The sequence below is a fragment of the Micromonospora sp. LZ37 genome, from assembly GCF_059359015.1.
The window spans coordinates 115,344-172,280 of sequence record NZ_JCADBL010000003.1; the positions used below are offsets into that span (position 1 = coordinate 115,344).

A 56,937-nucleotide genomic window follows, 5' to 3' on the forward strand; every position below is an offset into this window, starting at 1 on the left:
CGCGACGGTCGCCATCAGCTGGTTGCCGTTGTCCTCGTCGCTGGCCTCGACCGCCCGGGCCAGGCCGAAGTCGGCCACCTTGACCACGCTGTCGACCAGGTTCGCCGCGCCGCCGGTGGGCGCCTCGGCGACCAGCACGTTCTCCGGCTTGACGTCCCGGTGGACCAGCCCGGCCCGGTGCGCGGCGCCGATCGCGGCGAGCATCTGCTCCATGATCGCCAGCGCCTCGTCCGGGTTGAGCCGGCGCCGCTCGGCGAGCACGTCGCGCAGGGTGCGGCCGCGGACGTACTCCATGACCAGGTACGGCAGCCCGGCGTGGGTGCCCTGGTCGTAGACCGCCACCACGTTGGGGTGGGTCAGCCGGGCGATGGTCTTCGCCTCGTCGGTGAACCGCGCCACGAAGTTGGCCAGCCGCGACCGGGACTCGGGCGCCTGGGACGGGTGGATGATCTTGACCGCCACGGTGCGCTCCAGGCGCTCGTCGGTGGCGGTGTACACGGTCGCCATCCCGCCGCGCGCGACGCGCCCGCGAATGCGGTAGCGCTCGTCGAGCAGCGAGCCCAGCAACGTGTCGGCGACCTGTGTGTCCATCGGCAGGCAGTCTATGTGTCCTGAGGGTGAAGGTTGAACAGGATGCTACAGCCGGGGGGCAATTCACTCCGTCCCTGCCGCGCGGACGCGGGCGGCGGCCGTGCCGGGGGCGGCGTACCCGGGCAGGTCGACCGGGGTGCCGGTGCGACCCCGCCCGGCGGACGTGGCAGGGTGGTCGGGTGACCGATTCCGTACCCGCCGACCAGGCTCCCGGCGCCGACCTCGCCGGCCCGACCGACCCGGCCGCCTGGCTGACCCTGCCCGACGTGGCCGAGCGCCTCGACCTGTCGATCAGCAAGGTCCACCAGATGATCCGGGACCGCGAGTTGATCGCCGTGCGCCGCGACGGCGTCCGCAAGATCCCGGCCGACCTGGTAGCCAACAAGACGGTGCTCAAGCACCTGCCCGGCGTGCTGAACCTGCTGGCCGACGCCGGCTACGACGACGAGGCCGCCCTGCGCTGGCTCTACGAACCCGACGCCACCCTCTCCGGCGGCACCGGGGCGGCCACCCTCGGCGGCGACCACGCCCGCGAGGTCAAGCGCCGCGCCCAGGCCCTCGGCTTCTGACCCACCCGGCCCCGCATCGCCGATCATGAAGTTGGCGGCGGCTTCCGGTCTCCGGACGCCGTCAACTTCATGATCGCGCGGGGTCTGCGCAGGGTGGCGGGTCAGTCGGCGCGGCGGGTGGCGGCGATGGCGAGGTCGACCAGGGCCTGACGGGCCTCGGTGTCCAGGTCGACGGCGCTCAGCGCGGCCAGCGCGGTGTCGGTGAGGGTGACGATCCGCTGCTCGGTACGCGCCAGCGCCCCGCAGCCGTTGATCAGCTCCCGCAGCCGGGCCACCCCGGCCTCGTCCAGTGCCGGATCGCCCAACTGCCCGAGCAGCAGCTCACGGCCGGCCTCGTCGAGCACCTCGAAGGCCGCCGCCACCAGGTAGGTGCGCTTGCCCTCGCGCAGGTCGTCGCCGGCCGGCTTGCCGGTCTGCGCCGGGTCCCCGAAGACCCCCAGCACGTCGTCGCGGAGCTGGAACGCCTCGCCCAGCGGCAATCCGTACGCCGAGTACGCCGTCCGCACGTCCGCCGACGCGTCGGCCAGCGCGGCGCCGAGCAGCAGCGGTCGCTCGACGGTGTACTTCGCCGACTTGTACCGGGCCACCTTGCCGGCCCGCTCCACCGAGGTGTCCCCGGTGGCCTGGGTCAGCACGTCCAGGTACTGCCCGACGGTGACCTCGCTGCGCATCTGGTCGAAGACCGGACGGGCCCGGGCCACCGTCCGCGGGTCCAGCCCGGCCGAGTGCAGCAGCTCGTCGGACCAGACCAGGCACAGGTCGCCGAGGAGGATGGCGGCGGCGTCGCCGAACCCGTCCGGGTCACCGCCCCAGCCGGCGGCCCGGTGCCGGGCAGCGAACCGGCGGTGCACCGCCGGCTCACCGCGGCGGGTGTCCGAGCGGTCCATCAGGTCGTCGTGGATCAGCGCACTGGCCTGCACGAACTCCAACGCGGCCAGGGCGGTGACCACCTGGTCGGCGTCGACCCCGCCGGCCCCCCGGTACCCCCAGTACGCGAAGGCGGGACGCAACCGCTTGCCCCCGCCCAGCACGAACGCCTCGATCGCCTCGGCGACCGGTGCCAGGGCGTCGTCCACGCCGCTCATCCAGGCACGTTGGTTGGCCAGGAACTCGGTCAGCGCCTTGTCGACCCGCTGACGCAGGCCGGCGCGGTCGACGGGGGAGACGGGAGCAGCGTGGGTCACGCCCCGACGCTAGCCGGTCCCCGGCGACAGCGCGTCACCACCGGGCCGGCGGGTCGTGCCCGACCGGCCCGGCACCGCCGTCGGCGCCCGGGGGAGGAACCGGCGGGCGTCGCCGAGCAGGGTGGCGTACCGGCGGACCGCCGGCTCGGTGCGGTGCGCCCGCAGCCGCCGCTCCAGCTCGGCCAGCGGGGTCACGGCCCGGGCCGACCCGGCGCGGACCGCGTCCAGCACCGCGGCGCCGGCCACCGCGCAGGCCTGCTCCACCTCGCCGAGCTGGAGCAGGCCGCGGGCCAGCCAGCCGCCGTAGATGGCCGCGCTGCGCGGCCGGCCGGCGTCCCGCACGGCCCGCAGAAGCGGCACGGCCGGCGCGGGGCGGCCGAGCGCGACCAGGGTGCGCCCGCGCATCGCGGCCAGCTCGACCTCGTCCAGCCAGTAGAGCCAGGGCGGCTCGATGCCCGGCCGGACGGCGTCGGCCGCGTGCCGCGCCGCGTCCAGCGCCTGCCGGGCGGCCCGGGCCCGTCCGCCGAGCGCCGCCGCGAGCGCCACCCGGTGCAGCAGCAGCGCCCGCAGCCCCGCACTGGCGGTGCGCCGGGCGCCGGCGTACCCGGTGCGGGCCAGCAGCAGCGCCCCCTCCGGGTCGCCCGCGCCGGCCAGCAGGTGACTGGCCGAGCCGAGCACGTGCCCGGCGAACGCCGGGTCCCGCGCGGCGGCCGCCGCCCGCAACCCCAGCCGGTAGGCGTCCAGCCCGGCCGCCGGGTCGCCGGCGTCGGCGTGCAGCCACCCGGCGAGCTGAGCCGTCTCGGCCAGCACCGGCAGCAGCCGCCGCCGGGCGGCCGGGCCGGCACCGGAGAGGGCCCGGACCGTCCACCGCAGCCGGTACGCCCCGGTCGGAGCGAGGTCGCCCCCGCCGGCCAGGTCGTCGAGCCGGCGCAGCGCGGCGAGCCCGCCGGCGCCGGGCGGTTCCGCCGGCCCCGGCGTCGGGTCGCCGGGGTCGGGGAGCGGGCCACCGGACGGGGACGGCCCGGCCCGGTCGGCCGCCGCCGGGGCGACGAGCAGCGGGGCGGTCGGATCCACCGACCAGCGCTGCGCCAGGGCCAGCAGCGCCGAGCGGGACCGGGAGCCGGCGGGGCCGACCGGGCCCGGCCGGCCGACGGGCCGGCTGCGCGCCGCCGCGTCGGCCAGCGACCCGGCCGGTAGGCCGAGGACCTGGGCGAGCCGGCGCAGCCACCGGTCGCCCGGGAGCCGGGCCTGCCGCTCCCAGCGGGAGATCTCGTGCCGGGTCAGCGTCGGCGCCCCCACGGCGCAGAGCTCGTCGGCGAGCCGCTGCTGGCTCCAGCCGCGGGCCAGCCGCGACTGGGCGATCAGCGGCCCGAGCAGGCACGGGTCGGGCGGCGTCATCGGTCCTCCGGTCAGGCGTGGGTGCGGCCTTTCCGCCGTCCGGCAGGACGGGTCCGGTTGCCGCTGGTCGGTGCTGCTGACCCCCGCGCGTGCCCCCGGGCGCCGGCCTCCGACCGGCACCACCCGCGCTGCTCCCTGTCTACCCCCGGGGTACGACGTCGCGCCGGACCCGGCGTCCGTCACCGCGCGGCCGGACGGCTCCCTTCCCGGCCTTCGGGCGCGGATGGGAAGCCCGTCGGTGCGGCGGACACCGCCCGCTAGAGTCGTGGCGTGGCGCTCGGTCTTCCCTCCGTCCTCCCCAACCCGCAGCCGGCGATCGGGGAGCTCATCCGCGACCACCGGCCGACCTTCTCCTTCGAGTTCTTCCCACCCAAGACCGCGGTGGGCGAGCGGCTGCTCTGGCAGGCGATCCGGGAGCTGGAGTCGCTGCGCCCCTCGTTCGTCTCGATCACCTACGGCGCCGGCGGGTCCACCCGGGACACCACCGTCGCGGTGACCGAGCGGATCGCCACCGAGACCACCCTGCTGCCGATGGCGCACCTGACCGCCGTCGACCACTCCGTGGCGGAGCTGCGGCACGTCATCGGCCGGCTCGCCGGGGTGGGGGTGCGCAACGTGCTGGCGGTGCGGGGCGACCCGCCCGGCAACCCCAACGGCGACTGGGTCCGCCACCCCGAGGGGGTCGACTACGCCGAGGAGCTGGTCCGGCTGGTACGCGACGCCGGTGACTTCAGCGTCGGGGTGGCCGCCTTCCCGTACAAGCACCCGCGCTCGCCCGACGTGGCCAGCGACACCGCGTACTTCGTCCGCAAGTGCCGCGCCGGCGCCGAGTTCGCGATCACCCAGATGTTCTTCGACGCCGACGACTACCTGCGGCTGCGCGACCGGGTGGCCGCCGCCGGCTGCGACACCCCGATCCTCGCCGGGGTGATGCCGGTGACCCAGATCGGCACCATCGAACGGTCCGTGCAGCTGTCCGGGGCGCCGTTCCCGCGGGCGCTCGCCGAACGGTTCGACCGGGTCGCCGACGACCCGGAGGCGGTCCGCCGGCTCGGCGTCGAGCAGGCCAGCGAGATGTGCGCCCGGCTGCTCGACGAGGGGGTGCCGGGAATCCACTTCATCACCCTCAACCGGTCGACCGCGACCCGGGAGGTCTGGCGCAGTCTCCAGGCCGGCGCACGGGTGTGAACGCGCCGACGCCGACACCTCCACCACGCCGTGACGGTTGACCCCAGGGTGGGCACACAGCTGAAGTGGGACGAGTACGCGACCGCGTGGGCGCGGCTGCACGGCGGTTTCGACCCGCGGGTCGCCGCGCCGGTGGTGCGTGCCTGGCTGCGCTTCGCCTACCACCTCGGGTACATCCTCGGCCGGCTCCGGATCGCCCCGACCGCGGTGACGGTGGCCGGGGTGCTGCTCTGCTTCTGCGTGCCGCTGTTCGCGGTGCGGTCGCCGAACGGGCCGATCATCGGCGCGTTGTTCGTGCTGCTCGCCTCGGTGGCGGACAGCGTCGACGGCGCGGTCGCGGTGGCCACCGGCCGGACCTCCCGGCTCGGCTACGTCTACGACTCGGTCGCCGACCGGCTCGGCGAGATCGCCTGGCTGGTCGCGTTCTGGCTGGTCGGCGCGCCGGGGGCGCTGGTCGTGGCCGGAGGCGCGCTCTCCTGGCTGCACGAGTACGTCCGGGCCCGGGCCGTCGCCGCGGGCATGCGGGAGATCGGCGCGGTGACCGTGGGGGAGCGCCCCACCCGGGTCTGTGTCGCCCTGGTCGGGCTGCTGCTGGCCGGGCTGACCGGATTGATCGACCCGGACCTGGCCGCCGGCACCATCACCATGGCCACCGCCGTCTGGGTACTGCTGGCCGGCTTCGGCCTCGGCCAGCTCCTCTCCACCGTCCGCCGCGCCCTCGTCGACGCCGGCTGACCCCCTCGCCCCCGCCCCTGCCGACCTCACACCGGCCGGCCCCGCCGGTCCGGCCTGCCATGATCGACACGGTTCGCGGCGTGTCGCGGTATCCGACGACCGGGACACCCCGACCCGCCACAAAGCGTGTGGCGAGAGCCGCGGGGGCGCGGGACGGGCCGCGCCGGGGCCGGCGGCGCGGGTCTACCAGGCCGGGCCGATCTGCTCGGCGACGATCTGCGCGGAGAGGGTCACCATGGGCAGGCCGCCGCCGGGGTGGCTGGAGCCGCCGACCAGCCACAGCCCGTGCGCCGGGCCGCGGTTGCCCGGCCGGAGCAGGCCGCCGGCCGTGCCGTAGATCGTCCCGCCGGGCGCGCCGGTGGCGGCGTCCAGGTCGGCCGGGGTGCGGATCTCCCGGAACACCAGCCGGTCCCGTACGTCCACGCCCCGCTCGGCGAGCACGTCGAGGATCCGGTCGGCGTACGCCTCGGCCAGCCCCGGCCGGCGCCAGTCCACCGCACCGGTCGCGGTGCCGTGGCGGGCGGCGTTGACCAGCACGAACCACGCCTCGTGCCCGTCCGGTCGGACCATCGGGTCGTCGGCGGCGGTGACGAAGACGGTCGGGTCGAGGGCGGGCCGGGCCCGCGCCCCCCGGCCCGGGTCGCCGAAGACGGCGTCGAACTCGGCGTCGTAGTCACGGGGGAAGAAGACGTTGTGGTGGGCCAGCCCGCTGTCGCCGCGTACCCCGAGCAGCAGCACGAAACCGGCGAGGCTGCGGTCGGTCAGCCCGGCCAGCCGGCGCGCGTGGGGCAGCAGGTCCCGGTAGACGGTGAGCGCGTCGGTGTTGGCCACCACCACATCGGCGGGGACGGGTGCGGCGACGCCGGCGAGGCGTACCCCGTGGACCCGGCCGCCGGCCGCGTCGATCCGGGTGACCGTGACGCCGGTCCGCACCACCACGCCGAGGTCCAGGCAGCGCGACAGCAGCGCGTCCGCGAGGGTGCCCAGCCCGCCGCGCAGGTACCGGCCGCCGTAGGTCAGCTCGGCGTAGGGGACGGCGACCAGCGCGGCGGGCGCCCGGCGCGGGTCGGCGCCGGTGTAGGTGGCGTACCGGTCGAGCAGCATCCGCAGCCGCGGGTCGGACAGGTGGCTGCGGCCCAGCCCGCGCAGGGTGCGGCCGGGGCCGATGGCGGCCAGGTCGCCGAGCCGCCAGGCCAGCGCGGCCAGGTCGCGCGGGGAGTCGATGGGGCGGCGCAGGATGTCCCGGTGCGACGCCGCCCAGACCCGGGCGGCCCGCCGCCACAGCCGCTGCCAGTCGGCGGCGGCGCGGTCGCCGAGGGTGGCGCCGATCCGGACGGCGAACTCGGCCGGGTCGGCGCAGGAGTCCAGCGCCGGGCCGCCGTCGGCGAAGACGTGCCGGACGATCGGGTCCAGCGGCACCAGGTCGAGGTACTCGTCAAGCTTGGCCCCGGTTGCCTCGAACAGGTCGTGGAAGACCTGGGGGAGGGTGAGCAGGCTCGGCCCGGTGTCGAAGTGGAACGCCCCTGCGGGGGTGTCGCGGGTGTGGCGGCCGAGTTTGCCGCCGACGGTGTCGGCCCGTTCGAAGACGGTGACCTCGTGTCCGGTGACGGCCAGCCGGGCGGCGGTGGCCAGCCCGCCCACGCCGGCGCCGATGACCACGATCCGCGCCATGGCGTGCCTCCTAGCTGACCGGGCGGCCGCGCCAGGACAGGCGGCGCCGCTTCCGCAGATGGTACGACCGCAGGGTCAGCCAACCGAGGACCACGACCGACACGGGGTGTGCGAGCGCGTCGGGCCAGGCCGGGCCACCGGTCGCGCGGGCGCTGAGCACCCGCCCGGCGACCCCGAGCAGGTAGCCGGCTCCGGCCAGGGCGGCCACCGTCGGCGCGCCCGCGGCGAGCGCCGCCACGGCCAGCAGCGGGGGCGCGGTGTACAGCAGGAGCAGCAGGGTCACCACGACGGCCGCCGCGCTCGGGTGACCGAACGAGGCCCAGAGCGACTTGGTGTAGCCGTCGCGCAGCTGCGGCCAGTTGTCGTACATCCGGCAGGAGGCCAGCCGGGAGCCGTCGGCGAGGGCGATCCGCCCGCCGGAGCGTTTGACCGCCCGGGCCAGCTCGATGTCCTCCAGCACCTTGTCGCGGACCGCGCCGTGCCCGCCGGCCGCGAGGTAGCCGGACCGGTCCACCACCAGGAACTGCCCGCCCGCCGCGGCCAGCGACGGCCGCGGCGAGCGCTCCATCGCGCGCAGCGGCAGGAAGGTCAGCCACAACCACTGCAACAGCGGCTGGACCAGCCGGTCGGTCGCGGTCCGCACCACGATCCGGGGGTACGGCGACAGCAGCGTCGCCCCGGCGGCGCGCAGCCCGGTCACCGCCGCCGCGACCGCGTACGGGGTGAGCACCACGTCGGCGTCGACGAAGACCAGCGCGGTGGCGGCCGGGTCGGCGCGGGCGGCGAGCTGGTGGCAGGCGTGCGGCTTGCCCAGCCAGCCCGCCGGCGGGGTGACCCCGGTGAGCAGGGTGACCCGCGGGTCGTCGCCGACGATCGCGCGGACCACGTCGGCGGTGCCGTCGGTCGAGCCGTCGTCGAGCACCACGATCCGCAGCCCGGGCACGCCCCGCTGGTCGAGCAGGGACCGCAGGCAGCCGGTGACCCGGGCGGCCTCGTCGCGCAGCGGCAGCAGCACCGCCACCGCCTCGGCGACCTCGACCGGGTCGCCGGCGGGGCGGCGCAGCCAGCGGCCCGCGTTGACCCAGGTGTGCCCGGTCAGCGCGGCGACCGCGACGACCAGGGCGAGGAGCGCGGTCATGCCGTCGCGTCGACGCCGCGGCGTTGCGGCCGGGGCCGCGGTCGGTCGCCACCGTGGCGGCGGGCGCGGCCCAGCGTCACCGCCAGCGGCACCGCGGCCACCGACATGCCGACCGCCCCCCAGAGCGCCGAGGCGGGCAGGTCCAGGAAGACGGCGTGGGCCAGGACGCTGGAGAAGTACGTCCAGAGGTAGAGCGCGAACATCGGGGCGTCCCGGGAGTCGGTGACCGCGACGGCCGATCCCGCGAGGGGGCGCAGCGCGCCCATCAGCAGCACCGCGAAGAGCAGCCAGCCCAGGTAGTTGCTGACCGGGACGCCGGGCAGCCCGGGCAGGGCGGGGGTGGCGTCCCGCCAGATCCAGTAGCCCTCGGCCACCATCTGCGGGTCGAGGAAGAGGTCCCAGGTGGCCAGTCCGAGCGCGGCCAGCGCGGTCCGCCCGAGCCCGGGCGGGACGAGCCGGGCGGCGGCCAGCCAGGCCGGCCAGGCCATCCAGGTCCACGCGAGGGGGATGATCAGCGGCACCCCGGCCAGCTTCGGGCCGAGTTCACCGGAGTAGTCGTAGCTGCCGAACGGGAAGCCGGTGGCCACGCCGAGCGCCTCGATGGCGAACCCGCCGCCGGTGGCGACCGTGACCAGCGCCGCCGCCGTACGCGGACCGCGGCTGAGCAGCGCGTGCCCCACCGCCAGCAGGTAGCCGAGCACGACCGTGGCGACGGTCAGCCGGGCCCGGGTGTCGCCGCTGGTGAGCGGGTAGCAGATCTGGGCGAGGACGAGGATGCTCAGCAGCGCCCAGGAGGCCCGCTGTCGGGTCACGGCGCGCCCGGGCCGGGTTCGCCGGCGACGCCGGGCGCGGCCTCGGCGGCGGCGGGCGGGACCAGCGGCAGGTCCCGGCCGAGCACCCCGAAGGGACGTTCGTCGCCGGGGAAGTGGAAGTGGCGCAGCACGTCGACGAAGCCGAAGCGCCGGTACAGCCGCCAGGCGCGGGAGGTCGACTCGTCGGCCTCCGGGGTGGAGAGCAGGGTGGTCTTCCCCTCGGCGAGGGTGAGCAGCGCGGTGAGCTGGCGGGCGCCGAGCCCGTGGCCCTGCGCCGGGGGCCGGACGTGCAGCTCGACCACCTCGAAGCAGTCGGCCAGCCAGCGCCGCCGGTCCTCCGGGGTCAGGGCGCGGAACACCTGGTCGTGCCACCACTGCCCGGGTCCGCCCTGGTAGCCGTACCCGAAGCCGGCCAGCCGGCCGTCGGTGGTGAGGCTGGCCACGGCGCGGAACCCGGGGCGGCGCACGTGGGTGGCGATGTAGCCGCGTCGGGCCTCCAGCAGGTCGGCGCGGTAGCCCATCGCCTCCCCGTAGACGGCGACCACGTCGTCCAGCCGTCGGACGAGATCGTCCGGCGTCCACCGCACCAACCTCATGCGTGTCCTCTCACCGTTGCCCGTCGCCGTCGGCGACCCATCCCAGCACCGCCCGGTCACCGACCACGTCGCGCACCTCGAACCGCGCGAAGAGTTCCTCCGCGTACCACCGCTCGGTGGGGGTGCGCGTGATCGCGGCGCGGTGCTCCGGGTGACGGTACGCGAACGCCACCAGGTCCGTCGGGTCGCGCCACACGCTGACGGTGCCCTGCCAGCCCAGCGGGGCCTCGCCCACGCCGAACCGGGCGAGCAGGCCCGGCGCGGAGCGCAGCGCGCCGGCCACCGGTGGGACGGCCTTCCAGAAGGTGGCCGCCCGGTGGGGGCGTAGCCGGGCCCGGGTCAGCGCCAGCACCGGCCCGTCGACCCGGCCGCCCGGCGGGTCGCCGAACGGGCGCCGTCCGGACCACTCGCCCCGGCTGGTCACCGGGCGCAGGTCGATCCGGACGCCGGCGTGGGCGATCCGGGCCCAGGCCCGGCCGACCGGGGAGGCGTCGAAACCTTCGGCGGCGGCGGGGGAGTCCCACACGGTCAGCGCGGCCCACCGGGTGAGGTCGGCGTCGCCGGGGCCGAAGCCGGTGCCGGTCCCGGTGCCCAGCAGCTTGCCGAACCGTACGCCGGGGGTGGCGCGCAGCCGGCGCGGGTCGAGCGCCATCCGGGTCAGGGCCCGGGGCAGGGCGGCCCGGGAGATCCGCCACACGTGCAGGGTGACCAGGTCGGGAACGCCGTCGGGCCGGTTCACGCCACCTCGGCCGGGTCGCCGCCGGTGATCCGCAGCAGGTCCGCGTACGTGGTGGGGAAGACCGCCTGCGGCACCCCGCCGGCCGCCCAGACCTCGTCGTACCCCTGTAGTGCCGTGTCGACCAGGGTGCGCAGCGGGCGGGGGTGGCCCACCGGGGCGACGCCGCCGATCACCTGGCCGGTGTGCTCCCGGACGAACTCGGGGGTGGCCCGGCGCAGCCGGGTGAATCCGAGGGTGGCGGCCAGTTCGGCGGTGTCCACCCGGTGCGCGCCGGAGGTCAGCACCAGCAGCGGGGCCCCGTCGGCCTCGAAGACCAGCGAGTTGGCGATGGCGCCGACGTCGACGCCGAGCGCCCCGGCGGCCGCGGCCGCGGTGTGGACCGCCTCGGGCAGCAGGCGGACCACGCTCGGCGCGCCGGCGCCGTCGCGCGCGTCCGCACCGGCCAGGGCCTCCTGCACCGCCCGTACGTTCGGGTGTGGCTGCATGCCCCCATTCTTCCCGGTACGCCTCGGGCCGGTGGAGCCGACCACGTCGGTCGGCGTGGCGCGGCTGGGCGGTGGCTCGCGGGCAGGGAATCCGCTCCCGGCACGCCGTACGCCACACGTTGCGTTTTCGTCGGGGGCAGGGTGTACTGTCAGGGCAGTTAGAACGAGTGTTCGATTGAGTCGTACGCCCGTTCCAACTACCCGGAAGAGGTGTTTCGCGGCGCCGGCTTCCGGAAGGTGCGGTTTCGCGGACCGCACCGGGTGCCGGGCAGTCGCGAGCCCGGTCCCGTCAAGGCAGGATCGTCGTCCGCCGCCCACGACCCCCGGGCGGCGGACGACGGACCCGCCGGTTCGCCGGCCGGGTGTGGTGTGGGGAAGCGTCCACACCCGGCCGGCCCCCACCTGGTGCGTCTTCCTCCGCACCACCCGCTCCGGGCGCTCCGCCGGTGGAACTTCTCCGCCGCACGTCGCGCCCCGACCCGGTCACGCGGAGGAGACAGTCATGCCGACCAACCCGGCCCAGGCACCGACGGTGCCGGCGCACGTGCTGCCGCACCGCACCCCGGCCCAGCTCCTCGCGGTGGCCCGGCACGGGCTCGCCGAGGCCGCCCGGACCCGCCCCGACGGGCTGCGCTACGCCGCCGCCCACCTCGCCGCCCTGCGTGCCGCCGCGGCCCTGCTCGCCGCCCGCGCCCGCCCGGCGCCCACCCGACGTCACCGGATCACCAGCGTCTGGGTGCTGCTCTCCACGGTCGCCCCCGAGCTCGACGAGTGGTCCCGTCACTTCGCCGCCGGCGCCGGCAAGCGGGCCGCCGCCGAGGCGGGGATACCCCGGGTGGTGAGCGCCCGCGAGGCCGACGACCTGCTCCGCGCGTCCGAGCAGTTCGTCTCGGTGGTGGAGACCGCGCTCGGCCTGGCCCACCAACCCACCTTCGACGGCCTCGCCGCCTGACCCGGAGCACGCCCGGGTTCCCCGCCGGGCACCGCCCCGGTGAGTCCATCCGCTCCAGCAGCGGGCACCTGATCCAGCACGACACGACGGGGGGTAGGTCCGATGGCGGGCCGCATGGTGGTCGGTTCCGCCGCACTGGCAGGTCTGGTGCGCCCGGCGAGCGCGCCGGATCCGGCGGGCGCTCACCGGGTCCTCCCGGTGGCCCCCGAGCTGACCGGCCTGCTGCCCAACCGCGGGCTGCGCCGGGGCAGCACGATCGCGGTCTCCGCCGGCCAGCCCCGGCACAGCGGTACCACCTCCCTGGTCCTCGCCCTGCTCGCCGAGGCGTCCCGGGCCGGCTCCTGGTGCGCGGTGGTCGGGGTGCCCACCTTCGGGGCGGGCGCGGCCGCCGAGGTCGGCATCGCGCTGGACCGGCTCGCCCTCGTACCGGATCCGGGCCCGGAGTGGCCCACCGTCGTCGCCGCGCTGATCGACGGGGTGGACGTGGTGGTGGCCGCCGTGCCGCACACCGTCTCCGCCCCGGTCGCCGAGCGGCTGGCCGCCCGGGCCCGGCAGCGCGGCAGCGTCTTCGTCCCGTACGGCCGGTGGGACCGCGCGGACGTCACGCTCCAGGTGGTCCGGGGGGCCTGGGAGGGGCTCGGGCCGGGCCGGGGCCGGCTGCGCCGCCGTGAGGTGACCGTGTCCGCGCGCGGCCGTGGCGCGGCCGCCCGCCCCAAGGAGATCAAGGTCTGGCTGCCCGGCGACGGGCTCACCCGGGTCATCCCGCGCCCGGCCGCCGCGTCCCCGGTCGCCCGGTCCCGGCGGGGCGCGCTCACCCTGGTCGGGTCGGCGTGACCGGCGCCCCGGTGCGCACCCTGCTGCTCTGGTGCCCGGACTGGCCGGTCATCGCCGCCGAGATCGCCGACGGGGTGCCCGCCACCGGCCCGGTCGCGGTGCTGCACGCCAACCGGGTGGTGGCCTGCTCCGAGCGGGCCCGCGCCGAGGGGGTGCGGCGAGGGCTGCGCCGGCGGGAGGCGCAGGGGCGCTGCCCGCAACTGACCGTCGTCGACCACGACCCCGCACGGGACGCCCGCGCGTTCGAACCAGTGGTCGCCGCCGTCGAGGAGGTCGTCGCCGGGGTCGAGGTGGTCCGTCCCGGCGCGTGCGCGGTGGCCGCCCGCGGCCCCGCCCGCTACCTCGGCGGGGAGGAGGCGGCCGCCGAGCGGATCGTCGAACAGGTGGCCCAGGCCTGCGCGGTGGAGAGCCAGGTGGGGATCGCCGACGGGGTCTTCGCCGCCGGGCTCGCCGCCCGCGACGGTCGGGTCGTACCCCCCGGCGGGACGCCGGAGTTCCTCGCCGGGCTGCCGGTCGAGGCGATCGGCCGGCCGGCTCTGGCCGACCTGCTGCGCCGGCTCGGGGTGCGTACCCTCGGCGACTTCGCGGCGCTGCCCGCCGGCGACGTGCTGGCCCGGTTCGGGTTCGACGGCGCGCTCGCCCACCAGCTCGCCGCCGGACGGGACGACCGGCCGCTGGCCGTCCGGCAGCCCCCGGTCGACCTGGCGGTGACCGCCGACCACGACGAGCCGCTCGACCGGGTCGACGCCGCCGCCTTCGCCGCCCGCGCGCTCGCCGAGCAGCTGCACGACCGGCTCGCCGCGTACGGGCTGGCCTGCACCCGGCTCGGCATCGAGGCGGTCACCGCGCACGGCCAGGAGCTGCACCGGGTCTGGCGGCACGACGGCCTGCTCACCGCCGCGGCCATCGCCGACCGGGTTCGCTGGCAGCTCGACGGTTGGCTCTCCGGCAGCACCGGGCGGGCCGGTGCCCGCCCGGCCCGACCGACCGCCGGCATCGTCCGCCTGCGGCTGGTCCCCGACGGGGTGCTGGCCCGGTCCGGGCTCCAGCCGGGGCTGTGGGGCGAGGCGGGTGAGGAGCGGGAACGGGCGCACCGGGCGTTGAGCCGGGTGCAGGGCATCCTCGGCCCCGAGTCGGTGGTCACCGCCGTGCTCGGCGGCGGCCGTTCCCCGGCCGACCAGACGCGGCTGGTCCCGTGGGGCGACGAGCGGGTCCCCGCCCGTCCCGGCCCGCCACCGCTGCCGGGCGAGCCGGCCGTCGGCGGTGCCGCCGGCAGCACCCCGGTCGCCGGTGGCGCCGGCGTCGGCCGGGCCGACGGTGCCGGTGGCGCCGGCCGGATCGCTGGCGCCGGCCGGGTCGGTGGCGTCGGCCGGGTCGCCGGTGGCGCCGGTGGCGCTGGTGGGGGCGTGGGCCGGGGTGACGGCGTTCCGCCGTGGCCGGGCCGGCTGCCGCCGCCCGCGCCGGCCGTGGTGCTGCGCAGCCCGCTCGCCGCGACCGTGCACGACGCCGCCGGCGAGCCGGTCGTGGTCACCGCGCGGCTGGCGGTGAGCGCCGCGCCGGCCCGGCTCACCGTCGGCACCGCCCGACCGGCGGAGATCGTCGGCTGGGCCGGCCCGTGGCCGGTGGACGAGCGGTGGTGGGCCCCGGCCGAGGCCCGGCGCCGGGCCCGGTTCCAGGTCTGCCTGGCCGACGGCGCCGCGCTGCTGCTGGCGGTCGAGGCCGGCCAGTGGCTGGTGGAGGCGATCTATGACTGAGCACTGCGGCCGCACCCCGGCACCGGGCGGGCGCCCCTTGCCGCTCCCCGCCTCGTCCCACGCCGGAGGAGCGGTCCGGTGAGTTTCCACAATCCGAAGCTGCCCTGGTCGGAGTTGGAGCGGGTGCTCTCCGGCCGGTCCGGCGACGGCCGGTCGGGCGACGGCAGGTCCGGCGGCGGACGGTCGCGGGACGGGCGGTCGCGCGAGGAGCGGCACCTGCACGTGGTGGACCCGCTCGCCGTCGACGCCGACGGTGGCGACTCCCCGGCCTGGAGCCGCCGGCGCGCCCAGTACCAACCGCCCGAGCTGACCCGCGCCGACGGCACGGTCCCCTACGCCGAGCTGCACGCACACTCCAACTTCAGCTTCCTCGACGGCGCCAGCCACCCGGAGGAGCTGGCCGAGGAGGCCGCCCGGCTGGGGCTGACCGCGCTCGCCGTCACCGACCACGACGGCTTCTACGGTGTGGTCCGATTCGCCGAGGCGGCCCGCTCCCTGCACCTGCCGACCATCTTCGGCGCCGAGCTCTCCCTCGGGCTGCCCGGCCCGCAGAACGGCGAACCCGACCCGCTCGGACGGCACCTGCTGGTGCTCGCCCACGGGCACGAGGGGTACGCCCGCCTCGCCGCCACCATCTCCCGCGCCCAGCTACGCGGCGGCGAGAAGGGCCGCCCGGTCTACGGGGAGCTGGAGGAGGTGGCTGCCGAGCTGCGCGACCACGTGCTGGTGCTCACCGGCTGCCGCAAGGGGCACGTGCCGGCGGCGCTGCTCACCGAGGGGGTGGACGCGGCGGCCCGCGAGCTGGACCGGCTGACCGCGCTCTTCGGCGCGGAGACGGTGGCGGTGGAGCTGACCGACCACGGGCACCCGGTCGACGCCGACCGCAACGACGCCCTCGCCGAGCTGGCCGCCACCGCCGGGCTGCCCACGGTGGCCACCAACAACGTGCACTACGCGACCCCGGGTCGGCGGCGGCTCGCCACCACCCTGGCCGCGGTGCGGGCCCGGCGCAGCCTCGACGAGATCGACGGCTGGCTGCCCGCCGCCGCCACCGCCCACCTGCGCAGCGGCGCGGAGATGGCGGCCCGGTTCGCCGCGTACCCGGGCTCGGTGGCCCGGGCCGCGGAGTTCGGCGCCGAGCTCGCCTTCGACCTCCAGCTCGTCGCGCCGCAGCTGCCGGCGTACCCGGTGCCGCCGGGACACACCGAGATGAGCTGGCTGCGCCGACTCACCATGGACGGCGCCCGGGAGCGGTACGGCCCGCCCGAGGCGCACCCGGAGGCGTACGCGCAGCTGGAACACGAGCTGCGGATGATCGAGGAGCTGGGCTTCCCCGGCTACTTCCTGGTGGTCTACGACATCGTCACGTTCTGCCGCGAGCAGGACATCTACTGCCAGGGTCGGGGCTCGGCGGCGAACTCGGCGGTCTGCTACGCGCTGCGGATCACCAACGTGGACGCCGTCCGGCACCGGTTGCTCTTCGAGCGTTTCCTCGCCCCCGAGCGGGACGGCCCGCCCGACATCGACGTGGACATCGAGTCCGACCGCCGGGAGGAGGTGATCCAGCACGTCTACGCCCGGTACGGCCGGGAGCACACCGCCCAGGTCGCCAACGTCATCTCCTACCGGCCCCGGTCGGCGGTGCGGGACGTGGCCAAGGCGTTCGGTTTCTCCCCCGGTCAGCAGGACGCCTGGAGCAAGCAGATCGACCGCTGGGGCTCGATCGCCTCGGTCGACGTGGCGGACATCCCCGAGCAGGTCGTCGAGTACGCCAACGAGTTGCAGACGTTCCCCCGGCACCTGGGCATCCACTCCGGCGGCATGGTGATCTGCGACCGGCCGGTGATCGAGGTCTGCCCGGTGGAGTGGGGCCGGATGCCCGGGCGCAGCGTGCTCCAGTGGGACAAGGACGACTGCGCCGCGGTCGGCCTGGTCAAGTTCGACCTGCTCGGCCTCGGCATGCTCTCCGCGCTGCACTACGGCTACGACATGATCGGGATGACCCTGGACCTGGGCGACATGACGCTGGACGACCCCGAGGTCTACGACATGCTCTGCCGGGCCGACTCGGTCGGGGTGTTCCAGGTGGAGAGCCGCGCCCAGATGGCGACCCTGCCGCGGCTCAAGCCCCGCGAGTTCTACGACCTGGTGGTCGAGGTGGCGCTGATCCGGCCCGGCCCGATCCAGGGCGGCTCGGTGCACCCGTACATCCGGCGCAAGAACGGCCAGGAGCCGGTGACGTACGCGCACCCGCTGATGCGCAACGCGCTGGAGAAGACCCTCGGCGTGCCGCTGTTCCAGGAGCAGCTCATGCAGCTGGCGATCGACCTGGCCGGCTTCGACGCGGCCGGGGCCGACCAGCTGCGCCGGGCGATGGGGGCCAAGCGCTCGGTCGAGCGGATGGCGCAGATCGCCGACCGGCTCTACGCCGGGATGGCCGAGCGGGGCATCACCGGCGAGCTGGCCGACGACGTCTACCGCAAGCTCACCGCGTTCGCCAGCTACGGCTTCCCGGAGAGCCACGCGATGAGCTTCGCCTACCTGGTCTACGCCAGCTCCTGGCTCAAGCGCTACCACCCGGCGCCGTTCCTGGCCGCGCTGCTCAACGCCCAGCCGATGGGCTTCTACTCCCCGCAGACCCTGGTCGACGACGCCCGCCGGCACGGCGTCGAGGTGCGCCGGCCGGACGTCAACGCCAGCGGCGCCAAGGCGGTGCTGGAGTCGACCCCGGAGACCCGGTGGGGCAGCCGGCCGGGGGAGCCGCCGCACGCCTGGGGGCTGGGCGGCCCGGCGGTCCGGTTGGGGCTGGGCAGCGTACGTACCCTCGGCGAGGACGTGGCCGAGCGGATCGAGGCGGAGCGGGCGGCACACGGGCCGTACCGGGACATGCCGGACCTGGCCCGCCGGGTCGGTCTCACCGCCGCGCAGCTGGAGGCGCTGGCCACCGCGGACGCCTTCGCCTGCTTCGGGCTGACCCGGCGGCAGGCGCTCTGGGCCGCCGGTGCGGCGGCCCAGGACCGGCCGGGCCGGCTGCCCGGCACGGTGACCGGCACGGCCGCGCCCACCCTGCCGGGGTTGGAGGCGGTGGACCGGCTGGTCGCCGACGTCTGGGCGACCGGCCTGTCGCCGGAGAGCCACCCCGCCCGGTTCATCCGGGACCGGCTCGACGCCCTGGGCGCGGTGCCGATCGATCGGCTCGGCCGGGTGGAGCCGGGCCGGCGGATCCGGGTCGGCGGGATCGTCACCCACCGGCAGCGACCGGCGACCGCAGGCGGGGTCACCTTCCTCAACCTGGAGGACGAGACCGGCATGCTCAACGTCACCTGCTCCCCGGGCCTGTGGCAGCGCTACCGCCGGGTCGCCCGCACCAGCGCGGCGCTGGTGGTCCGGGGCCGGTTGCACCGGCACGAGGGGGTCACCAGCCTCACCGCCGACCGGCTGGACGCGATCGAGCCGCCGGTCAGCCCGGCGTCCCGGGATTTCCGCTGACCGGAGTGATCCACATTACGGTTTTCGGGGGCGGAAGGCGGGACACTTCGAGGTCGTGCGGGCAGAGTGGCCCGCTCGCCGCAAGGGGGAAGACCAGTGACGGGGAACAGCACCTACACCGGTGGCGTGGCGAACGCCCGCCGCACCCGACTGGGCACCGGTTGGACGCCGGCGCAGGACGCCGAGCCGCGCGAGTACCAGGTGACCGACGGTCCGGTGGCGAACGCCCAGCGCTCGCGCGCCGAGGAGGACCCCGCCGGCGGCGGCGAGTCCTGACGCACCGACCGAACTCCACCCACCGCCAGCGGGGGGTCGGGCGGCGCGGGTGACTAGGCTCGACCGGGTGGAGCAGACCCGAGGCCGGTTCACCGGGCCGCCGCTGACCCCCCGTACCGCTGTCATCTGGTCGGTCCTCGCCGCGGAGCTGGACCGACGCCCCGGCGACGAGCTGACCGTGCTCGACGTGGGGGGCGGCACCGGCGGTTTCGCCGTGCCGCTCGCCCAGGCCGGGCACCGGGTCACCGTGGTCGACGCCAGCCCGGACGCGCTCGCCGCGCTGACCCGCCGGGCCGCCGAGGCCGGGGTCGCCGACCGGGTCCGTGCCGTGCAGGGCGACGGCGACGCGATGACCGGGCTGGTCGAGCCGGCCGGCGCCGACCTGGTCCTCTGCCACTCGGTGCTGGAGGTGGTCGACGACCCCGCACCGGTGGTGGCCGCGCTGGTCACCGCGCTGCGCCCCGGTGGGGCGGCGAGCGTGCTGGTCGCCGGGCGGGCCGCCGCGGTGCTGGGTCGGGCGATGAACGGCCACCTGGACGTGGCCGCCGCCCTCGCCGCCGCTCCGGACGGCTCCGCCGGCCCGCGGGACACGCTGCGCCGCCGCTTCGACGCCGACGGCGCCGCCGCGCTGCTGCGCGCCGCCGGGCTCACCGTGGAGGAGATCCATGGGGTACGCGTCCTCGCCGACCTGCTCCCCGCCGCGGTGGCCGACGGCCAGCCGGGCGCCCTGGTCGAGCTGGAACGGGCGCTGGCCGCCCGGTCGCCGTACCGGGACCTCGCCGCCCAGCTGCACCTGTTCGCCCGCCGCCCGGCATGACCGGCGTGCCGGGGCCGGACGGGCCGCGCGGACCGCTGGCGGTGGTCCCGCCGCGCTACGGCGGCGGCAGCCTGGCCGACGTGCTGCCCAGCGCGCTCGCGGTGCTCGGCGTCCCCGGCGCCGCCGACCTGCTCGGGTTGACCTCCCGGCTGGCCGGGGTACGCCGGATCGCCGTCCTGCTCGTCGACGGCCTCGGCTGGTACCAGATCCCGACCGCCGCCCCGTACGCGCCGACCCTGGCCGGGCTGGCCGCCACGGTGGGCCGGCCGCTGACCTCGGGTTTCCCGTCCACCACCCCGACCAGCCTGGTCAGCCTCGGCAGCGGCGCCGCGCCCGGGGCGCACGGCGTGCTCGGATTCACCGTCCGCGTCCCGGGCACCGAGCGGGTGCTCAACCACATCGAGTGGGCCGGCGACCCGGAGCCGCTGCGCTGGCAGCCGGTGCGGACCCAGTTCGAGCGGGCCCGCGCCGCCGGGGTGGCGGTGACGGTGGTGAGCCGCCCGGAGTACGCCGGCAGCGGGCTGACCCTGGCCGCCAACCGGGGCGGCGACTACCGGGGCGCCGCCGGGGTGGACGCCCTCGCCCGGACGATGCTCGCCGCGCTCTCCGCCGGTGCCGGGCCCACTCTGGTCTCCGGCTACCACCCGGACCTGGACCGGAACGGGCACCTCACCGGGGTCGACTCGGCGCCGTGGCGGGTCGCCGCCGCCGAGGTGGACGTGCTGCTCACCCGGCTCGTCAACGGCCTGCCGTCGGACGCCGGGCTGCTGGTGACCGCGGACCACGGCCAGCTCGACGTGCCCGCCGCGCACCGCTTCGACCTGGACACCGACCTGCGGCTGCGGGCCGGGGTGCGGGTGGTGGCCGGGGAGCCCCGGGTGCGTTACCTGCACGTGGAGCCGGGCGCGGCGCCGGACGTGGTGGCCGCCTGGTCGGAGGTGCTGGGCGGGGCGGCCCGGGTCGAGACCCGGGAGGAGGCGGTCGCCGCCGGCCGGTTCGGTCCGGTGCCCGAGGAGCACCTGCGGCGCATCGGTGACGTGGTGGTCACCTGCCACGGCACGTACGCCGTGCTGGCCACCCGCTCGGAGCCGCCGGCGGTGTCCCGGCTGGTGGCGTACCACGGGGCGGACACCGCGGCCGAGATGACCATCCCGCTGCTGGTGGTCCGGGGCTGACCCGCCGGCTGTCGTACCGGGCGGCTAACCTGCGGGAATGGGTCGGAGCCAGTCGTTTGCGCGCGGGCATGACCCGCGCCCCGGGTCGGAGCGCGACGGCGGCGACCCGCGTTTCGGGCCGGAGGCCGACGACACCGGTTGCCCCGTCCTCCATGTCGACATGGACGCGTTCTTCGCCTCGGTCGAGGTGCGGCGCCGTCCCGAGCTGCGCGGCCGGCCCGTGGTGGTCGGTGGGGTCGGGCCGCGCGGGGTGGTCAGCTCCGCCAGCTACGAGGCCCGCCGCTACGGCGTGCGCAGCGCCATGCCGACCATGCGGGCCCGGGCGCTCTGCCCGCACGCCGTCTACCTCCCGCCGGATTTCGCGCAGTACTCGGCGGCCTCCCGGGCGGTGATGCAGATCTTCCGGGACGTCACCCCGCTGGTCGAGCCGTTCTCCACGGACGAGGCGTTCCTCGACGTGGCCGGCGCCCGGCGGCTGTTCGGCTCGCCGGCCGCGATCGCCCGCCTGATCCGCGGCCGGGTGGCCGAGGAGCAGGGGCTGACCTGTTCGGTGGGGGTGGCGCCGACCAAGTTCGTGGCCAAGCTCGGTTCCACCCGGGCAAAGCCGGACGGCCTGCTCGTGGTGCCGGCCGACCGGGTGCTGGAATTCCTCCACCCGCTGCCGGTCGACGCGCTCTGGGGGGTGGGCGAGCGGTCGGCGGAGACGCTGCGCCGGCTCGGCCTGGCCACCGTCGGCGATCTCGCCCAGGCGCCGTTCGGGATGCTCCGCAAGGCCGTCGGTGCCGCCTCCGCGACCCACCTGCACGAGCTGGCGTGGGGGCGGGACCCGCGGACGGTCAGCCCCGAGCACGTGGAGAAGTCGATCGGCGCCGAGGTGACCTTCGACGCGGACGTCGGTGACCCGCTGGAGATCCGCCGGGCGCTGCTCGCCCTCAGTGAGAAGGTCGGCGTCCGGCTGCGCCGGGCGGGGCAGGTCGGGCGGACGATCTCGCTGAAGGTGCGGTTGTCCGATTTCCGCACGGTCACCCGGTCCCGCACCCTCGGGGTGCCGACGGACGTGGCCCGGGAGATGTTCGACACGGTCTGGGGGCTCTACACCGCTTTCGACCCGGGGGAGCGCGTCCGGTTGGTGGGGGTGCGGGCGGAAGGGCTCAGCGGCGTGGCGGAGACGCCGCGCCAGTTGACCCTCGGCGCGCCCGAGCGCGGATGGCGGGAGGCGGAAGCCGCCGCGGACGCCGCGGCTGCCCGTTTCGGGCGGTCCGTCATAGGTCCGGCCAGTCTGCTCGGCAAACGTCACCCCCGTCGAAGCGAAAATCAACCCCGGCCGTAGGTCGTCCCGCTTTCCGACGCGCGACCCCCCTCGTAGACTTGGCGGTAAGCAGCCGGTTGGCTGCCACGGTCTGTCGGCCCGACCGGGCCGACCAACGTGACCGGGGAGGAGTGCCGTGCCGCTCTCGGAGCACGAGCAGCGGCTGTTCGAGCAGATCGAGCGGTCGCTTGCCGAGGACCCCAAATTCGCCTCGGCCGTGCGCGCCAGCGACCCGCGTTTCCATGCGCGGCGTCGTCTGCTCGTCGCTGCCGGCGTCGTCATCGTCGGCCTGGCCCTGTTGGTCTACGGCGCGGTGATCAAGACTCCGCCGCTGGCAGTGGCGGGGTTCGTCGTCATGCTGGCTGCGCTGGGCTACGCGGTGCAGTCGCAACGGCGGGCACAGTCGCCCGACCTGCACGTGGTGGGTGGCACGACGAGTCGTCGTCGCCCGCGCGGGCGGGCGGGTGGTCGACGCCCGTCGCTGCTGGACCGCATGGAGGACCGGTGGCGGCAGCGCCCGGAGGGACACCGCTGAACGCCCGCGGTACCTGAGCAGGACGGGCGTCGCCGCGACGGCGGGTGCCGGACGAACTCCGGCCTCCTCCGTCGTATCACCGCGTCCGGCTCCGGCCGCCCCGTCGTCCGACACGGAAAGGCCCGCCGGCCGACCGTGGGGTCGGACCGGCGGGCCGATCGTCCGGGATCAGGCGCGCCGGGCGGCGCGGTCGGCCCACAGCCGTCGGGGGCTCCACCGCAGCAGCCGGTACCGGAGCCGCCCGGCCGTCGTCACCAGCCGCGACGACGAGTCGCCCAGCGCCAGTCGCCAGCGCAGCAGCACCGACGGCGGCAGCACCGCCGCCAGGAACCGGGTCCGCCGGTCCGCCCGCGCGGCGAGGGTGCCCCGGACCGTCCGCAGCGCCGGGTGCAGCGGCTCTCCGGTCAGCGGGTCACGCGCGTAGCGGGCCCGCTCCTCGGCCCGGCCGAGCAGCCGGACCGCCGACGCCGACTCCGCGTCCTCGGCGACGGACTCCCGGACCAGCCGCTCCGCGGTCGCCCGGGGCGTCTCCGTCCGGTCGACCGGCACCCGGTAGTCGACCAGGGTGTCGAGCAGTTCGTCCCAGGCGGCGTGGGCGTCGGCGCGGGCCCGGTCGGCGTCCGCCCCGACCACCACCATCGGGGTGGCCCCCACGCTCGCGTCGGCGCCGCCCGTCGCGGCCGGCGCGGGGACCGGGGTGGGCCGGCCGTGCCGCCGGCGCCGCAGCGCCGAGCGGCGCAGCGCGGGGAGCGCGAGCAGCGTCAGCAGGGCCAGCAGCGCTCCGGCCGTCCACCAGGGCCAGGTCGGGGCGCGTTCCACCGGAGCGCCGGTGGTCGGGTCGAAGCCGGTGTCGGTCTCCCGGTCGGCCGCGTCCGGTTGGTCCGGTCCCGCCGAGGCGGCCGGGTCGTCCGGGGTGGCCCCCGGCGCGGTGGTGCCCGAGGGCTCCGGATCCGGCGCGTCGCTGTCCGGGGCCCACGCCGAGCGGGTGGAGCCCTGCACGCCGTACGCTGGGGTGGCGTCGAACGGCACCCAGCCCATGCCGTCGAAGTAGACCTCGGTCCAGGCGTGCAGGTTGCGGTTGGTCAGCACGTACGCGTCGCCGTCGGAGGAGCCGCCGTTGGTGAACCCGAACGCCACCCGGGCCGGGATCCCGGCGGCGCGGACCAGCCACGCCATCGCCGCCGCGTACTGCTGGCAGTAGCCCACCTTGTTGGTGAGGAAGTCGACGATGTCCTCGCCGCTGGTCCCGCCCTTGGTGCTCAGCGAGTAGCTGAAGCCGTTCTCCCGGGAGAAGTAGTCGTAGATCGCCCGGACCGTGTCGTAGTCGTTCCGCTTGCCCTGGGTGAGCCGCTGCACCAGCAGCTCGACGTCCCGCACCAACGGCCGCTGGGTCTGCTGCCGCTTGATCGGGTGCTCGGCCGGCAGCGACGGCGCCCCGCGCAGCGCCGCCGGCGTGTACGCCGAGCGGACGTAGTCGAACGAGTAGCGCTTGCCGCGGGAGTTGTCCCGGTTGGAGTAGACGACGCCGAGGTTCGGGTCGTAGAGCCAGTTGCCGCTGAGCCCGTCGGTGTTGACCGGGTCGGAGTAGACCGGCAGGTACGGCATGTTCAGGTTCTTCGTCACCTCGACCGTGGCCCGGTAGGTCTGCTGCTGCACCCCGCGCCGCGCCTGCTCGGGCAGGTCCCGGTTGGCCGGCCGGCCGTTCGGCGGGCGGACCCGGAAGCCGTCCGGCCGCAGCTCGTCGGCGACGCCGAAGCGCAGGTAGAACGGGTTCGGCTCGTTCGTGGCGACCTTGACGACGTCGGTCACCTCGGACTGGTTCAGCTGACCGCTGAGCGCGGCGAAGAGGTCGATCCGGCCCGGGCCGCCGCCCTGCCCCGGGCGCCCGTTGCCGGTGCCCTCGCCGGCGGTGGTGAAGTGGTTGAGCAGGCCGCCGGTCATCCCCGGCACCGCCAGCGGCGCCACCACGGCCAGCGCCACACCGACCACCGCCAGCCGCCGCCCGGCCGCGGCCAGCGGGGAGGACTCCCAGACGTCCACGTCCCGGCCCTCGCCGGTGAACCGGCGTCCGAACCGGCGTACCCGGTCGACGTTGTCGGTGACCAGCAGCCAGAGGTAGCCGGCGGCGCCGATCACGAACGGCAGCGCGGGGACGTCCTCCACGTACACCGCCACCGGGACCGAGTAGATCGCCAGCATCGGCAGGCCGGCCAGCGCCGGGCGGCGCAGCCCGACCGCCAGTACGTCGACCAGCACCGCCACCCCGCCCACCCCGAGCACGGTGATGAACAGCAGCGGGGTGGTGTCCGGCACCTCGACGCCGTAGGCGCGCATGTCCTGCAGGGACCCCCGGAGCAGGTCGCCGAAATGGACCAGGGTGTCCGGGGTGGGCAGGAAGGCGAGCAGTTCGGTGCCGCCGGGGAAGAGCCAGGTCAGGGCGAGCAGCAGGCCGGCCAGCATGCCCAGCACCTGGCCCCAGAGCGGGGCCCGGAGCAGCCGGGTGAGCGCGGCGACGCCGCCCACCACCGCCACCGCGATGGCGGACTGGATCAGCCAGGTCCAGCGCTCGAAGATCGACGACAGCGGCGCCGCGGCGAGCAGAGTCGCCGCGGCGGCCACGAAGCCGAGGTTCCGGGACGCGATCACGACGCCACCCTTCCCGTCATCGGACACCACCGGCCACCGTCTCGGCGAGCGCCGCGCGCAGCGCGAAACCCTGCGAGCCCCGGGCCGCCTGCGGCCACAGCGCCGGCAGCCGGCCGCCGTGGTCCACGCCGATCACCCGCCAGCCGCCCTGGAGCAGGGCCAGCGCCGCGGCGCCGTGCGCGTGCTCCGCCTCGGCCCGGGCCTTCTCCGGCAGGTTGAGCCAACTGGAGCTGTCCAGCAGGAAACCCACGCAGGTGGCGCCGTTGCCGCGCAACCCGGCCAGCAGCTCCGCCTCGGCGATGCTCAGCGAGCCGAACAGGGCGATGATCAGCCCGCCGTCGGCGCGCTGCCGGACCCGCTGCACCAGGCTGGCGACCTCGCCGCGCTTGTCCAGCCGTACGTCGGCGAGGTGGTCGAGGAGCAGGCCGTCGCCGGCCCCCTCGGTGGCGTCGACGTCGGCGCCGGAGCCGGTGACCAGGCGCAGCTTGTAGCCGGCCTGGCGCAGGTGCACGGCGACGCTCGCGGCGGCGGAGACCGCCCACTCGAAGCTCGCCGTGGGGCCGTCGCCGCGGTGGCCGTACGCCCGGGTGTCCAGCACCACGGTGGCCCGGCTCTCCCAGGGCTGCTCCTCGCGCCGGACCATCAGCTCGCCGGTGCGGGCGGTGGACTTCCAGTGCACCCGGCGCAGGTCGTCGCCGCGGCGGTACTCGCGGGTGGCGGCGTCGTCCTCACCGTGCACGGCCACCGACCGGGCCCGGCTGTCGCCGCTGCCGGCGTACTCGCCGGGCAGCCGCACCGAGGGCAGCGGGGTGACCTGCGGGATGACGGTGAGGTGGTCGGTGCTGGGGAACGCCCTGGTCAGCTCGCACAGCCCGAACGGGTCGGTCAGCCGGACCACCAGCGGGCCCACCTCGTACCGGCCGCGCACGTCGGCGCGGACCGTGTACGCCACCGAGCTGGCCTGGTGCGCGCCGAGCCGCTCCAGCACCACCCGGGGGCGGCTGCCCAGCGCGTACGGCAGCCGGTCCTCCAGCAGCAGGGTGCCGGTGGGCAGCCGGGAGAGGTTCTGCAGTCGCAGCACCACCCGGGAGCTGGCCCCGACCGGCACCCGGTGCGGCTCCAGCGAGCGGTTGCAGGCGAGCTTGTAGCGGCTGCGCCCGACGTAGAGCGCGGCCATCAGCGGCAGGACGGCGAGCAGCACGGCCACCCGCAGCAGGTCCCGCTCGCCGAGGATGCCGGCGGAGACGGCGGCCGCGACGGCGGCCGCCAGGAAGGAACGACCACGGGTGGTCAGGCCGCGCAGCCCGTCACGCACCTCACGGCCTCCGCGGCTCGAACGGTGGGCGGCCGTTGCCGGCGGCGGGCCGGGCGTCGTGCGGGGCGCGCTTGCGGTCGTGCGGCAGCGCCAGCCGGTGCACCAGCTCGGAGACGATCGCGTCGGTGGTGCGCCGGGCCAGCTGGGCCTCGGCGGTCGGGATGATCCGGTGCGCCAGCACCGGCACCGCGAGCGCCTGGAGGTCGTCGGGGAGCACGTAGTCCCGGCCCTCCAGGGCGGCCACCGCCCGGGCGGTGCGCAGCAGCTGGAGGGTGGCCCGGGGGGAGGCGCCGAGGCGCAGGTCCGGCGCCTCGCGGGTGGCGGTGACCAGGTCGACGGCGTACTGCTTGACCGCGTCGGCGACGTGCACCTGGCGGACCGTGGAGATCAGCCGGCGCACCGTGTCGGCGTCGGAGACCGGCCGCAGCTCCTGCAGCGGGTCGGCGGCGCCGTGGCCGTCCAACATGGCCAACTCGGCGCCCGGGTCCGGGTAGCCCATCGCGATGCGCGCGGTGAACCGGTCGCGCTGCGCCTCGGGGAGGGGGTAGGTGCCCTCCATCTCGATCGGGTTCTGGGTGGCGATCACCATGAACGGCGTCTGGAGCTGGTACGTCACGCCGTCGACGGTGACCTGGCGCTCCTCCATGCACTCCAGCAGCGCGGACTGGGTCTTCGGCGAGGCGCGGTTGATCTCGTCGCCGACGACCAGGTTGGCGAAGACCGCGCCCGGGCGGAACTCGAAGTCGTGCGTCTCCTGGTTGTAGACGCTGACCCCGGTGACGTCGCTGGGCAGCAGGTCGGGGGTGAACTGGATGCGGCGCACCGAGCAGTCGATGGAGCGGGCCAGGGCCTTGGCCAGCTTCGTCTTGCCGACGCCGGGCACGTCTTCGATGAGCAGGTGCCCCTCGGCGAGCAGGACGGCCAGGGCGAGGCGCACGGTAGCGGTCTTGCCCTCGATGACCTGCTCGATGTTGGTCACGATGGCTTCGCTGGCGGCGCGGAACTCGTCGTGCGGCAGCAGGCCGCCCACCTCGTCCCAGGTCTGTTGTGTCACGGGCCTCCTCCTCGTCGCCGGAACGGCAGCTCTGTCAAGAGCACCTGGACCCGCCGTAGGGTTCGCGACGTCGAGCCACGTCTGCCGCAGGAATCTCACTGGCCTCTCAGGCTAACCATGTTTGTCGTGATCGCCGACCCCCGCAGGCAGTCGGTCGGTTACGCCCGAATATTCGTCAGGTCGGGGGACGTCGCCCGTGCCGTCGCGCTCACCGCCGGTGATCACCAGGCGGGAACGGGCGACCTGGCGGCCCGGTCGGCGGGGTACACTGCCGGTCATGGCCGGAGTGTTCCTGCTTCTTACCGGGCCGTGCTGATGCGCTGACGCGCGACAGCACGGCGGCCCCTCCTGTGCGAGGGGCTTTTTTGTGCCCGCAGCAGAGCTCCCCATATCCGACATGACCGTGCCAAGGAGACGCCATGAGTGAGGCAGCCGCACCGGCGGGCGACATTCCCCCGTACCGGTACACCGCGGCCCTGGCCGACGAGATCGAGCGCCGGTGGCAGGACACCTGGGCGCGGGAGGGCACCTTCCACGCCCCGAACCCGAGCGGCCCGCTGGCCGACCCGGGTCACCCGCGCTCCGGCGCGGAGAAGCTGTACGTGCTGGACATGTTCCCGTACCCGTCGGGCGCCGGCCTGCACGTCGGCCACCCGCTGGGCTACATCGGCACCGACTGCTTCGCCCGCTACCAGCGGATGGCCGGGCGCAACGTGCTGCACGCGATGGGCTTCGACGCGTTCGGCCTGCCCGCCGAGCAGTACGCGGTGCAGACCGGCACCCACCCCAGGACCACTACCGAGCAGAACATCGAGCGGTACAAGGAGCAGCTGCGCCGGCTGGGCCTGGCCCACGACGATCGGCGCTCGGTGGCCACCATCGACACCGACTTCTACCGCTGGACCCAGTGGATCTTCCTCCAGGTCTTCAACTCCTGGTACGACCGTGACGCGCGCCGGGCCCGCCCGATCGCCGAGCTGGTCGCCGAGTTCGCCGGCGGCACCCGGCCCACCCCGGACGGCCGCCCGTGGGCCGAGCTGACCGAGGCCGAGCGGCGGCAGGTCGTCGACGACCACCGGCTGGCGTACGTCTCGCAGGCGCCGGTGAACTGGTGCCCCGGGCTGGGCACCGTGCTGGCCAACGAGGAGGTCACCGCCGACGGCCGCTCCGAGCGGGGCAACTTCCCGGTCTTCAAGCGCAACCTGAAGCAGTGGATGATGCGGATCACCGCCTACGGTGACCGGCTGCTGGACGACCTGGACGCGCTGGACTGGCCGGAGCCGATCAAGCTGATGCAGCGCAACTGGATCGGCCGCTCCCAGGGCGCGCACATCGACTTCCCGACCGACCGGGAGCCGATCCGGGTGTTCACGACCCGGCCCGACACCGTCTTCGGCGCCACCTACATGGTGCTGGCCCCCGAGCACGAGCTGGTCGACGCGCTGGTGCCGGCCGCGTGGCCGGAGGGGACCCGGGACGTCTGGACCGGCGGGCACGCCAACCCGCGCGCCGCCGTCGAGGCGTACCGGAAGGCGGCGGCGGCCAAGACCGACGTCGAGCGGCAGGCCGAGACCAAGGAGAAGACCGGCGTCTTCGTCGGGGCGTACGCCACCAACCCGGTCACCGGCGGGCAGATCCCGATCTTCATCGCCGACTACGTGCTGGCCGGCTACGGCACCGGCGCGATCATGGCGGTGCCCGCCCAGGACGAGCGGGACTGGGCCTTCGCCGAGGTCTTCGAGCTGCCGATCGTGCGTACCGTGCAGCCGTCGGAGGGCTTCGACGGCAAGGCGTACACCGGGGACGGGCCGGCGATCAACAGCGCGGCGCCCGACCGCGGCCTGGACCTGAACGGCCTGGGGGTCACCGACGCCAAGGCGCGGATCATCGAGTGGCTGGAGGCCAACGGGCACGGCGCCGGCGCGGTGACCTACCGGCTGCGCGACTGGCTCTTCTCCCGGCAGCGCTACTGGGGCGAGCCGTTCCCCATCGTCTACGACGAGACCGGGGCGGCGATCGCGCTGCCGGAGGAAATGCTGCCGGTCGAGCTGCCCGAGGTGGACGACTTCTCGCCGAAGACGTTCGACCCGGACGACGCCGACAGCAACCCGGAGACGCCGCTGTCGCGCCGCCGGGACTGGGTCGAGGTGGAGCTGGACCTGGGTGACGGGCCGAAGCGCTACACCCGCGAGACCAACGTGATGCCGCAGTGGGCCGGCTCCTGCTGGTACGAGCTGCGCTACCTGGACCCGACGAACCCGGACCGGTTCGTCGACGCGGAGAACGAGCGGTACTGGATGGGTCCGCGCGGCGAGGGCGACTCCGGCGGCACCGACCTGTACGTCGGCGGCGCCGAGCACGCCGTGCTGCACCTGCTGTACGCGCGCTTCTGGCACAAGGTGCTGTACGACCTGGGCCACGTCTCGTCGATCGAGCCGTTCCGCAAGCTGTTCAACCAGGGCTACATCCAGGCGTACGCGTACACCGACGCCCGAGGTGCCTACGTGCCGGCCGAGGAGGTCACCGAGCGCGACGGCGGCTTCTACCTGGGCGACACCCAGGTCAAGCGCGAGTACGGCAAGATGGGCAAGTCCCTGAAGAACGTCGTCACCCCCGACGAGATGTGCGCCGCGTACGGCGCGGACACCTTCCGGGTCTACGAGATGTCGATGGGCCCGCTGGAGGTCTCCCGCCCGTGGGAGACCCGCGCGGTGGTCGGGTCGTACCGCTTCCTGCAGCGGGTCTGGCGGGCGGTCGTCGACGAGCAGACCGGGGCGCTGCGGGTCACCGACGCCCCGGCCGACGAGGCCACCCGGCGGCTGCTGCACAAGGTGGTCGACGGGGTCCGCGGCGACATGGAGGCGATCCGGTTCAACACCGCGATCGCCAAGCTGATCGAGCTGACCAACGGCCTGACCCGGTTGGCGGAGACCCCGCGCGAGGTGGCCGAGCCGCTGGTGCTGATGCTGGCGCCGTTCGCCCCGCACGTGGCCGAGGAGCTGTGGCGGCGGCTGGGGCACGAGACCTCGCTGACGTACGCGGACTTCCCGGTCGCCGACCCGGCGCTGCTGGTCGCCGAGACGGTGACCTACCCGGTGCAGGTCAACGGCAAGGTCCGCGGCCGGGTCGAGGTTCCCGCCGACGCCTCGGAGGAGACCGTCCGCGCGGCGGCCCTGGAGGCGGTGGCCGGCTCGCTGGCCGGCAAGGAGCCCCGCAAGGTCATCGTGGTGAAGGGCCGGATGGTCTCGGTCGTCGCCTGACCCCGTTCGTGTCCACCGGAGGCGCACCCCGTCGCGGGGTGCGCCTCCGGCCGTTCGGGTTCCGGTACCCGCGGGGTCAGGGTTCCCGCTGGTGCACGGCGACGAGGGCGACCAGGGCCGCGGCGGCCGACCAGGCGGCGTAGACCGTCCAGGAGCCGGCGATCGTGGCCGGGATGGGGTCCACCACCACCGTGTCGGTGTTCACCTCGATCAACCGCAACCAGGCCGTGGTCGGCAGGGCGTTGTGCAGCTCGGCCACCCACCGGTACCGGTCGCTGTCGACGACCAACGGCAGGAGCACGAGCACCGACATGGCCGCCCCGACGGCGGCGGCGGTGTGCCGCAGCAGCGCGCCCAGTCCAAGGCCGACCAGCGCGCAGACCGGCGCGAGCAGGGCCGTCGCGGCCAGCGCCCGGGGCACCCCGGGATCGGTGAGCGAGAAGTTCGCGTCCCGGCCGGCCAGGATCGCCTGGGAGACGCCGGACGACGCCGCCGCGGTGAGCGCGCCGAGCCCGAGCATGACGGCGGTCAGCACGGCCGCCTTCGCGGCCACCACCGACCGACGGGCGGGCACGGCGGCGAAGGTGGTGCGGATCAGCCCGCTCTGGTACTCGCCGACCACCGTCATCGCCCCGATCGTGGTGGTGACGAGGATGAAGAACAGGTAGCCGGCCACGGGGAAGGCGTCGAAGAACGCCCCGTACAGGCGGAACAGCTCACGGCGCTCCGCCGAGTACGTCGGCCAGTTGCGGTGGTCGGCGAGGGCCGCGTTGGCGCTCACCCCCGCCACGAAGAGCAGGACGAGGGGGAACGACCAGCGGGTCGAGCGGAGCGACCAGAGTTTGATCCACTCGGCGGCCAGCAGATCGCGGAACCGGGCCGCGGGCACGAGCCGCTCCCGGTCGGTCGGGGTGATCTCCCGTACGGTCATCGGCGCGACTCCTCGGCGGCGTACTCGACGGTGTCGGCGGTCAGCCGCATGAACGCCTCTTCCAGGGTGGTGGCCCGGGTGGCCATCTCGTGGAGCACGACGCCGCGCCGGAAGGCCAGCTCACCGATCTCCTCGGTGGTCAGGCCGGTCACGGTCAGGGCGGTGTCGCCGTCGGGGAGCACGGTCGCGCCCGCCTCGACCAGCGCGGACCGGAGCGCGGCGGCGTCGGGCGTCCGCACCAGCACGGTGGGACGGCTGCTGCGGGCGGCGAACTCGGCCAGGCTCTCCTCGGCGATCAACCTGCCCCGGCCGATGACGACCAGGTGGTCCACGGTGTTCTCCATCTCGCTCATCAGGTGGCTGGAGACGAAGACCGTCCGTCCCTCGTCGGCCAGCCGGTGGAACAGTCCGCGTACCCAGCGCACCCCCTCCGGGTCGAGGCCGTTGAACGGCTCGTCGAAGAGCAGCACCGGCGGGTCACCGAGCAGGGCGGCGGCGATGCCGAGCCGCTGCCGCATGCCGAGGGAGAACTGCCCGATCCGGCGCCGGGCCACCGTGGCCAGCCCCACCTCCCGCAGCACCCGGTCCACCCGAGGGGACGGGATGCGGTTGCTGCGGGCCAGCGCACCCAGGTGCGCCGCCGCGGTGTGCCCGCCGTGCACGTCACCGGCGTCCAGCAGCGCGCCGATGTGGTGCAGCCCCCGCGAGCGGTCCCGGAACGGGACTCCGTCGACGGTCACCGCGCCACCGGTCGGGGTGGTCAGGCCGACGATCATGCGCAGGGTGGTGGACTTGCCGGCGCCGTTGGGGCCGAGGAAGCCGGTCACGCGTCCAGGCTGGACGGTCAGGGTCAGCCGGTCCACCGCCGTGGTGGCGCCGTACCGTTTCGTCAGGTCACGTAGCTCGATCATGTGCTCGACGTTGCCCGGTCGCGGGCTGCGGATCATCGCACCGCCGACCACATCGTCCGGCCCGTGGTCCGCCTCGGGGCGTACGCCCGTCGGCCGATGACCGGGCCCCGTCGGGGTGCCTACGATCGCCGGATGGACGCCGAGGATGTCGCTTCCCCCGTGCCGGCCGGGCGCGTACCGGCCCGGGTGGGGACCCTGCCGGCCTGGGCGGGTGCGGTGGCCTACCCGCTGGCGCTGCACGTGGTGGTGCTGAACGTGCCGACCGACGACCCGGTGCTGCCGGTCCTGCTGCCGGTCGTCGTCTCCGGTCTGCTGGTGGGCCTGGTGCGCCGTCGGCCGCTGTTGGCGCTCGCGCTGCTGCTGGCCGGCTCGTTCCACGTGGCCGTGACGGCACCCCGCCTGGAGAGCCAGTACCTGCTCTTCCTGCTCGCCGATGCCGTCGTCGGGTACGTGGCGTCGCGTCGGCCGTTCCGGGTCACCGCCGTCGCGGTCGGCCTGGCGGCCGTCGGTCAGCTCGCCGCCGCGACGTACCACCACGCGAACGCCGGTCTCCCCGGTCCCTTCGCGGTCGTGGTGCTCGGGCTCGTGACCGCGGTGACCCTGGGGCAGGCGCTGCGACAGCGCCGCGAGCACGCCCGGGCGCTGCGCGCGCAGTCGGCGGCCCAGGCCATCACCGCCGAGCGGCTGCGGATCGCCCGGGAGCTGCACGATCTGGTCGCGCACAGCATCGGCGTCATCGCCATCCAGGCCGGGGTGGGTGCCCGGGTCATCGACACCCAGCCCGGGGAGGCCCGCGCCGCGCTGGCCACCATCGAGACCGCCAGCCGGGAGACCCTGGCCGAACTGCGGCGTACCCTCGGCGCGCTCCGGCGTCCCGAGGGGATCACGGCGTCATTGGAGCCCACCCCGGGGCTGGCCGACCTGGACCGGCTGGTCACGGCCGCGGCGGACGCCGGGGTACGGGTGGAGCTGCGTCGGCGGGGCGAACCCCGTCCGCTGCCACCCGAGGTCGACCTGGCGGCGTACCGGATCGTGCAGGAGGCGCTGACCAACGTGGTGCGGCACGCCGGCACCGACCGCTGCCGGGTCACCGTCGAGCGGTCGCCCGGCGAGGTGGTCGTGGAGGTGGTCGATGACGGCCGCGGCGGTCCGGTCGGGAACGAGGGGCACGGTCTGGTCGGGATGCGGGAACGGGCGCGCCTGCTGGACGGCTGGTTCCACGCCGGTCCCCGCCCCGAGGGCGGCTTCCGGGTCGCCGCCCGGCTGCCGATGCCGGTGGTGTCCCGGTGAGCGTCCGGGTGGTGCTCGCCGACGACCAGCCGCTGGTGCGCGCCGGCCTGCGGGTGCTGATCGCCGACGCCCCCGACATCGACGTCGTGGGGGAGGCGGGGACCGGCGCCGAGGCGGTCCGGCTGGCCCGCGAGGTCGCGCCGGACGTGGTGCTGATGGACCTGCGGATGCCCGGGACCGACGGCATCGAGGCGACCCGGGTGATCACCGCGGCCGGCGGCCCGAGCCGGGTGCTGGTCCTCACCACCTTCGACGACGACGACCATGTGCACGCCGCGTTGCGCGCCGGCGCGAGCGGGTTCCTGGTGAAGGACATGGCACTCGACGACATCCTCGACGCCGTCCGGGTGGTCGCCGCCGGGGACGCGCTGATCGCGCCGGGGGTCACCCGCCGGCTGATCGCCCAGTTCGCGCGCCGGCCCGGCCCGGTACCCCGCCCGCGCGCGCTGCCCAGCGTCACCGTGCGGGAGCGGGAGGTCCTCACCCTGGTCGCGCGGGGCATGTCCAACGCCGAGATCGCCGCCCACCTGTTCATCAGCGTGGCCACCGCCAAGGCGCACGTCGCGCGGCTCTTCACCAAGCTCGGCGCCCGCGACCGGGTTCACCTGGTCATCGCCGCCTACGAGGCGAGGCTGGTCCACCCGTCGGAGTGACGCAGGCGGACCGCGCCGGCCCATGGTGGGGTGCCGGAAGGCTGGACACGGAGCGTGGCCTTCGTGGTGGCATCCGCCGAGACGAGCGTGATGACTGTGAGGTATCGGTATTCCTCACAGTCATCACACTCATCGGGCACTTCGCTCCGGCGAGCGACACGCCGGCCGGCCGCCGGCGGCCGGCCGGCGCGGAGGGCGTCAGGCGTGGAGGGCCGACTCGACGGTGCGCCGGTGGGCGCGCAGCCACTCCTGCCAGCGGCGTACCCCGTCGACCGCGCCGGCCGCGCGCAGCCGGCGCATGCCGGGCTCGTCGCGGTCGGCGCCGGCGTCGATGCCGCGCCAGGTGCTCTCGATCTGGTCGAGCATGACCGGCACCAGTTCACCCCGGGCGAGGGGCGCCCCGGCCGGTCCGGCGGCGGCCGCGTCGTAGGCGGCGCAGAGCAGCCGGCAGCGCCGGCCCAGCTCGGCCGGGTCGGCGCCCTCGCCCAGCTCACCCCAGTGCCACGCGGCGAACGCCACGTCGTCGATCCGACGGCCCGGCGCGGCGAGGTCCCAGTCCAGGAACGCCACCGGCAGCAGCCCGGCGGGGGAGTCCCGGTACACGGTGTTCTTCGGCGACAGGTCGCGGTGGCAGACCGTCTCCGCGCCGCCGGCCAGGTCGCTGCCGGCGCAGGCGTCGTGCAGGGTACGGATCAGTTCGGCCAGCCGGGTCAGCGCGGCGTCGGAGAAGAAGGCCGGGTCCTCCCGCTCCCGCCACGGCACCCGCCCGTCGAGGTGGCTGAGCACCTGCCGGCCCCGCGCGTCGATGCCGAGGTAGCGGGGCGCCAGGTCGGCGCCGGCCCGCTCCAGGTGCGCCAGCAGGGCGGCGACGAACCCGGCGTTCGCCGGGGGAGTACGGCGGACCGTGTCGCCGATCCGGACCACCTCGGCGATGAAGCCGCCGGCCAGCACCTCCTCGGCGGGCTCGCCGGGCGTCACCGGCGCGGCTCGTCGAGCCGGCGCTGCCGTTCGCTCCGCCACCACCGTCGTACCAGCACCACGCTGGCGATCAGGCCGAGGCCGGCGGGCGCGGCGGCGTACCAGTTGACGGTGCCGGGGGAGCTGACGGCCGCGCCGATCGCGGCGTAGCCGAAGGCCGTCGGCGCGGACGCGATCACGCTGCCGACCAGGAACGGCAGCGCCCGCGCGCCGGTGGTGCCGTAGCCGTAGCTGACCAGCCCGAAGCCGGCGATCGGCAGCAGCCGTACGGTGACCACGCCGAGGACGCTCTGCCGGGCGAACCAGCCGTCGAGGCGGGCCAGCCGGCCGCGGACCCGCTCGGCGACGAACTCCCGGCCGAGCACCCGGCCGACCGCGAAGCCGATCGCCGCGGCGAGCAGCGCCGCGCCGAGCGCGTACGCGGCCCCTTCGAGGGGGCCGAAGATGGCGCCCGAGGCGAGCGTGATGAAGGTACGGGGCACCAGTGCGACCAGCAGCAGCGCCCCGGTCACGATCGCCGCGACCGGGGCGTAGCCGCCGAGGGAGTCGGCCAGGTGGGGCAGCTGCCCCGGGTCGGGCCGGGGCGTCACCAGCAGCAGCACCCCGAACCCGGCGAGCAGGAGCAGCAGCAGGGCGAACCGTCGTGCCGACGGCTGCCCGAGCAGCCGTCGGACGACGGGGATCATGCCCGGGCGGCGGCGGCCACCGCGGCGCGGCGCTCGGACCGGAGCCGTTCGGCCCAGGTGTCGTCCAGCGGCGGGAGCTGGTGCACGCCGGTGGCCCAGCGCAGCAGCAGGTCGGCCAGCGCGGGGTTGCGGGCCAGCGCCGGGCCGTGCGAGTACGTGCCGAGCAGCTTGCCGCGCCAGGCCCCCTCGGTGGCGCCGTCGTTGCCGACCCCGGCGGTGACCCGGGCCAGCGGGGACACCCCGGGCCCGAGGTGGGTACGGCCACCGTGGTTCTCGAACCCGGTGAGCGCCGGCACGCCGAGTCGCGGGTCGATCTCCCCGGCCAGCTCGCCGACGGCCCGGGTCGGACCCCGGTCGGAGGAGAGGTCGAGCAGCTCCAGCCCGGCGCACCGGGTGCCCTTGGCGAAGAAGGAGGTGCCGAGGAGCTGGTAGCCGGCGCAGACGCCGAAGACCACCGAGCCCTGGGCAACGGCCCGGTGCAGGCCGCCGTCGGCGAGCAGCCGCTGGGCGCCGAGCGCCTGCGGGCCGTCCTCGCCGCCGCCGATGAGGTAGATGTCGGCGGTGGCGGGGAGCCGCTGGTCGGAGCGGACCTCCATCACCTCGACCGGCATTCCGCGCAGCTGCGCCCGGCGGGCCAGGATCAGCATGTTGCCCCGGTCGCCGTAGGTGGAGAGCAGGTCGGGGTAGATCCAGACGATGCGCAGGCTCTCAGTTGACACGGTCCAACTCCGCTCGGATGTCCTGGAAGGCGGTGTAGTTCGCGATGACCTCCAGCCGGCCCGGCGGGACCGCCCGGACGGCCTCGTCGAACGTCCGGACGTGCTGGAACGGCACGCCGTTGACGTCGAGCCGGACGGCCAGGTCGTACGCCCGGTCGCCGGTGATCAGCACCTGCCGTCCGCGCAGCGGCGCGAAGTCGACGTCGAACAGCCAGGAGGTGTCCAGCCCGTCGGGGTCGCGGGCGTTGATGGAGAGCAGGGTCGGCGCGAGGTCGGCCATGTCGAACGCCTCCAGCCAGCTGGCCGGGTTCTTCGCCAGCAGCAGCCGGATGTTGCGCCCGTCCCGGTCGACCTGGGCGTAGCGGCCGGCGACCGAGGTGACGCTGCCCAACCGGGACACCGCGTCGACGGGGCGTACGCCGAACTCGGCGGCGACGGCCAGCGCGGTGGCCGCGTTGCCGAGGTTGACCTTGCCGGGCAGTTGGAGCTGCACCTTGTGCCAGGCGCCGGTCGGGTCCAGCACGCCGTCGTCCTCCACCGTCCACTGCGGTTCGGGGCGGCGCAGCGGGCAGCCGGTGCACCACCACTGCTCGCCCGAGCGCTTGATGGTGGAGCCGCACTCGGGGCAGACCCAGGAGTCGTCGTGCCAGCGCTGGCCGGCGCTGAACCAGGTGACGTGCGGCGGGCGGATGCCGTTGGCCGGGTCGCCGGGCGGGGTGGCCGCCCAGACCACCATCGGGTCGTCGGCGTTGGCCACCACCCGCACGTCGGTGTGCCGGACCAGCGCGGCGCGCCAGAGCTGCGCCATCATGGCGACCTCCTTGGCCCGGTCGAGCTGGTCGCGGGAAAGGTTGAGCAGCGCCACGACGTGCGGCTCGGTCGCCTCCAGCACCTGCGCGAGGTAGTGCTCGTCGACCTCCAGCACCGCGTACGGGGTGCTGCCGGCCTTGGCCAGGGCAGAGGTGTGGCCGGTCGGCATGTTGGCGCCGAAGGAGTTGGTGGCGACCCGGCCGAGCACGCCGACGGCGGCGGCGCTCAGCCGGGTGGTGGTGGTCTTTCCGTTGGTCCCGGAGACCAGCGCGATGGCGCGGCCCGCCGAGAGATGCGCCAGCAGGTCCGGGTCGATCTTCAGGCCGATCCAGCCGCCGATCACCGATCCGTCGCCCCGGCCGGCGGCCCGCGACAGCGCCGCGGCCGTCCGCGACACGGAGCTGGCCACCTTTGCCCGCAAGGGCATCTTCGCGTCCGTCACCCGAGCGAGGTTACCGGACCCCCGGGTACGCCAGATCGCCGCCGAGGGTGAACCGTTCGGGCGGGGTGGGTCGGGCGTCCGGTCCGGGACGGCTGGGTCGCACGGCGTCGGGCAGTGTCGGGTAACGGACGCGCGCCGGGGGCGCTCCGCCCCTCCACTCCGCTCCACCCCTTCTGACGTGCGCGTTTGCCGCCGTCGGCGGCGCGCCACGCGGGCGATTCTGGTTGCAGGTGGAGGGAAGTGGAGTAGAGTGGGGCGCGATGGTGAGGCCGGGAGGGCCCACCGGCCCGGGGGGTCAGCGGCGACGCGAACGCCGCTAAAAGGGCGAGGGGGTTGGGCCGATGTTCCTCGGCACCCACACCCCGCGCCTGGACGACAAAGGCCGGTTGATCCTTCCGGCGAAGTTCCGGGACGAACTGGCGGGGGGTGTCGTGATCACCAAAGGGCAGGACCGCTGCCTCTACGTCTTCCCCACGCCCGAGTTCCAGCGGATCGCGGACCAACTGCGTGCGCAGCCCATGACGAACAAGGCGGCCCGGGCCTACAGCCGGGTCTTCTTCGCCAGCGCGCACGACGAGGTCCCCGACAAGCAGGGGCGGGTCACCATCCCGGCCCACCTCCGGTCCTACGCCACGCTCGACCGGGACCTGGTGGTGATCGGGGCGAGCACGAGGGTGGAGATCTGGGACAGGACGGCCTGGGAGACCTACCTCGCGGAGAGCGAAGACGACTTCGCCGACATCGAGGAGGGGGTGCTGCCCGGCGGTCTGTAGGGCGTGGCGACGCCCGACGTACTGCGAGATCTCCAGCCGCTTTCGAGTTCCTGGCATCCCTTCCCCGGTGCCAGGCGCACGATCAGTCTCCGGGGCCGCGGCCCGGGGGGCGAGCGGGAGCGGATGGGGATCTGGCGGTACGACGACAGGCGTCGTCCGACGAACAGGCGCGCGACGAACGGACGTTTCAACCAGTGGGGGTCGACATGGGGGAGCTACGCGGCACGCACGTGCCGGTGCTGCTTGAGAGGTGTCTCGAGTTGCTGGCCCCCGCGCTGGACCGGGGCGGCCGGACGATCCACGTCGACGCGACGCTGGGTCTGGCCGGGCACGCCGAGGCGGTGCTGGAGCGGCACCCGCGGACGATCCTGATCGGGCTGGACCGGGACACCGAGGCCCTCGCGCACGCGCGGGTCCGGCTGGCCCGCTTCGCCGACCGGATCCACCTGGTGCACGCCGTCTACGACGAGCTGCCCGAGGTGCTGGAGCGGCTGGACTATCCGGGCATCGACGGGGTGCTGTTCGACCTGGGTGTCTCCTCGCTCCAGCTCGACGCGCCCGACCGCGGGTTCGCGTACGCGCAGGACGCGCCGCTGGACATGCGGATGGACCAGACCCGGGGGGTGACCGCCGAGGAGGTGGTCAACACCTACGCCCACCCGGACCTGGCCCGGGTGCTGCGGGTCTACGGCGAGGAGAAGTTCGCCGGGCGGATCGCCTCGGCGATCATCCGGGAGCGCGAGCGGGCGCCGATCACCTCGTCGGCGCGGCTGGCCGAACTGGTCAGGGAGAGCATTCCGGCGCCAGCCCGACGAACCGGTGGACACCCGGCCAAGAGAACGTTTCAGGCTTTACGGATCGAGGTAAACAGGGAGCTGGCAGCGCTGGAGACGGCGCTGCCGGCCGCTCTCGACAAGCTCAACGTGGGCGGTCGCATGGTGGTCCTGTCCTACCACTCGTTGGAGGACCGGCTCACCAAGCAGGCGCTCGCCGATCGGGTCCGCAGTAAGGGCCCGATCGACCTCCCGGTCGAACTCCCCGGGTCGGGTCCGACGTTCCGGCTGCTCAGCCGGGGCGCCGAACTCCCCGGGGACGCGGAAGTCGCCGCGAACCCGCGCGCCGCCTCGGTGCGCCTGCGGGCCGCGGAACGACTCGACCCGCGGGCCGCGGAACAGGGGCGGACCGACCGCGAACGGTACCGCCGCCGGGTCAGGGCGATGCACCAACCGGGGACGGGGTCGACACCGGGTTCCACAGTGGACCGGGGGGCGACGCCGGGGGACGGCAGAGGGACGGACGAAGAGGGGGAGGGAACATGAACGTCAACAAGCGCGACGGCCGGGACGCGGCCGTCGGGCAGCGCGCACCGCGGTCGGGGGGCCGGACCGCGGCGCAGCGGACCACGCGAGCCGGCACCCCGACGCCGATGACGGACCGCGCCGGTCGGCGGCAGGAGACTCGCGCCCGGGGGGCGCGCGAGTTCCCGACCCAGGGCACCGCCGCGCTGCGGGCCGCCGAGAAGCCCGTCGCCACCACGGCGGCGTCGCCCCGGCTGCGGGTCGCGCCCCCGCCGCCGGTGCGGGTGCCGCGGGCGCCCTTCGCGGCGCTGATCGTGGTGCTGGTCGTCGGCGGGGTGCTGGGCATCCTCGCCGTCAACACGAAGATCAACGAGAACGCCTTCAAGCTTCAGCAGCTCCAGCGGCAGCAGGCCCGGCTCGACGTGGACCAGCAGCAGCTGGAGAAGAAGATCGAGCAGCACGAGGCGCCGGGCAACCTGACCGCCGAGGCCCGCAAGCTCGGCCTGGTGGAGAACGACGACCCGGCCTACATCCGGCTGCCCGACGGGCGGATGATCGGCGTGCCGCAGCCCGCCAACGGGCAGCCGGCGATCACCAGCCAGCAGGGCAACGGGGGATAGCACCGTGCCGCCGAGATCGGACGAACCGCGCCGGGACCCCACGGGCTCCCGGCGCGGCCCGTCCCGGGGTGGGCGGGCCACGGATCCACGTACCGGCGAGCCGGGGGGCGGGGGGATCTCCGACGCCCGGGCGTACACCCCCCGGGGCCGGACCATCCGGGAGAGCAGTGACGAACGGGCCGGCCGCGAGGAGCGCGCCGGCCAGCGGCGCAATCCCCGGGCCAACCGCTCCGGCGATCCGTTCCGACCGGCGTTGCAGGTGCTCGACGGCGGCCGGGCCGGCGCCACCCGCACCGGCCGGCGGGAGACCAACCCGGCCGGCCGCGCCGGCGTGGTCCGCACCGTCCAGGCCCGGCCGCCGGTCGACGAGGACGACGAGCTTCCCGCGCCGCGCCGCCGCTCCGGCGGACGGGTGCCGCGCCCGCCGGCCCGCCCGGCGGCCCGCCGCCCGTCGCGCAAGCCGAAGCGGCCGCCGAAGCTGGCCGAGCCGCGCCGGCGGCTGCGGCTGGGCACCGTCCTGGCCCTGGCGCTCTTCGTCGCCATCGGCATCCGGCTGGTCTTCCTCCAGGCCGCCGACACCTCGGCGTACGCGGGCGCGGGCGTCTCCGACCGGCTCACCCGGGTCGACCTGCCCGCGCCGCGCGGCGCGATCGTCGACCGCGCCGGTGAACCGCTGGCGCACAGCGTCGAGGCGCGCTACGTGTACGCCGACCCGACCCAGGTCTCCGACCGCGAGGCGACGGCGCGGCTGCTCTCCCCGCTGCTCGGCGTGCCCGTCTCCGAGCTGGCCGACAAGATGAAGCGGCGCGGCAATTCGCAGTTCCAGTACCTGGCCCGGGGCGTGGACATCGCCAGGGCCAAGCAGGTCGAGGCCCTGGACCTGGCCGGCGTCGGGGTGCACCGTGACGAGCGGCGCGAGGTGCCCGGGGGTGACCTCGCCGCCAACCTGGTCGGTTTCGTCAGCCAGGACATGGACGGCCTGGAGGGGCTGGAGGCGCGCTACGACGACCTGCTCCAGGGGCAGGACGGCCGACGGGTCTACGAGGCCGGGCTGGGCGACCTGGACGCCCCGATCCCCGGTGGCTACAGCGAGACCCAGCCGGCCAAGCCGGGCAGCTCGCTGGTGCTGACCATCGACCGCGACCTCCAGTTCCAGGTGCAGCAGGTGCTCGGCCGGCAGATGGCGCAGACCCGGGGCAGCGTCGGCGCGGCGGTGGTGCTGGACGTGAAGACCGGCGACGTGCTGGCCCAGGCGAGCTACCCCACCTACAACGCGGCCTCGCCGGGGCCGAGCAAGCCGACCGAGCGGGAGGACGCGGCGACCAGCTTCGTGGTCGACCCCGGCTCCGTGCACAAGGCGATCACCTTCGGCGCGGCGCTCCAGGAGGGGGTGATCACCCCCGACACCACGATGCCGGTCGCCAACACGATCACCAAGGGCGACGTGACCTTCACCGACACCCACCCCGCCGACGGGCGGCGGATGAGCCTGCCCGGCATGCTGGCGTACTCGTCGAACGTCGGCACGATCCAGATCGCCGACCTGCTGGGCCGGGACCGGCTGATCGACTACCAGAAGCGGTTCGGGCTGGGCCAGCCCACCAGGGAGGGCATGCCGGGGGAGGCGTCGGGCCGGCTGCTGCCGGCCGACCAGTGGAGCGGGTCGTCGGAGGGGTCGGTGCCGATCGGGCACAGCGTCGACGCCACGCCGTTGCAGATGGCCGCCGCGTACGCCGCCATCGCCAACGACGGCACCTACGTCCAGCCGCACCTGATCAAGGAAGTGGTCAGCGGGGAGAACGGCCGGCGCACCCCCGCGCCGGCGCCGGCCACCCGGTCGGTGCTCAGCCCGCAGAACGCGGCCGCCCTGCGCACCATGCTGGAGGCGGTCACCACCGTCCCCGACGCGACCGGCGTGGCGGCGGCGGTGCCCGGCTACCGGGTCGCCGGCAAGACCGGCACCGGGCTGCGGTACGTCGACGGTCGGCAGCAACCCGGCGAGGTGGGCTCGTTCATCGGGATGGCCCCGGCGGAGAAGCCGCGCTACGTGGTGGCGGTCTTCGTGTGGAGTCCCGGCGGTGGGGGCGGCGAGGTCGCCGCGCCCGCGTTCCGCGAGATGATGGGCTTCACGCTGCGGCACTACCGGGTTCCGCCGTCCGGCGGCAAGGCTCCCAAGTTCGAGGTCTTTCCGCGCTGAGCGGGGACGGCGGGACATCATCGGTGAGTGCGGACGAACCACCGGGGCGGCTGTGCGGCCGGAACCGGGCGACCGGGTAGGGTCTGACGCCGTGCCCGGCAATCCACGTCCCCGTACCGTGCCCGCAGTCCGGCTCGGCGACCTCGCCACCCGGCTCGGCGTCATCGCGCCGGAGGGCGCCGCCGACCCGACCGTGACCGGGGTGACCCACGCCAGCCAGGAGGTCCGCCCCGGCGACCTGTACGCCGCGCTGCCCGGCGCCCGCCGGCACGGCGCGGAGTTCGCCGCCGCCGCGGCCGCCGCCGGCGCGGTGGCCGTGCTGACCGACGTGGCCGGCGCCGCCGCGGTGGCCGAGGCCGGGCTCCCCGCCCTGGTGGTGCACGACCCCCGCGCGGTGCTCGGCGACGTCGCCTCGGCCGTCTACGGCGACCCCACCGCGGGGCTGGCCGTGATCGGGGTGACCGGCACCGCCGGCAAGACCTCCACCGCCTACCTGGTCGAGTCCGGCCTGCGCGCGGCCGGCCACGTCACCGGCCTGATCGGCACGGTGGAGACCCGGCTGGGCGACCTGGTCATCGACAGCGTGCGGACCACCCCGGAGGCCACCGACCTGCACGCCATGCTCGCCGCCGCGCGGGAGCGCGGGGTGACCGCGGTGGTGATGGAGGTCTCCAGCCACGCCCTGGCGATGGGGCGGGTCGGCGGGGTCCGCTTCGCCGTCGGCGGCTACACCAACTTCGGCTCCGACCACCTGGACTTCCACGCCGACTCGGCCGACTACTTCGCGGCCAAGGCGAAGCTCTTCGACGGCCGCTGCGGGGCCGAGGTGCTCAACCACGACGACCCGGCGCTGCGGCCGCTGTTCAAGCCCGGCACGGTCAGCTACTCGGCCGCCGGCGACCCCACGGCCACCTGGTGGGCCGACGGGATCGACGGCGAGGGGTACGCCCAGCGCTTCACCGCGCACGGCCCGGACGGGGTGGCCGTGCCCGCCGGGGTGGCGCTGCCCGGCCGGCACAACGTGGCCAACGCGCTGCTGGCCATCGCCGTCCTGGTGGCCGCCGGGGTGGACCCGGCGACCGCCGCCGATGGAGTGGCCGCCTGCGGCGGCGTTCCCGGGCGGCTGGAGCTGGTCAGCGCGGGCGGCCCGGTGCGCGGGGTGGTCGACTACGCGCACAAGTCCGACGCCATCGTGGCCGCCCTGGCCGCGCTGCGCGAGCTGAGCACCGGCCGGCTGATCTGCGTCATCGGCGCCGGCGGCGACCGGGACCGGGGCAAGCGGCCGGTGATGGGCGCCGCCGCCGCGGAGGGGGCCGACGTGGTGCTGGTGACCGACGACAACCCGCGCACCGAGGACCCGGCCGCGATCCGGGCCGAGGTGCTCACCGGGGCGTACGCGGCGGGCGCCGCCGCCCGGATCATCGAGGTGCCCGGCCGCCGCGCCGCCATCGCCGAGGCGGTCCGCCTCGCCGAGCCGGGCGACGTGGTGGCGCTGCTCGGCAAGGGGCACGAGCGGGGCCAGGAGATCGACGGCGAGGTGCTCCCGTTCGACGACCGCGTCGAGCTGGCCGAGGCGCTGCACGCCCGCTTCGGGGACCGGGCGGGTCACCGGTGATCCCGCTGAGCCTGGCCGAGGTCGCCTCGGCCGTCGGCGGCCGGCTGGCCGGCGCCGACCCGGACGCCCGGATCACCGGTCCGGTCGAGTTCGACTCCCGCAAGGTCACCGCCGGGGCGCTCTTCGTCGCGTTCCCCGGTGAGAAGGTCGACGGCCACGACTACGCCGCCGGCGCGGTGGCCGCCGGCGCGGTGGCGGTGCTCGGCACCCGCGAGGTGCCCGGGGTGCCGATGGTGCTGGTGGACGACGCGCTCGCGGCGATGGGCCGGCTGGCCCGCGCGGTGGTGGACCGGCTGCCCGGGCTGACCGTGGTCGGCCTGACCGGCTCGTCCGGCAAGACCACCACCAAGGACCTGATCGCGCAGCTGACCGCCCGCCTCGGCCCGACGGTGGCGCCGCCCGGGTCGTTCAACAACGAGCTGGGGCACCCGTACACGGCCCTGCAGGCCGGCCCGGAGACCCGCTTCCTGGTGATGGAGAAGGGCGCCCGCGGGGTGGGGCACGTGCGCTACCTCTGCGAGGTGGTGCCGCCGCGGATCTCGGTGGTGCTCAACGTCGGGGTGGCCCACCTCGGCGAGTTCGGCTCGGTGGAGAACATCGCCCTGGCCAAGGGCGAGCTGGTCGAGGCGCTGCCCGCCGACGGGCTGGCCGTGCTCAACGCCGACGACTCCCGGGTCGACGCGATGGCGGCGCGTACCGGCGCCCGGGTGGTCCGGTACGGCGAGGCCGCGCACGCCGACGTCCGGGCGGTCGACGTGTCGCTGGACGAGCGGGGCCGGCCGTCGTACACCCTGGTCACCCCGGAGGGGAGCGTCCCGGTGCGGCTCGGCCTGTCCGGCCGGCACCAGGTCTCCAACTCGCTCGCCGCGGCGGCGGTGGCCCGCGAGCTCGGCATGCCGCTGGCCGACCTGGCCGCGGCCCTGGGCGAGCTGGGGCTGGTCTCCACCCGTCGGATGGACGTCTTCGAACGGCCCGACGGGGTGACGGTGATCGACGACTCGTACAACGCCAATCCGGCGTCGATGGCGGTGGCGCTGCGCGCGCTGGCCGGCATGGGCCGGCGGGGGCGTACCTTCGCCGCGCTGGGCTACATGGCCGAGCTGGGCGAGTTCGAACGCGAGGGGCACCGCGAGGTGGGCCGGCTCGCGGCCGAGCTGGGGGTGGACCGGCTGCTCGTGGTGGGCGAGTCGGCGGCGCCGATCCATGAGGGCGCGACAGCGGTAAGTGACTGGGGAGGAGAGTCGGTGCTGCTCACCGATCAGGCGGCGGCCGTCGAGGTGCTGCGGAGCGAACTGCGTCCGGGTGACGTGGTCCTGGTGAAGGGCTCCCGGTACCGCACCTGGGAGGTGGCCGACGCGCTGCGCGCCGACGCCACCGGCAACGGGGCCGGCGGGAACAGCGCGGCGGGGAACGGGGTCGCCGGATGAGGGCGGTCATCGTCGCCGTCGGTGTGGCGTTCCTGATCTCGCTGCTCTGCACCCCGATCGCGATCAGGGTGTTCACCCGGCTGAAGGCGGGTCAGCCGATCCGGGCCGAGGGCCCGGCGATGCACCAGGGCAAGAAGGGCACGCCGACGATGGGCGGCGTGGTCTTCATCCTGGCCACGGTGATCGCCTACGTGGCCGGCCACCTCGCCCTCACCACCCTGCCGGACGCGCAGATCGCCCAGGTCGAGCCGACCATCACGGCGCTGGTGCTGCTGGGGCTGATGGTCTTCTCCGGCGCGGTCGGCTTCATCGACGACTTCCTGAAGGTCCGCAAGCGGCACAGCGGCGGCCTGAACAAGCGGGGCAAGCTCTTCGGCCAGATCCTGGTCGGCGCGATCTTCGGGGTGGTCGCCCTCTGGTTCCCCAGCACCATGACCGACGCCAGCGGCGCGGCGACCAACACCGAGACGGTGGGCAGCACCACGCTGAGTTTCATCCGGGACATCCCGGCCCTGGAGATCGGCAAGATCGCCTCGGTGATCGTGATCATCATGGTGGTGATGGCCGCGACCAACGGCGTGAACCTCACCGACGGCCTGGACGGCCTCGCCACCGGCGCCTCGGTGATGGTCCTCGGCGCGTACGCCCTGATCGCGTTCTGGCAGTACCGGCACTGGTGCGCCGACCCGACCTACACCGCCAACCCGGACAACTACTGCTACGCGGTGCGCGATCCGCTGGAGATCGCGCTGATCGCCGGTGCGGCGGCCGGTGCCTGCGTGGGCTTCCTCTGGTGGAACACCTCCCCGGCGCGGATCTTCATGGGCGACACCGGGGCGCTCGGCCTGGGCGGCCTGATCGCCGGCATGGCGATGTCCACCCGGACCATCCTGCTGCTGCCCATCCTCGGTGGCCTCTTCGTGATCGTCACGATGTCCGTGGTGATCCAGATCATCTCGTTCCGGACCACCGGCAAGCGGGTGTTCCGGATGTCGCCGCTGCAGCACCACTTCGAGCTCGCCGGCTGGAGCGAGGTCAACATCGTGGTCCGCTTCTGGATCATCGCCGGGATCGGTGTCGCCATCGCCCTCGGCCTGTTCTACAGCGACTTCCTGGCCAGCATGGGCTGACCCGGACCGACCCCGGAACGGGGGCTCCTCCGTCAGGAGGGGCCCCCGTTCCGCGTCGGCGACACGCCGACCGCGTGGAACGGCCGGAACGGGCCCGCCGCAGCGGCGATGATGGGCGGGTGGGGGAGGACCGAGGCACGACCGGCACGACGACGACGGAGACCGAGGCGCGACGGGTCGCGGGAACGGGGCGTACCGCCGACCCGCCGGCGGGGTTCGGCGGCCTGGGCGCGGCCGGCGGCCTGGCGGCGCTGCGCGGCCTGCTGGACCGCCCGCTGGCCTCCTACTACCTGCTGCTCTCCAGCGCCGGCCTGCTGCTGATGATCGGCCTCACCATGGTCTTCTCGGCGACCAGCGTGAAGGACTACGCCGAGGCCGGGGACGCCTCCGCGTCGGTGACCAAGCAGGCGGTCTTCGCGGTGATCGGCATCGTGGCCTTCTGGGCCTGCCAGCGACTGCCGGCCACCACCTTCCGTTCCCTGGGTCGGCCGGTGCTGGGCACGGCCGTGGCGCTGCTGCTCGTGCTCAACGTGCTGCTGGCGTTGAACTCGCTGGTCGGGATCACCTCGCTCGGGCCGCTGCGGGCCCAGCTGCTCTGGCTCTATCTCGGCCCGATCCAGGTCCAGCCCTCCGAGCTGGCGAAGCTCGCCCTCGTGCTGTGGGGGGCGCACGTGATCGCCCGCAAGGGCGTCGCGCTGGGCTGGTGGAAGGAGCTGGCCACCCCGCTCTTCCCGGTGGTGGGCCTGCTCTTCGTGCTGGTCGGCTACAACGACCTGGGCACCATGCTCTGCTTGCTCGCCATCGTGGTCGGGCTGCTCTGGGCGGCCGGCGTGCGGATGCGCGTCTTCGCCGCCCTCTCCGCGGTGGGCCTGGTCGGCATCGGCCTGCTGGTCGCCGTGGCGTCGCTCGGCGCCGGCTCCGGGGCCCGGGGCGCCGACAACTACCGGCTGATGCGGCTCACCGCCTTCCTCGACCCGCCCGACCCGAGGGTCTGCATCGAGCAGCAGCTGGATGGCTGCTGGCAGTTCGTCCAGGCCCGCTACGCGATCGAGAACGGTGGCTGGTTCGGCGTCGGGCTGGGCCAGAGCAAGCTCAAGTGGGCCTGGCTGCCGGCGGCGGAGAACGACTTCATCTTCGCCGTCGTCGCCGAGGAACTGGGTGTGGTGGGCTGTGTCGTGCTGCTCGCGCTCTTCGGGGTGCTCGCCTACACGGGGCTGCGGATCGCCCGCCGGGTCACCGACCCGTTCCGCCGGCTCGCCGCAGCCGCCGTCACCGCCTGGCTCATCGGTCAGGCCGTGATCAACATGGGCGGGGTGATCGGGCTGCTGCCGATGACCGGGGTGCCGCTGCCGTTCATCTCCGACGGCGGAAGCGCCCTGGTCGTGACGCTGGCGGCGGTCGGCATGCTCGCCTCGTTCGCCCGCGCCGAACCCGATGCGGCCCGGGCCCTGCATGCCCGTCCGCCCGCCCGATGGGTCCGACTACTCTGGGCCCCGTTGCCGCCGCTTCCGGGGCGGCGTCGCCGGCCGGCGACGCCACCGGCAGCCCGAGGGTCCGTACCCCGGGCGCGAGCGCGGCGGGAGGACGACCAGGCCGTACCGCGCGGCGTCCGGCAGGCCCGGAACCGCGGCGGCACGGCGAACGAGAGGAGACGCTGATGGGTCCGCTGCGTTCGGTGGTGCTCTGTGGAGGGGGCACGGGTGGCCACATCTACCCGCTGCTCGCCTTCGCCGACTGCCTGCGCCGACACGACCCGGGCGTCCGGATCACCTGCCTGGGCACCCCGAAGGGGCTGGAGAACGAGCTGATCCCGCCGGCCGGCTACGACCTGCGGCAGATCCCCGCCTACCAGCTGCCGCGCTCGGTCAACATGAGCCTGATGCGTACCCCCGACCGGATGTGGAAGGCGGCCCGCGCGGCGGGCAAGGTGATCGACGAGGTCGCCGCCGACGCGGTGGTCGGGTTCGGCGGGTACGTCTCGGTCCCCGGCTACCTCGCCGCCTGGCGTCGTGAGCTGCCGATCGTCATCCACGAGGTGAACGTGCCGCCGGGCGTGGCCAACCGGCTCGGGATGAAGTTCACCCGCAACGTCGCGGCGGGCTTCCCGCACCAGCCGGTGCAGTCCGAGGCGCTGCGCGACGCCCGGGTGGTCGGCGTGCCGCTGCGCCGGGGCATCGCCGGGCTGGACCGGGCCGCCATGCGCAACGCCGCCCGGGCCCACTTCGGACTCCGCCCCGACCTGCCGGTGCTCTTCGTCGCCGGCGGCTCGCAGGGCGCCCGCTCGATCAACCTGGCGGTCACCGGCGCGGCCAAGGAGTTGGCCCGCAACGGCGTGCAGGTGCTGCACGTGATGGGCGCCCGCAACGAGCCGGTGCCGGTCCCCACCGACCTGCCGGTGCCGTACGTGGCGCTGCCCTACCTGTCCGAGATGGAGCTGGGCTACGCCGCCGCCGACCTGATGCTGGGCCGGGGTGGGGCGATGACCTGCGCCGAGGTGGCCGCGATCGGGCTGCCCACCATCTACGTGCCGTACCCGCACAGCAACCAGGAGCAGAAGCGCAACGCGCTGCCCGTGGTGGAGGCCGGCGGTGGGCTGCTGGTCGACGACGCCGAGCTGACCCCGGACTGGCTGGAGCGGACGGTCATCCCGCTGGTCCGGGACCCGCACCGGCTCGCCGCGATGGGCAGCGCCGCGGCCGCGTACGGGCGGCGCGACGGCGACGTCGCCCTGCTGAACTTCGTCTACGAGGCGGTGGCTCGGTGAGCGCGAGGAGTGAGCTCGCGAGCCCCGCAGTCGTGAACGACGGTGGCCCGATGAGGTCGGCCACCGCGACGGGAAGGTACCTGGCATGAACACCGCGCAGTTCACCCCGGCCGGCACGCTCACCGCGGAGGACCTGGGTCGGATCCACCTGATCGGGGTGGGTGGGGTCGGCATGAGCGGCCTGGCCCGGCTCTTCCTCACCCGTGGCCTGCCGGTCTCCGGCAGCGAGCTGCGGGAGTGGCCGTCGCTGGCCGGGCTGCGTGCCCTCGGCGGGACGGTCCACATGAGCCACGAGGCGTCGAACCTCGACGGTGTGGACACCGTCGTCTACTCCTCGGCTATCCCGCAGGACCACCTGGAGATGGTGGAGGGTCGCCGGCGCGGGCTGCGGGTGCTGCACCGCTCCGAGGCCCTGGCGGCGGCGATGACCGGCCGGCGGACGGTGGCGGTCGCCGGTACGCACGGCAAGACCACCACCACCTCGATGGTCACCATGGTGCTCCAGCAGGCGGGGGCGGACCCGTCCTTCGTCATCGGCGGGGAGATCTCCGAGGTCGGTTCCGGGGCGCACCACGGCACCGGCGAGCACTTCGTGGTCGAAGCCGACGAGAGCGACCGCTCGTTCCTGATCTACCGCCCGTACGTCTCGATCATCACCAACATCGAGGCGGACCACCTCAACACCTACGGCGACCTGGCGAACCTGGAGGCGACCTTCGCCGAGTTCGCCCGGCTCACCGACCCGGACGGCTACATCGTCACCTGCGCCGACGACCCGGGCGGTCGGCGGCTGGCCGAGACGCTGCGCGCCGAGGGCCGCCGGGTGCACACCTACGGCGAGTCGGCCGACGCCGACCTGCGGCTGAGCGAGATGACCTCCTCCGCGCGCGGAGTGCGTTACCTGGCCGAGATCGACGGGCGCTCGCTGGGCGAGTTCCGGCTGCCGGTGCCCGGCCGGCACATGGGGCTCAACAGCGCCTCGGCGGTGCTCGCCGCGTACCTGCTGGGGCTGCCGGTGGAGGCGGCGGAGGCGGCGCTGGCCGCGTTCCCCGGCGTCCGCCGCCGCTTCGAGCGCAAGGGCGTCGCCGACGGGGTGCTGGTCTACGACGAGTACGCCTACCACCCGACCTCGATGACGCTGGCGTTGCAGACGCTGCGCGAGGTGGCCGGCGACGGCCGGTTGATCGTGGTCTTCCAGCCCTACCGGCTCTACCGCACCCGGGACCTCCAGGCGGAGATCGCCGCGGCGCTCGGCATCGCCGACGAGCTGGTGCTGCTGGAGGTCTTCGGCCCCGGCGAGCTGCGCCAGCCGGGTGAGGGCTCGGCGGCGTTGCTCGAGGCGGTGCCGCTGGCCGCCGGGCACAAGGTCTTCGTCGACTCCTGGGACGACGCGCCGCTGGAGGTGGCCCGCCGGGCCCGCCCCGGCGACGTGGTGGTGACGATGGGCGCGCCGCCGATCTCGCTGATGGGCGACCAGCTGCTGGACGCCCTGGCGGCCCGCGCGGGTGTCGACGGGGTGGCTCTCGGCGCGGCCGTCGACCCGGACGGCGCGGCCTCCGCCGCCGGATGAGCCCGGGCCCGGCACGGGGCCGTACCGCCGGCACGGACGGTGGCGGCCCCCGGCGTGGTCCGGTCCGGCGCTGGCAGCTCGTCCGGGCCGGCACCGACGCGGTGCCGCCGTCGACCCGGCGGTTCATGGCCCGCGCCCGGCAACGTCGGATGCGCGCGGCGCTGCCCTGGGCGGTGGCCGGCGCGATCCTCGGGCTGGCCGGGCTGGTCGCCTGGGCGGTGCTGGGCAGCGGCCTGTTCGGTCTCCGCGAGGTACGGGTGGTCGGCGCGGACCTGGTCACCCCGGTGGAGGTGCGCGAGGCGGCGGCGGTGCCCGACGGCGTCCCGCTGGCCCGGGTGGACCTGGCCGCGACGGCCCGGCGGATCGGCACCCTGGCCCCGGTGGAACGGGCCACGGTGTCCCGGGACTGGCCGGAGACGCTGGTGGTGACCGTGGTCGAGCGCACCGGCGTGGCCGCGGTGCCGCAGGACGGGCAGTTCGTGGTGCTCGACCGGGCCGGCGTGGTGTTCCGGACGGCGCCGCAGGCCCCGGACGGTCTGCCGGTGGTCCGGCTCGCCGCCCCCGGCCCGGACGACGCGGGCACCCGGGCCGCGCTGGAGGTGCTGGCGGCGCTCACCCCGCAGTTGCGCGCGGAGCTGTCCGAGCTGACCGTGGAGGGGCTGGCCCGGATCAGCCTGACCCTGCGCGGGGAGCGCAGGGTGGTGTGGGGCGACGCCACCCGGGGCCCGGAGAAGGCGCGGGTGGCCACCGCGTTGCTGGACCGCGACGCGGCCACGATCGACGTGAGCGCGCCGGACGTGGTGACCTTCAAGTGATCCGGCGGGACGTGAGCCGTCCCGCCAATGGGGCGACACGCCGGGCAGGTCCTTGGCTCTCGGCGTGGGGGCGCTTACGTTGCCCCGAAGAGGATCAGTGGTTGACATAACCGTAAGCCTCTAGTAGAGGGTGAGGGTTTACCCCCCGCCTCCTACTGGTGACAGCTGTCGTCGACCGCTGGGCTGGCCACGCCGTACCCGGTCGGCCGATGCCAATCTCGAAGGGAAAGGACCGGAGATGACACCTCCGCACAACTACCTGGCGGTCATCAAGGTCGTCGGCATCGGGGGCGGCGGCGTGAACGCCGTCAACCGGATGATCGAGGTTGGGCTCAAGGGCGTCGAGTTCATCGCGATCAACACCGACGCGCAGGCGCTGCTGATGAGTGACGCCGACGTCAAGCTCGACGTCGGCCGGGAGCTGACCCGGGGGCTCGGCGCGGGCGCCAACCCGGACGTCGGCAAGAACGCCGCCGAGGACCACCGCGACGAGATCGAGGAGGTGCTCAAGGGCGCCGACATGGTCTTCGTGACCTGCGGCGAGGGGGGCGGCACCGGCACCGGCGGCGCGCCCGTGGTGGCCAACATCGCCCGCAAGCTGGGCGCGCTGACCATCGGTGTGGTGACCCGGCCGTTCTCCTTCGAGGGCAAGCGCCGCCAGGTGCAGGCCGAGTCCGGCATAGACGAGCTGCGCAACCAGTGCGACACGCTGATCGTCATCCCGAACGACCGGCTGCTGGCGCTGGGTGACCGCAACATCAGCATGATGGACGCGTTCCGCACCGCCGACCAGGTGCTCCTCTCCGGTGTCCAGGGCATCACCGACCTGATCACCACCCCCGGTCTGATCAACCTGGACTTCGCCGACGTCAAGAGCGTGATGAGCGGCGCCGGCAGCGCCCTGATGGGCATCGGCAGCGCCCGCGGCGAGAACCGCGCGGTGGAGGCGGCCGAGGCGGCCATCTCCAGCCCGCTGCTGGAGCAGAGCATGGACGGCGCGCGCGGCGTGCTGCTCTCCATCGCCGGCGGCTCCGACCTGGGCCTGTTCGAGATCAACGACGCGGCGCAGCTGGTCACCGACGCGGCGCACCCGGACGCCAACATCATCTTCGGTGCGGTCATCGACGACGCGCTGGGTGACGAGGTCCGGGTGACCGTCATCGCGGCCGGCTTCGACGGCGGCGCGCCGGCGTACAAGGCGGCCGAGGCGCCGCGCAAGACCAACCAGAACCAGCCGGCGCCGCAGACCCCGCCGGTGACTCCGCCGACCAGCATGCCGGCGCCGCAGCAGTCGCCGCGCCGGGTGCTCTTCGACGACGTCGACGTGCCCGACTTCCTCAAGAACGGTTCCTGAGCTCCGCCGATGACCGAACAACCAGCCACGGCGCGGCCCGACCGGCGCGCCGAACTCGCGGCCGGGCTGGCCCGGGTCCGGGTCCGCATCGCCGACGCCTGCGCCGCCGCCGGCCGGGACCGCGCCGAGGTGACGATGATCGCGGTGACCAAGACGTACCCGGCCGGCGACGTGGTCGCGCTGGCCGGGCTCGGGGTGGCCGACGTGGGGGAGAACCGCGACCAGGAGGCGGCGCCGAAGGCGGCCGAGGTGGCGGCGGCCGGGGTGCGCCCGCGCTGGCACTTCATCGGGCAGTTGCAGCGCAACAAGGCCCGCTCGGTGGTCCGCTACGCCGACGTCGTGCACTCGGTGGACAGCGTCCGGCTGGCCCGGGCCCTGGACACCGCGGCCGAGGCGGGCCGGGACCGGCCGTTGGACGCCCTGGTGCAGGTGAGCATCGACGGCGACCCGGCGCGCGGGGGCGCGCTGCCGGACTCCGCCGACCCCGACCGCGGCCTCGGCCCGGTGGCCGAGGCGCTGGCCGGGGCGGGCTCGCTGCGGTTGGCCGGGCTGATGGCGGTCGCGCCGCTGGGCTGGGAGCCGGAGCGGGCGTTCGCCCGGCTGGCCGAGGTCGCGGCGGGGTTCCGCCAGACACATCCGGCGGCCACCGCGCTCTCCGCCGGCATGAGTGGGGATCTGGAGGCGGCGATCCGGTACGGCGCGACACATGTCCGCGTCGGCAGCGCGTTGCTCGGAATGCGCCCCACGCTGCGGTAGCCTGACCGCGGAAGAAGCAAATTACATCTGTGTTGTTCAGGAACGGGATCCCTGTGCTCGGGGGGCCAGGGCGGACGGCCGCGAATCGTCCGCCGGGGATTGCCGATCCGATCCGGTGGGCATTGGGTTTCCCATTCGCGATCAAGGCGACACGGCACGGGGGTGCGTGCCGCACGGCGGACGGAAGGGCGCGGGATGGGTGCACTGCGCAAGGCGGGGGTCTGGCTCGGTCTCGTCGAGGAGGACGACGAGCGGGCGTACGACGAGGGTGGCTACGACAAGCCGGGTTACCGGGAGTCGCGCTACCGGTCGAGCCGGTACTCCGAGGAGTTCGCCGACGACGATGACGACGACGCGGATGAGCCGCCGGCGCCGCGGCCCCGGCAGGGGGAGCGGGGTCGGCTGGGCGAGCGGTCCACGAGCCGCGCGGCCGAGGCCGAGCGGGTCGACGACGACCGTCCGGAGCGCGTCGAGCGGTCCAGCGTCCGGTCGATCACGCGGTCCGGGGCGGGGGAGACCTCGGGCGCGCTGACCTACCACACCCGGGACAATCTCGCGCTGGCGCCGCAGGTGCAGACGCGTGAGCGGGCGGTGGTCGAGGAGGAGCAGCGCTACCAGATCACCACGCTGCACCCGACCACCTACCGCGAGGCGCGCACCATCGGCGAGCACTTCCGCGACGGCGTGCCGGTGATCATCAACCTGACCGAGATGGACGAGGCCGACGCGCGACGGTTGGTGGACTTCGCCGCCGGACTGGCGTTCGGCCTGCGCGGTACGATCGAGCGCGTGACCAACCGGGTGTTCCTGCTCTCACCGGCCAACGTCCAGGTCACCGCGGAGGACAAGGCCAAGATCGCTGAGGGCGGCTTTTTCAGCCTGAGCTAAGTCCGCCCGACCGAGGGACGTCGTCTGCCGTGTTGTCGATCGTGCTGCAAGTGCTGTACCTGATCCTGTACCTATTCCTAATTGTGCTGTTGGCCCGATTCGTCCTCAGCGCTGTTCTCCAGTACGGTCGCCGGTGGCAACCGGGGCGCGGAGCGTCGGCGGGACTGGAATCCGTGTGGAGCGTCACTGATCCGCCTCTCAAGGCGTTGAGGCGTGTGATCCCTCCACTGCGAATTGGTACCGTGAGCATCGACCTGGCCTCCCTTGTGCTCCTGGTTATCCTGTTCGTGCTGATGGAGTTCGTGTTGAAGCGGTTGATCATCGGGTGAGGAATCCGATGGCCCTGCCGCTACGCGGCCGCAACTGACCCGAGGAGTTTCGATGCCGCTGACCCCGGCCGACGTCCACAACGTCGCCTTCAAAAAGCCGCCGATCGGCAAGCGGGGGTATGACGAGGAGGAGGTCGACGCCTTCCTGGACGAGGTCGAGCGTGAGCTTGCCCGTCTGATCGAGGAGAACAACGAGCTGCGCGCCCAGGTGGAGCGCGGCGGCCGTGGTGGCGCTCCCGCCGGCCCCGGCGGCGACGCCCGTCTCGCGGCCGAGCTCAACGACGTCAAGGCCCAGCTCGACCGGGTGCAGCGCGACAAGGCCGCGGCCGAGCAGGCCGCCCGCGCGATGCAGGCGGAGCTGGAGCAGGTCCGCTCCACCGGCGGTCCGGCCGGCGGCGGTGACGGCGAGCAGCAGGCCCTGCGCGTCCTGATGATGGCCCAGCGCACCGCCGACGACCACGTCTCCGACGCCCGTCGGGAGGCCGACCAGCTGCTCTCCGAGGCCCGTTCCAAGGCCGAGGAGGTCACCCGCGAGGCGCGCGCCAAGGCCGACGCGCTGGAGCGCGACGCCCGTCAGCGGCACCAGGAGGCCATGGGTGGCCTGGACGCCAAGCGCACGGCCCTCCAGAAGCACATCGAGGAGCTCAAGCAGTTCGAGCGCGAGTACCGCACCCGGCTCAAGGCCTACCTGGAGAGCCAGCTGCGGGACCTCGACGGCCGCGGTCAGGGCCTGGAGGCCGAGATGACCCGGGCCGAGGGCAGCCGGGCCGCCGGCGGCAACGGTCTGGCCGCCGCGGGCCTCGCCGGCTCGTACGGCGGCGGTCGCTCCGGCGCTCTCGAAGCCGGTCGCTGATCAACGGTCGGCGGTCGTCCTCCGACGACCGTCGACCGCCCCACACCGAGCCGACGCGGCGGGGGTGAGCCGTGATAGTCGCAAGTCTGCTGCTCATCCTCGTCGCGGTCGTGCTGCTGGTGCTCGGTCTCGCTGACGGCTCCAGCGCCCTGTTGATCGGTTCCATCGCGGCCAGCCTGTTGGCCGCCGTCGCGTTGGTGGCCGGCGCCCGCCAGGTGGCCGCCGCCAGAGCGACGACGAGCCGGGACCGGCCGCGTGGCCGGGGACGCCTCCGGGTGCCCCGCACGGCCGCTCCGCGCGCCGCCTACAGTCCGGTGGCGACGGAGATCCCCGTTCAACACGTACCTGAGACGAATGGCACCGACGGCGACGGGTGGCGGCAACCGCCCGAGCCGTCGGTGACCGGGGCGGCCCCCCACGCCGCCGGGACGACCGGCCCCTGGGAGCCCCGGCCCGAGGCCCCGTGGGAGCCCGACCCGGCCGGGCCGTGGGAGCCGGGCCCCGCCGATCCGACCCCCACCAACGGCGCCGGCCGGTCCGCCGAACCGGAGGCGCAGCAGGTGTCACCGGCGGACGCCGCCCGGGTCGCCACACTCCACGCCGAGG

The 56,937-nt window shown here is 75.0% G+C and carries 49 protein-coding genes and 2 pseudogenes (2 of these 51 running past the window's edge); 33 read left to right on the forward strand and 18 right to left on the reverse strand.

All coding sequences use genetic code 11. The annotated features are described in order from the left end of the window. Positions 1-591, reverse strand: partial view of a Stk1 family PASTA domain-containing Ser/Thr kinase gene (pknB, locus tag AC5L3Z_RS08175; protein WP_494840786.1) — the beginning only. It extends 1,377 nt beyond the left edge of the window; only the first 591 of its 1,968 coding nucleotides appear in the window; the start codon lies at positions 589-591; its stop codon lies beyond the left edge, outside the window. Positions 592-770: 179 nt separating this feature from the next. Between pknB and AC5L3Z_RS08180 the strand changes: the two genes are divergently transcribed. After that, positions 771-1,160 carry an Rv2175c family DNA-binding protein gene (locus AC5L3Z_RS08180; RefSeq protein ID WP_494840787.1) on the forward strand — a complete coding sequence of 130 codons (390 nt, stop codon included), beginning with the start codon at positions 771-773 and terminating at the stop codon, positions 1,158-1,160. A gap of 101 nt (positions 1,161-1,261) precedes the next feature. Here AC5L3Z_RS08180 and AC5L3Z_RS08185 read toward each other — a convergent pair whose 3' ends face one another. Together AC5L3Z_RS08185 and AC5L3Z_RS08190 are read right to left on the reverse strand one after the other, a co-directional pair. Further along, positions 1,262-2,344 carry a polyprenyl synthetase family protein gene (locus tag AC5L3Z_RS08185; protein ID WP_494840789.1) on the reverse strand — a complete coding sequence of 361 codons (1,083 nt, stop codon included), beginning with the start codon at positions 2,342-2,344 and terminating at the stop codon, positions 1,262-1,264. Between the two features lie 9 nt (positions 2,345-2,353). Next, positions 2,354-3,742, reverse strand: a complete 1,389-nt coding sequence (locus AC5L3Z_RS08190; protein WP_494840791.1) for a helix-turn-helix domain-containing protein — start codon at positions 3,740-3,742, stop codon at positions 2,354-2,356. 270 nt (positions 3,743-4,012) lie between these two features. On the opposite strand from AC5L3Z_RS08190, the gene metF reads away from it, so the two are divergent. Next, the gene (gene metF / locus AC5L3Z_RS08195) at positions 4,013-4,930 is read left to right on the forward strand and encodes a methylenetetrahydrofolate reductase [NAD(P)H] (RefSeq protein ID WP_334529819.1); all 918 of its coding nucleotides are present in this window, start codon (positions 4,013-4,015) and stop codon (positions 4,928-4,930) included. A gap of 48 nt (positions 4,931-4,978) precedes the next feature. Beyond that, the gene (locus tag AC5L3Z_RS08200; protein ID WP_334529822.1) at positions 4,979-5,665 is read left to right on the forward strand and encodes a CDP-alcohol phosphatidyltransferase family protein; all 687 of its coding nucleotides are present in this window, start codon (positions 4,979-4,981) and stop codon (positions 5,663-5,665) included. A gap of 183 nt (positions 5,666-5,848) precedes the next feature. On the opposite strand, the gene AC5L3Z_RS08205 is transcribed toward AC5L3Z_RS08200, so the two are convergent. The 6 genes from AC5L3Z_RS08205 to AC5L3Z_RS08230 are packed head-to-tail and all read right to left on the reverse strand — an operon-like array spanning position 5,849 to position 11,106. After that, positions 5,849-7,336: a phytoene desaturase family protein gene (locus AC5L3Z_RS08205; protein ID WP_494840794.1), complete on the reverse strand. Its 1,488-nt coding sequence runs from the start codon at positions 7,334-7,336 to the stop codon at positions 5,849-5,851. 10 nt (positions 7,337-7,346) lie between these two features. Then, positions 7,347-8,474 (reverse strand): glycosyltransferase family 2 protein, encoded by a 1,128-nt coding sequence (locus tag AC5L3Z_RS08210; RefSeq protein WP_494840796.1) that lies wholly within the window; start codon positions 8,472-8,474, stop codon positions 7,347-7,349. After that, the gene (locus tag AC5L3Z_RS08215) at positions 8,471-9,286 is read right to left on the reverse strand and encodes a carotenoid biosynthesis protein (protein ID WP_494840798.1); all 816 of its coding nucleotides are present in this window, start codon (positions 9,284-9,286) and stop codon (positions 8,471-8,473) included. The genes AC5L3Z_RS08210 and AC5L3Z_RS08215 overlap by 4 nt, the downstream gene beginning before the upstream one ends. Then, on the reverse strand, positions 9,283-9,882 hold the full coding sequence (locus tag AC5L3Z_RS08220; protein WP_494840799.1) for a GNAT family N-acetyltransferase: 600 nt from the start codon (positions 9,880-9,882) through the stop codon (positions 9,283-9,285). The genes AC5L3Z_RS08215 and AC5L3Z_RS08220 overlap by 4 nt, the downstream gene beginning before the upstream one ends. A gap of 10 nt (positions 9,883-9,892) precedes the next feature. Beyond that, positions 9,893-10,621: a monooxygenase gene (locus AC5L3Z_RS08225; RefSeq protein ID WP_494840801.1), complete on the reverse strand. Its 729-nt coding sequence runs from the start codon at positions 10,619-10,621 to the stop codon at positions 9,893-9,895. Continuing rightward, positions 10,618-11,106, reverse strand: coding sequence for a YbaK/EbsC family protein (locus AC5L3Z_RS08230; protein WP_494840803.1), 489 nt, complete (start codon positions 11,104-11,106; stop codon positions 10,618-10,620). The genes AC5L3Z_RS08225 and AC5L3Z_RS08230 overlap by 4 nt, the downstream gene beginning before the upstream one ends. A gap of 502 nt (positions 11,107-11,608) precedes the next feature. Between AC5L3Z_RS08230 and AC5L3Z_RS08235 the strand changes: the two genes are divergently transcribed. The 10 genes and pseudogenes from AC5L3Z_RS08235 to AC5L3Z_RS08280 all read left to right on the forward strand — a co-directional run bounded on the left by AC5L3Z_RS08235 (position 11,609) and on the right by AC5L3Z_RS08280 (position 22,247). After that, on the forward strand, positions 11,609-12,058 hold the full coding sequence (locus tag AC5L3Z_RS08235) for an SAV_6107 family HEPN domain-containing protein (RefSeq protein ID WP_494840804.1): 450 nt from the start codon (positions 11,609-11,611) through the stop codon (positions 12,056-12,058). A gap of 102 nt (positions 12,059-12,160) precedes the next feature. After that, complete coding sequence (gene imuA' / locus AC5L3Z_RS08240; protein WP_494840805.1) at positions 12,161-12,892, forward strand: DnaE2-dependent mutagenesis accessory factor ImuA'; 732 nt, start codon at positions 12,161-12,163, stop codon at positions 12,890-12,892. 11 nt (positions 12,893-12,903) lie between these two features. Continuing rightward, positions 12,904-14,145: pseudogene (locus tag AC5L3Z_RS08245) on the forward strand (DNA polymerase Y family protein); the annotation flags it as partial. Positions 14,146-14,313: 168 nt separating this feature from the next. Next, positions 14,314-14,646 (forward strand): annotated as a pseudogene (locus AC5L3Z_RS08250) (DNA polymerase Y family protein); the annotation flags it as partial. A gap of 78 nt (positions 14,647-14,724) precedes the next feature. Beyond that, on the forward strand, positions 14,725-18,135 hold the full coding sequence (locus AC5L3Z_RS08255) for an error-prone DNA polymerase (protein WP_494840807.1): 3,411 nt from the start codon (positions 14,725-14,727) through the stop codon (positions 18,133-18,135). Between the two features lie 96 nt (positions 18,136-18,231). Further along, complete coding sequence (locus tag AC5L3Z_RS08260; protein ID WP_494840809.1) at positions 18,232-18,411, forward strand: hypothetical protein; 180 nt, start codon at positions 18,232-18,234, stop codon at positions 18,409-18,411. Positions 18,412-18,460: 49 nt separating this feature from the next. Further along, a complete protein-coding gene (locus tag AC5L3Z_RS08265; RefSeq protein ID WP_494840811.1) occupies positions 18,461-19,228 on the forward strand; it encodes a methyltransferase domain-containing protein in 768 nt (255 codons plus the stop codon). Further along, positions 19,225-20,403: an alkaline phosphatase family protein gene (locus AC5L3Z_RS08270; protein ID WP_494840813.1), complete on the forward strand. Its 1,179-nt coding sequence runs from the start codon at positions 19,225-19,227 to the stop codon at positions 20,401-20,403. Before AC5L3Z_RS08265 ends, AC5L3Z_RS08270 begins: the two co-directional genes overlap by 4 nt. 37 nt (positions 20,404-20,440) lie before the next feature. After that, complete coding sequence (locus tag AC5L3Z_RS08275) at positions 20,441-21,733, forward strand: DNA polymerase IV (protein WP_494840814.1); 1,293 nt, start codon at positions 20,441-20,443, stop codon at positions 21,731-21,733. A gap of 115 nt (positions 21,734-21,848) precedes the next feature. Beyond that, positions 21,849-22,247, forward strand: a complete 399-nt coding sequence (locus AC5L3Z_RS08280; RefSeq protein ID WP_334529861.1) for an SCO2097 family morphological protein — start codon at positions 21,849-21,851, stop codon at positions 22,245-22,247. Positions 22,248-22,415: 168 nt separating this feature from the next. Here the strand turns inward: AC5L3Z_RS08280 and AC5L3Z_RS08285 are convergent, their stop codons facing one another. From AC5L3Z_RS08285 to AC5L3Z_RS08295, 3 genes are read right to left on the reverse strand one after another with little or no spacing between them, the layout of a single operon-like run. Next, positions 22,416-24,893, reverse strand: coding sequence for a transglutaminase TgpA family protein (locus tag AC5L3Z_RS08285; RefSeq protein WP_494840815.1), 2,478 nt, complete (start codon positions 24,891-24,893; stop codon positions 22,416-22,418). A gap of 16 nt (positions 24,894-24,909) precedes the next feature. Further along, positions 24,910-26,208 carry a DUF58 domain-containing protein gene (locus AC5L3Z_RS08290; RefSeq protein ID WP_494840816.1) on the reverse strand — a complete coding sequence of 433 codons (1,299 nt, stop codon included), beginning with the start codon at positions 26,206-26,208 and terminating at the stop codon, positions 24,910-24,912. A gap of 1 nt (position 26,209) precedes the next feature. Then, positions 26,210-27,262, reverse strand: a complete 1,053-nt coding sequence (locus AC5L3Z_RS08295) for an AAA family ATPase (protein ID WP_334529869.1) — start codon at positions 27,260-27,262, stop codon at positions 26,210-26,212. A 419-nt stretch (positions 27,263-27,681) separates the two neighbouring features. Between AC5L3Z_RS08295 and leuS the strand changes: the two genes are divergently transcribed. Then, positions 27,682-30,522, forward strand: a complete 2,841-nt coding sequence (gene leuS, locus AC5L3Z_RS08300) for a leucine--tRNA ligase (protein WP_494840818.1) — start codon at positions 27,682-27,684, stop codon at positions 30,520-30,522. A gap of 76 nt (positions 30,523-30,598) precedes the next feature. Here the strand turns inward: leuS and AC5L3Z_RS08305 are convergent, their stop codons facing one another. After that, positions 30,599-31,453, reverse strand: a complete 855-nt coding sequence (locus AC5L3Z_RS08305; RefSeq protein ID WP_494840820.1) for an ABC-2 transporter permease family protein — start codon at positions 31,451-31,453, stop codon at positions 30,599-30,601. Further along, the gene (locus AC5L3Z_RS08310; protein WP_494840821.1) at positions 31,450-32,364 is read right to left on the reverse strand and encodes an ABC transporter ATP-binding protein; all 915 of its coding nucleotides are present in this window, start codon (positions 32,362-32,364) and stop codon (positions 31,450-31,452) included. The genes AC5L3Z_RS08305 and AC5L3Z_RS08310 overlap by 4 nt, the downstream gene beginning before the upstream one ends. Before the next feature lie 132 nt (positions 32,365-32,496). Here AC5L3Z_RS08310 and AC5L3Z_RS08315 point away from each other — a divergent pair, with 132 nt between their 5' ends. Both AC5L3Z_RS08315 and AC5L3Z_RS08320 read left to right on the forward strand, forming a co-directional pair. Continuing rightward, positions 32,497-33,654 carry a sensor histidine kinase gene (locus tag AC5L3Z_RS08315; RefSeq protein WP_494840822.1) on the forward strand — a complete coding sequence of 386 codons (1,158 nt, stop codon included), beginning with the start codon at positions 32,497-32,499 and terminating at the stop codon, positions 33,652-33,654. Then, positions 33,651-34,307, forward strand: coding sequence for a response regulator (locus AC5L3Z_RS08320; protein ID WP_494840823.1), 657 nt, complete (start codon positions 33,651-33,653; stop codon positions 34,305-34,307). Before AC5L3Z_RS08315 ends, AC5L3Z_RS08320 begins: the two co-directional genes overlap by 4 nt. A gap of 198 nt (positions 34,308-34,505) precedes the next feature. On the opposite strand, the gene AC5L3Z_RS08325 is transcribed toward AC5L3Z_RS08320, so the two are convergent. The 4 genes from AC5L3Z_RS08325 to AC5L3Z_RS08340 are packed head-to-tail and all read right to left on the reverse strand — an operon-like array spanning position 34,506 to position 37,927. Then, entirely contained in the window at positions 34,506-35,285 is a 780-nt protein-coding gene (locus AC5L3Z_RS08325) for a phosphotransferase (protein ID WP_494840824.1), read from the reverse strand. Beyond that, positions 35,282-35,971, reverse strand: a complete 690-nt coding sequence (locus AC5L3Z_RS08330) for a TVP38/TMEM64 family protein (protein WP_494840826.1) — start codon at positions 35,969-35,971, stop codon at positions 35,282-35,284. Before AC5L3Z_RS08330 ends, AC5L3Z_RS08325 begins: the two co-directional genes overlap by 4 nt. Continuing rightward, the gene (locus AC5L3Z_RS08335) at positions 35,968-36,690 is read right to left on the reverse strand and encodes a type 1 glutamine amidotransferase (RefSeq protein ID WP_334529880.1); all 723 of its coding nucleotides are present in this window, start codon (positions 36,688-36,690) and stop codon (positions 35,968-35,970) included. Before AC5L3Z_RS08335 ends, AC5L3Z_RS08330 begins: the two co-directional genes overlap by 4 nt. Next, positions 36,680-37,927 carry a MurT ligase domain-containing protein gene (locus AC5L3Z_RS08340; RefSeq protein WP_494841273.1) on the reverse strand — a complete coding sequence of 416 codons (1,248 nt, stop codon included), beginning with the start codon at positions 37,925-37,927 and terminating at the stop codon, positions 36,680-36,682. Before AC5L3Z_RS08340 ends, AC5L3Z_RS08335 begins: the two co-directional genes overlap by 11 nt. Before the next feature lie 356 nt (positions 37,928-38,283). Here AC5L3Z_RS08340 and mraZ point away from each other — a divergent pair, with 356 nt between their 5' ends. From mraZ to AC5L3Z_RS08425, 17 genes are all read left to right on the forward strand, one after another. Further along, positions 38,284-38,715, forward strand: coding sequence for a division/cell wall cluster transcriptional repressor MraZ (gene mraZ / locus AC5L3Z_RS08345; RefSeq protein ID WP_334529882.1), 432 nt, complete (start codon positions 38,284-38,286; stop codon positions 38,713-38,715). A gap of 206 nt (positions 38,716-38,921) precedes the next feature. Further along, positions 38,922-40,034: a 16S rRNA (cytosine(1402)-N(4))-methyltransferase RsmH gene (gene rsmH / locus AC5L3Z_RS08350; RefSeq protein ID WP_494840828.1), complete on the forward strand. Its 1,113-nt coding sequence runs from the start codon at positions 38,922-38,924 to the stop codon at positions 40,032-40,034. Continuing rightward, positions 40,031-40,633 carry a cell division protein FtsL gene (gene ftsL, locus AC5L3Z_RS08355; RefSeq protein WP_494840830.1) on the forward strand — a complete coding sequence of 201 codons (603 nt, stop codon included), beginning with the start codon at positions 40,031-40,033 and terminating at the stop codon, positions 40,631-40,633. Before rsmH ends, ftsL begins: the two co-directional genes overlap by 4 nt. Before the next feature lie 4 nt (positions 40,634-40,637). Beyond that, positions 40,638-42,830, forward strand: coding sequence for a peptidoglycan D,D-transpeptidase FtsI family protein (locus AC5L3Z_RS08360; protein ID WP_494840831.1), 2,193 nt, complete (start codon positions 40,638-40,640; stop codon positions 42,828-42,830). A gap of 52 nt (positions 42,831-42,882) precedes the next feature. Further along, entirely contained in the window at positions 42,883-44,445 is a 1,563-nt protein-coding gene (locus tag AC5L3Z_RS08365) for a UDP-N-acetylmuramoyl-L-alanyl-D-glutamate--2,6-diaminopimelate ligase (RefSeq protein ID WP_494840833.1), read from the forward strand. Next, positions 44,442-45,872 (forward strand): UDP-N-acetylmuramoyl-tripeptide--D-alanyl-D-alanine ligase, encoded by a 1,431-nt coding sequence (locus tag AC5L3Z_RS08370; protein ID WP_494840835.1) that lies wholly within the window; start codon positions 44,442-44,444, stop codon positions 45,870-45,872. Before AC5L3Z_RS08365 ends, AC5L3Z_RS08370 begins: the two co-directional genes overlap by 4 nt. Continuing rightward, complete coding sequence (gene mraY, locus AC5L3Z_RS08375; RefSeq protein WP_494840836.1) at positions 45,869-47,002, forward strand: phospho-N-acetylmuramoyl-pentapeptide-transferase; 1,134 nt, start codon at positions 45,869-45,871, stop codon at positions 47,000-47,002. Before AC5L3Z_RS08370 ends, mraY begins: the two co-directional genes overlap by 4 nt. Before the next feature lie 242 nt (positions 47,003-47,244). Continuing rightward, positions 47,245-48,660 carry an FtsW/RodA/SpoVE family cell cycle protein gene (locus AC5L3Z_RS08380; protein WP_494841274.1) on the forward strand — a complete coding sequence of 472 codons (1,416 nt, stop codon included), beginning with the start codon at positions 47,245-47,247 and terminating at the stop codon, positions 48,658-48,660. Further along, on the forward strand, positions 48,660-49,766 hold the full coding sequence (gene murG / locus AC5L3Z_RS08385; protein WP_494840838.1) for an undecaprenyldiphospho-muramoylpentapeptide beta-N-acetylglucosaminyltransferase: 1,107 nt from the start codon (positions 48,660-48,662) through the stop codon (positions 49,764-49,766). The genes AC5L3Z_RS08380 and murG overlap by 1 nt, the downstream gene beginning before the upstream one ends. 85 nt (positions 49,767-49,851) lie before the next feature. After that, positions 49,852-51,336, forward strand: a complete 1,485-nt coding sequence (gene murC, locus AC5L3Z_RS08390) for a UDP-N-acetylmuramate--L-alanine ligase (RefSeq protein ID WP_494840839.1) — start codon at positions 49,852-49,854, stop codon at positions 51,334-51,336. Further along, entirely contained in the window at positions 51,333-52,151 is an 819-nt protein-coding gene (locus AC5L3Z_RS08395) for a cell division protein FtsQ/DivIB (protein ID WP_494840840.1), read from the forward strand. The genes murC and AC5L3Z_RS08395 overlap by 4 nt, the downstream gene beginning before the upstream one ends. Before the next feature lie 238 nt (positions 52,152-52,389). Then, the gene (gene ftsZ / locus AC5L3Z_RS08400; protein WP_494840841.1) at positions 52,390-53,505 is read left to right on the forward strand and encodes a cell division protein FtsZ; all 1,116 of its coding nucleotides are present in this window, start codon (positions 52,390-52,392) and stop codon (positions 53,503-53,505) included. A gap of 9 nt (positions 53,506-53,514) precedes the next feature. After that, positions 53,515-54,261 (forward strand): YggS family pyridoxal phosphate-dependent enzyme, encoded by a 747-nt coding sequence (locus AC5L3Z_RS08405; RefSeq protein ID WP_494840842.1) that lies wholly within the window; start codon positions 53,515-53,517, stop codon positions 54,259-54,261. Between the two features lie 195 nt (positions 54,262-54,456). Next, on the forward strand, positions 54,457-55,149 hold the full coding sequence (locus tag AC5L3Z_RS08410) for a cell division protein SepF (protein WP_494840844.1): 693 nt from the start codon (positions 54,457-54,459) through the stop codon (positions 55,147-55,149). Between the two features lie 29 nt (positions 55,150-55,178). After that, the gene (locus tag AC5L3Z_RS08415; RefSeq protein ID WP_334529914.1) at positions 55,179-55,478 is read left to right on the forward strand and encodes a YggT family protein; all 300 of its coding nucleotides are present in this window, start codon (positions 55,179-55,181) and stop codon (positions 55,476-55,478) included. Positions 55,479-55,530: 52 nt separating this feature from the next. Next, complete coding sequence (locus AC5L3Z_RS08420) at positions 55,531-56,331, forward strand: DivIVA domain-containing protein (protein ID WP_334529917.1); 801 nt, start codon at positions 55,531-55,533, stop codon at positions 56,329-56,331. A gap of 71 nt (positions 56,332-56,402) precedes the next feature. Next, positions 56,403-56,937, forward strand: the 5' portion of a protein-coding gene (locus AC5L3Z_RS08425) for a hypothetical protein (protein ID WP_494840847.1). 167 nt of this gene lie beyond the right edge of the window; the window shows 535 of its 702 coding nt (coding positions 1-535); its start codon is at positions 56,403-56,405; its stop codon lies beyond the right edge, outside the window.

Excerpts from the sequence above, each read along its gene's own strand:
- AC5L3Z_RS08270 (WP_494840813.1), top strand. The coding sequence starts at position 19,225 with ATGACCGGCGTGCCGGGGCCGGACGGGCCGCGCGGACCGCTGGCGGTG.
- AC5L3Z_RS08420 (WP_334529917.1), top strand. The coding sequence starts at position 55,531 with ATGCCGCTGACCCCGGCCGACGTCCACAACGTCGCCTTCAAAAAGCCG.
- AC5L3Z_RS08305 (WP_494840820.1), bottom strand. The coding sequence starts at position 31,453 with ATGACCGTACGGGAGATCACCCCGACCGACCGGGAGCGGCTCGTGCCC.
- murG (WP_494840838.1), top strand. The coding sequence starts at position 48,660 with ATGGGTCCGCTGCGTTCGGTGGTGCTCTGTGGAGGGGGCACGGGTGGC.
- AC5L3Z_RS08230 (WP_494840803.1), bottom strand. The coding sequence starts at position 11,106 with ATGCAGCCACACCCGAACGTACGGGCGGTGCAGGAGGCCCTGGCCGGT.
- AC5L3Z_RS08310 (WP_494840821.1), bottom strand. The coding sequence starts at position 32,364 with ATGATCGAGCTACGTGACCTGACGAAACGGTACGGCGCCACCACGGCG.
- AC5L3Z_RS08220 (WP_494840799.1), bottom strand. The coding sequence starts at position 9,882 with ATGAGGTTGGTGCGGTGGACGCCGGACGATCTCGTCCGACGGCTGGAC.
- AC5L3Z_RS08340 (WP_494841273.1), bottom strand. The coding sequence starts at position 37,927 with ATGCCCTTGCGGGCAAAGGTGGCCAGCTCCGTGTCGCGGACGGCCGCG.
- leuS (WP_494840818.1), top strand. The coding sequence starts at position 27,682 with ATGAGTGAGGCAGCCGCACCGGCGGGCGACATTCCCCCGTACCGGTAC.
- AC5L3Z_RS08210 (WP_494840796.1), bottom strand. The coding sequence starts at position 8,474 with ATGACCGCGCTCCTCGCCCTGGTCGTCGCGGTCGCCGCGCTGACCGGG.
- AC5L3Z_RS08235 (WP_494840804.1), top strand. The coding sequence starts at position 11,609 with ATGCCGACCAACCCGGCCCAGGCACCGACGGTGCCGGCGCACGTGCTG.
- AC5L3Z_RS08410 (WP_494840844.1), top strand. The coding sequence starts at position 54,457 with ATGGGTGCACTGCGCAAGGCGGGGGTCTGGCTCGGTCTCGTCGAGGAG.
- AC5L3Z_RS08405 (WP_494840842.1), top strand. The coding sequence starts at position 53,515 with ATGACCGAACAACCAGCCACGGCGCGGCCCGACCGGCGCGCCGAACTC.
- ftsL (WP_494840830.1), top strand. The coding sequence starts at position 40,031 with ATGAACGTCAACAAGCGCGACGGCCGGGACGCGGCCGTCGGGCAGCGC.
- AC5L3Z_RS08190 (WP_494840791.1), bottom strand. The coding sequence starts at position 3,742 with ATGACGCCGCCCGACCCGTGCCTGCTCGGGCCGCTGATCGCCCAGTCG.
- mraZ (WP_334529882.1), top strand. The coding sequence starts at position 38,284 with ATGTTCCTCGGCACCCACACCCCGCGCCTGGACGACAAAGGCCGGTTG.
- imuA' (WP_494840805.1), top strand. The coding sequence starts at position 12,161 with ATGGCGGGCCGCATGGTGGTCGGTTCCGCCGCACTGGCAGGTCTGGTG.
- AC5L3Z_RS08275 (WP_494840814.1), top strand. The coding sequence starts at position 20,441 with ATGGGTCGGAGCCAGTCGTTTGCGCGCGGGCATGACCCGCGCCCCGGG.
- AC5L3Z_RS08205 (WP_494840794.1), bottom strand. The coding sequence starts at position 7,336 with ATGGCGCGGATCGTGGTCATCGGCGCCGGCGTGGGCGGGCTGGCCACC.
- AC5L3Z_RS08330 (WP_494840826.1), bottom strand. The coding sequence starts at position 35,971 with ATGATCCCCGTCGTCCGACGGCTGCTCGGGCAGCCGTCGGCACGACGG.
- mraY (WP_494840836.1), top strand. The coding sequence starts at position 45,869 with ATGAGGGCGGTCATCGTCGCCGTCGGTGTGGCGTTCCTGATCTCGCTG.
- murC (WP_494840839.1), top strand. The coding sequence starts at position 49,852 with ATGAACACCGCGCAGTTCACCCCGGCCGGCACGCTCACCGCGGAGGAC.
- rsmH (WP_494840828.1), top strand. The coding sequence starts at position 38,922 with ATGGGGGAGCTACGCGGCACGCACGTGCCGGTGCTGCTTGAGAGGTGT.
- AC5L3Z_RS08315 (WP_494840822.1), top strand. The coding sequence starts at position 32,497 with ATGGACGCCGAGGATGTCGCTTCCCCCGTGCCGGCCGGGCGCGTACCG.
- ftsZ (WP_494840841.1), top strand. The coding sequence starts at position 52,390 with ATGACACCTCCGCACAACTACCTGGCGGTCATCAAGGTCGTCGGCATC.
- AC5L3Z_RS08395 (WP_494840840.1), top strand. The coding sequence starts at position 51,333 with ATGAGCCCGGGCCCGGCACGGGGCCGTACCGCCGGCACGGACGGTGGC.